We start from the raw sequence: 48,811 nt of genomic DNA, 5'->3' as shown, positions 1-48,811 counted from the left end.
TCAGGCGGTTTCGGTGGCGACCTGCGGCAGGGATTGCAGCAGGGTCTGGCGGGCGGAGTGAAGATGCGCGCGGCAGGCGGTTTCGATTGCCGCCTGGTCGCCGGATTCCAGCGCTGCGATATAATCCAGATGTTCATGGATGGCGCGCTCGTTGCGCTGGCGGGCGGCGGTCTTGTTCCACTGGTAGTGATAGTGAAAGACGATGGCGATGGCGTCGTAGAAATCGGCGATGAAGCGGTTTTTCGAGGCGCGGTGGATCAACAAGTGGAAGCGCTCGTCGAGGACGGAGAAATCCTTGAAGCGCTGGTTGATGTCGGCAAGCATGGCGTGATGTTCGTCGCGGATGGCGGCAAGATCGGCCCAGCTCTGATTATCCCTGGAAAGCCGGCCGAATTCGGCGGCGGAATGCAGCTCGAACATTTCGCGCACATCGGCAAGTTCGAGGGCGAATTCGCGGGTGAAGCCTTTGAGCGTCCAGTGGCTGTTCGGGCGCTTCTCGATGAGGCCGAAGCGGGAGAAGCGGATCAGGAATTCGCGCACGCTGGTCGTTCCGGTGCCGATCTCGCGGGCAAGCTCCAGCTCGTTGATCTGCATGCCGGGTGCTGCATCATCGGCAAGGATGCGCTGCATGAAGCTGCGCTCGATGATATCATGCAGGGAGTCGGTTTCTTCGGAGGGAAAGAGGTCGTGGTCGGTCGGCTGGCGCAGCACGATCTTCTGGCGCTTGTTCCAGCGGATGATGCCTTCTTCGCTGAGCCGCGTCAGGATGGCGCGCGCCGTCGAGCGGCTGACGCCGAGTTGGGCGGCGATCTCCGGTTCCGAGGGCAGCGCGGTATCCGTGCGCAGGGCTACGGCATACCTGTTATAGGCTTCCTTGAAGACCGTATTCTGCCTTGCCACCAGACCCCGCTTTCCGCCCTCGTGACCGTCGCCCCGCTTCAAAGCAGGACGGAGCGGACCGGGGCTTGTTCAAACGACCTTTAGCTTATTTCCGGTCGCCTGCGGCTCATTGCCTCCCTCGTCCACAGGATCAATATTCCCGTTGACTTGAAAATGTTTATTGTAGATAAAAAACAAAATCAATGCGCTTTCGCCGATGTAGCGAGCCTTTCCCAGGGAGAATAAATTGGACAAACTGCCTTGGATCATCCTTTCGGCCGGTGACAATGTCGCGGTCGCAACGGCGGCAATCGCGCCGGGTTCGACGGTTGCCGGCATTCAGACCCGCGAGAAGATCGACCCCGGCCACAAGGTGGCGATAGCGGATATTCCGCTCGGGTCACCCGTGGTGAAATACGGACAGGCGATCGGCCGCACGACGGCCGAGGTCAAGGCCGGCGACCATGTACACAGCCACAACCTGCATTTCGAAAACGACCGGCTGGCGGCGACCGCCAATTCGGCGCCGGAAACGGCCACAGCCGACGACGTCGGGCGCACCTTCATGGGCTATCGCCGTGCCGACGGGCGGGCCGCGACCCGCAACTATATCGGCATCATTGCCAGCGTGAACTGTTCCACCACGGTCTGCCGGGCGATCGCCGACGAGGCGAACCGGACGATCCTGCCGCATTATGAAGGCATCGACGGTTTCGTGCCGATCGTGCACGACCAGGGCTGCGGCATGAGCTCGACCGGCGACGGCATGAACGTGCTGCACCGGACGCTCGCCGGCTACACCAGACACGTGAATTTCGGCGGCGTGCTGATGATCGGCCTCGGCTGCGAGGTCAACCAGCTGACGCTTTACGGCCAGAGTGGTGCGGGCGCCTCGAAGCGGCATTTCAACATCCAGGATGCCGGCGGCTCGCGCCGCGCGGTGGAACGCGCAATGGGCATGCTGCGCGAAATTGCCGCCGATGTCGGCAAGGAAAAGCGCGTGCCGATGTCGATCGGCGAGATCATCATCGGCCTGCAATGCGGCGGCTCGGACGGCTTTTCCGGCATCACCGCCAATCCGGCGCTGGGTGTCGCGGCCGATCTGCTGGCCGCAGCCGGCGGCACGGCGATCCTGTCGGAGACTTCGGAAATCTATGGTGCGGAACATCTGCTGCGCAGCCGCGCCGTCAGCGACGAGGTGGCAAAGAAGCTCGACGACAAGATCGCCTGGTGGGAAGAGTACGTCGCCCTGCACGGCGCCTCTCTCGACAACAACCCCTCGCCCGGCAACAAGCGCGGCGGACTGACGACCATTCTTGAAAAGTCGCTCGGCGCGGTTGCCAAGGGCGGGCGTTCGCCGCTGACGGCGGTCTATGGTTATGCCGAGCGGGTCACGGCCCCCGGCCTCGTCTTCATGGACACGCCCGGCTACGACCCGGTCTCGGCGACCGGCCAGGTGGCGGGCGGGGCGAACATGATCGCCTTTACCACAGGCCGCGGCAGCTGCTTCGGTTGCCGGCCGGCGCCGTCACTGAAGCTTTCCAGCAATTCGGCGCTCTATGCCTCGATGGAAGAGGATATGGACATCGATTGCGGCACGATCGCCACGGGTGACGCGACGATCAGCGGCAAGGGCCGCGAGATCTTCGACCTCATCGTCGATACCGCCTCGGGCAAGAAGACCAAGAGCGAGCTCTTCGGCTACGGCGACAATGAATTCGTGCCCTGGCATCTCGGTGCGACGCTCTGACCTTTTGTTTTACGCAATCCCGGACGGAAAACCGCTTCACACTTTTCCTGGGATTGCTCCCTAGACCAAGCTCAAGTTCTTCGCAAGGAGGCATGATGAAGACGAGACGGATCGGCAAGACCAAGCTGGAGGTGACCGAAATCAGTTTCGGTGCAGCCGCTCTCGGCGGTCTCTACCGCGCCTGCCCGCGCGAGCAGGCAATGGACACGCTGCAGGCGGCCTGGGACAGCGGCATTCGCTATTTCGACGTGGCGCCCTGGTACGGGCTCGGCCTTGCCGAGCGGCGGGTCGGCGATTTCCTGCGCGACCAGCCGGATGGGTCCTACGTGCTGTCCACCAAGGTCGGCCGGCTGCTTCGGCCGGTGCCGACCGGCACGGTGCCTGATTACAGCTATGTCGACCCGCTCTCCTTCGATGCCGATTACGACTATTCCTATGACGGCATCATGCGCTCGGTCGAGTTCAGCTATGCCCGCCTCGGCCTCAACCGCATCGATATTCTCTATGTGCACGATCTCGGCGTCTACACGCATGGGGCGGCGAAAAACGCGGTCCATCAGAAGCAGTTTCTCGATTCCGGCGTGAAGGCGTTGGAGGAACTGAAGTCGTCTGGCGCCATCTCCGCCTTCGGCCTCGGCGTCAACGAGGTGCCGGTCTGCCTCGACGTCATGCGCCATTCCGATCTCGACTGCATCCTGATGGCCGGCCGCTACACGCTGCTCGACCGCTCGGCCGTCGCCGAACTGCTGCCGCTTTGCCGGCAGAAGGGCACGTCGCTCGTCGTCGGCGGCGTCTTCAACTCCGGCATCCTCGCCACCGGTCCGGTACCGGGTTCGCATTTCGACTATATGCCGGCTGATGACGAGGTGCTTGCCAAGGTCGGCGCGATGGAGGCGATCGCCAAACGCCACGGCGTACCGCTCGCTGCTCCCGCCCTGCAATTTCCGCTGCGTGAGGCGATCGTCGCCTCGGTGCTGATCGGCACGGCCAAGCCTTCGAGCCTCACGCGCAACATGGAGATCGTCGAGCCGCGGCTTGCCGACGAGATCTATGCCGAATTCGAACCCTATACGCTGGTCGCGCCGCCGCTCGGCGCCGAAGCCGTGCGAGTCTGAGGAGAGATTATGCTCAAGGGTATCCATCCGCTGCTCGGCCCCGACCTGCTCCATGCGCTGAAGACCATGGGACATGGCGACGACATCGTCATATCTGACGCCAATTTTCCCTCGGGCTCGATGGGGCCGCCTGTCATTCGCGCCGACGGCGTCAGCGCCACTGACATGGCCGAGGCTATCCTGACCCACATGCCGCTCGACACCTTCGTGCCGGAAGCGGTGTGGCGGATGGAAGTGGTCGGCGATCCCGATGCGATCCCGGAGGTCTGCGCCGAGTTCCAGCAGATCGTGACGCGCCGCGCCGGCGATTTCCGCGTGGTGCCGGTGGAGCGTTTTGCTTTCTACGCGATGGCGCGCAAGGCGACTTATATCGTCGCGACGACGGAATTCCGTCTGTACGGCAACCTGATTTTGAAAAAGGGCGTCGTCCATCCGCACGAAGTCGACATGGCCTGATCCCTATTTTAGGGTATCGTGGTATTGGAATAAAATCAGTTGCTTGGCAGGAGTTTACCAAAGCAAAAAAGCCGGTTTGGCGCTCTTGCAATTTGATTGCGCCTCGGCTAGCTTCACCTGGCAAATGTTTTTTATCGATAAAAATCGTCCGCCTGCGTTCAGCGGCCGATTTATTCGGAGGAGAACGCACCCTGAGAGGAGAACCCTTATGAGTTTCGTGAAATCCCTTCTGTCCCGCCGCGCCTTTACCGCGCTTGCAGGCGCCGCCGTTATCGCCACGGCGATGCCGGCACCGTCGTTTGCCGCCGACGTGACGATCCCGATCATCGTCAAGGACACGACGTCCTTCTACTGGCAGATCGTTCTGGCCGGCGCCCGCAAGGCCGGCCAGGATCTCGGCGTCAACGTACCGGAACTCGGCGCACAGGCCGAATCCGACGTCAACGGCCAGATCAGCATTCTGGAGAACGCCGTTGCCGGCAAGCCGGCGGCTGTCGTCATTTCGCCGACCGAATTCAAGGCGCTCGGCAAGCCGATCGATGAAGCGGCCAAGTCGGTTCCGATCATCGGCATCGACTCGGGCGCCGACTCCAAGGCGTTCAAGTCGTTCCTGACGACCGACAACGTTCAGGGCGGCCGCATCGCCGCCGATGGTCTGGCTGCCGCCATCAAGGGAATGTCGGGTAAGGAAGAGGGTGAAATCGTCATCCTCACCAACCTTCCGGGCGTCGGCTCGCTGGAACAGCGCCGCGAAGGCTTCCTGGATCAGGTGAAGACCAAATATCCGGGTCTTAAAGTCATCGCCGACAAGTACGGCGACGGGCAGGCAACGACCGGCCTCAACATGATGACCGACCTGATCACGGCAAACCCGAACCTCGTCGGCGTCTTCGCCTCGAACCTGATCCTGGCGCAGGGCGTTGGCCAGGCGATCGCCGAAAACAAGCTCGGCGACAAGATCAAGGTCATCGGCTTCGACAGCGACGACAAGACGGTCGGCTTCCTCAAGGACGGTGCGATCGCCGGCCTCGTCGTTCAGGACCCCTACCGCATGGGTTATGACGGCGTGAAGACCGCGCTTGCCGTCTCCAAGGGCGAGAAGGTCGAGGAGAATGTCGACACCGGCGCAAACCTCGTCACCAAGGCGAATATGGCCGATCCCAAGATCGACGCGCTGCTGAACCCGAAGATCAAGTAACAACGACAGACAGGCCGCGCCGGCTTCAAAAACCGGCGCGGCCTTTTCTATCCATGGTATGGTCACCAGGGGTGGAGAGCAGAGGCGACACAAGGAGGAGAGGTCCATGATCGGACTGGAAGAGGTCAGTCATCGCCATGATGACAGTGCGACGCTGAAAGAAGCCAATCGAATTCCCGCCGGATCGCCTATCCTCGAACTCAAGGGCCTGCAGAAGAATTACGGTCATGTGCAGGCGCTGAAGCCAGCGACGCTGACCTTTCTTGCCGGCGAAATCCACGCCATCGTCGGCGAAAACGGCGCCGGCAAATCCACCCTCATCAAATTGCTGACCGGCGTCATCACCCGCACGGGCGGCGAAGTGCTGTGGTGCGGCCAGCCGGTGGCGCTGGCGACGCCGAACGAGGCGATCGCACGCGGCATCAACGCCGTCCACCAGGAGGTCGTGCTCTGCCGGCACCTGACGGTCGCCGCCAATCTCTTCCTCGGCGACGAGGTCAACCGCTTCGGCCTGATGCGCAAGAAGCAGATGGAGAAGATGGCGCAGGCCGTGCTCGACGATCTCGGCTTCGGCCTGCCGGCCGGTGCGCTGCTAAGTTCACTGACGATCGGCCAGCAGCAGCTGGTGGCGACGGCGCGGGCAGCGATGCGCGGCACGCAGTTCCTGATCTTCGACGAACCGACGGCCTATCTGACGCGCCAGGAATCGGCGCAGCTCTTCAAGCTGATCCGCCGGCTGCAGGGCGAAGGCGTCACCATCGTCTATATCAGCCATCGCATGGAGGAAGTCTTCGAGCTTGCCGACCGTGTCTCGGTGCTGCGCGACGGCACGCATGTCGGGACCCGCCTGATCGGCGAGACCAACGACGCCGAGCTGATCGCGCTGATGATCAACCGCTCGATCGAACAGATCTACCACAAGGAAGAGATTGCGATCGGCGAGACGATCCTTGCCGTCAACGGCCTTTCCGGTCCGGGCTTCAATGACGTGTCGCTGAGCGTCAAGGCCGGGCAGATCGTCGGGCTCTATGGCCTGATCGGCGCCGGACGCAGCGAATTCGCGCTCGGGCTCTATGGCCGCCAGCCGACGACATCAGGCGATGTCCAGTGGATGGGCAAGCGTGTCGACATCCGCAACGAACGCACGGCGATGGAGCTCGGCATTGCGCTGGCGCCGGAAAGCCGCCGCGACCAGGGGCTTTGCCTCAACCAGTCGATCGGCCTCAACATCAACCTGCCGGTGTTCGGGCGGCTGAGCCACGGTCCGGTGATTAATCACACACGTGAATCGGCGAATGCCGACCAGCAGATCCGCAATCTCAGCATCAAGACGCCGAGCCGGCGCGTTCCGGCCTCCAGCATGTCGGGCGGCAACCAGCAGAAGATCGTCATCGGCAAGTGGCTGAGCCATGGCGCCCGGCTTTTCATCTTCGACGAGCCGACCGTCGGCGTCGACGTCGGCACCAAGGCGGAAATCTACCGGCTGTTCGCCAAGCTTCTGAAGGACGGCGCAGGCATCATCCTGATCTCCTCCTACCTGCCGGAGGTCTACGAGCTGGCCGACCGGCTGCACGTCTTCCGCGGCGGCAAAATCGTCGCGAGCCATGATTTCCACGCGGCGACGCATGAAGAAGTGCTCAGCGAAGCGATCGGCGTCTGAGCCAAAAGAATAAGAGGGAGAAAATTCATGACTGCCACCCCCACCGAAATCGTCGCGCCGCCGCCGCGCCGGAAAATGAACATCCTGTTCGGCTTGACGCTGATCGGCCTGCTGATCTTCCTCTGGATCGTGCTCGGCGTCGTCACCCCGAGCTTCTGGACGCCGCTCAACATCTCCAACCTGCTGCGTCAGGGCGCGATGACCGCGATCCTGGCGCTCGGCCAGACCTTCGTCATCATCACCGCCGGCATCGACCTTTCGGTCGGCGCCATCGTCGGCTTCTGCACCGTCATCATCGCCTGGCTGCTGCAGGCGGGCGTGCCGGTCTGGGGTGCGATCGCGCTGACGCTGCTCATGGGTGTGGCGATCGGCGCCTTCCATGGCTTCGGCATCGTGCATATGGGCCTGCCGCCGTTCATCATCACGCTGGCAACCCTGACTTCGCTGCGCGGCATTGGCCTCTTGATCACCAACGGTTCGACGATCAACATCACCAATGAGGGCTTCAGCAATTTCGCCCGCGCCGATCTGCTCAGTATTCCGAGCCTGTTCTGGATGGTCATCCTGGTGGCGGTCCCCTCCTTCATCTTCCTGCATCTGAGCCGTTGGGGCCGCTATCTCTTCGCGGTCGGTTCGAACGCCGAGGCGGCGCGCCTTTCCGGCGTCAACGTCAAGGGCATGATCTATCTTGCCTATATCCTGTCTGCCTCCTTCGCCGCCTTCGTCGGCGTGCTGCTCGCCTCGCGCATCGCGATCGGCAATGCGACGCAGGCCGACGGCTGGGAACTGCAGGCAATCGCCTCCTCGGTCATCGGCGGCACCAGCCTGTTCGGCGCGGTCGGCTCGGTGCACGGCCCGCTGATCGGCGCCTTCATTCTCGCCACCATCAACAACGGCGCGAACCTTCTGAACGTCAACTCCTTCTGGCAGCGCATCATTACCGGTCTGCTGATCATCGTGATCGTGTTCTTCGACCAGCTGCGCCGCCGCCGGAGCAATTGAGCGACAAGAGACAGCCGGCCTGAACATGCCGGCTTCTTCCATTCCAGGAATGTGAGACCCGTCATGAAAGCAGTTGTTTGCCGGGAGCCCGGCGTACTCGAGATCGTCGAGCGTCCTTCGCCAGCGGCTCCCGCCGCCGGCTGGGTGCGGCTTGCCGTCAGCCATGTCGGCATCTGCGGCACCGATTACCACATCTTCGAGGGCAAACATCCCTTCCTCGAATATCCGCGGGTGATGGGGCACGAGATCTCGGCAACGGTGCTGGAAGCGGGCGACGGGGTGACTATCGCGGTCGGCACGCCCGTTATCGTCAATCCCTATCTCTCCTGCGGGCAATGTATCGCCTGCCGCCAGGGCAAGCCGAATTGCTGCACCAATATCAAGGTGCTCGGCGTCCATACCGACGGCGCCTTCTGCGAGGAGATTTCGGTTCCGGCCGAGAACCTCTATGCCGCCAAAGGTGTAAGCCTCGAGGCGGCGGCGACCACCGAGTTCCTGGCGATCGGCGCCCATGCGGTGCGCCGATCAATGACCGGTGCCGGTGCACGGGCGCTCGTCATCGGCGCCGGGCCTATCGGGCTCGGGGCGGCGATCTTCTCGCGCATCGCAGGCCATGAGGTGACGCTGCTCGATACCAGCACCGAGCGGCTGCAGATGGCGTCCGAGCGTTTCGGCTTCACCTCCGGCATCGTTGCCAACGAGCAAACGGCTGACGCCGTTCGCGACAAAACCAACGGCGACGGTTTCGACGTGGTCTTCGACGCGACGGGTTACGGCCCTTCGATGGAAAAGGCCTTCTCCTTCGTTGCCCATGGCGGCGCACTGGTGCTGGTCAGCGTTGTCAAGGACGATATCCGCTTCTCCGATCCCGAATTCCACAAGCGCGAGATGATGGTGATCGGCAGCCGCAACGCCACCCGCGTCGATTTCGAGCATGTGGCGGATTCGATCGCCAAAGGGCTAGTGCCGGTGGACAAGCTCATCACCCACCGCACGACGCTTGCCGATGCGCCGCGCGATCTCGCGCGCTGGGCGCATGAGAAGAATGGGCTGATCAAGGCGGTGATCAGTATTGGTGGTTAGGGCGTTTCCAGCGAAAGCGTGACGTGATTTCCGTGCGCTTCGCGCCGGCGGCTGCCCCTCACCCTAACCTTGCCGGGGTCGAGCCACTGGTCTCGACCCGTCCTGCGGACCCCCGTAAAACGTGGCGAGGGGACGTGCCCTGCGAGAGCTGGGCGGGGGACGGAGAGGTCGCGACATATCCCCTTCGCCCCGCGAGCGGGCAGAAGGTGGCGGCAGCCGGATGAGGGGCAAGCCGCGGTCGCTAACTCACCGCCTCGATCGCCCTACGCATCTGCCTGACAACGGCGACATCCGTCTTGTTCGTGCTTCTCGCCTCGAAACCAAAAGCAACGGCGCGCGGATCGGCGCTTTCGACCGGTGAACTGCAGGAACCGTGGACCTCGCGGGCGCCGGTCGCCTTCAATATCTCGCCGACATTTGCCGGGCGGATGCCGCTGCCGGGCATGATGGCGATCCGGCCGGCGGCCTCTGCCGAAATGCGCTTCAGCGTGTCGAGACCGTCGGTGGCCTTCAGCGCGCAGCCGGAGGTCAAGATGCGCTCACAGCCGAGTTCGACCGCCTGCTCCAGCGCCTGGTCGGCATCCGGCACCAGATCGAAAGCGCGATGCAGCGTCGAGCCGAGGCCGGCGGCATGCGTCTTCAAACGGTGGATCAACGGCATGTCGAGCGTGCCATCCGGCCGGTTGGCGCCGATGACGACGCCAGCAAGGCCTGATGTCCGCACGGCATCGATATCGATCATCATCGCCTCCTCGTCTGCCCCGTCGAAGATGAAGGGGCCGGCGTGAGGGCGGATCATCGCATAGACCGGAATGGGCGCCCGGGCGGCGATCCGCATCAGGCTCGGCAGCGGCGTCAGGCCGCCAAGCTCCAGCGCCGAGCAGAGCTCGATGCGCCCAGCCCCACCTTCGATCGCGGCGGCGAGGCCCTCGGCGCTGTCCACGCATACCTCAAGCAAGATCGTCACGCTGCAGTCTCCCTGGCTCCGGCATCCGCCGGCCTTATGGTTCGTACGACGGATTCCGACGTAATTCTCGCCGCCGCCTCGATGATGACAGTGCAGGCATCTGCTGCGGCTTTGCGATGGTTGAAGGCGACGTGATAGGACATCGGCAGATGCTCGTCGAGATCGACGATGCGCACCTTGTCGGCGATCGGCATGGCGCTGACCCGGCCGAGGAAAGAGACGTAACCGTGATTGGCGACGAGATCGACGATGACCGGCAGCGAATCTGCCGCGGTGATATCCTGGCCGCGCCGCCGCCGGTTGGGCGCCCGTTCGTAGCTGAAGGCCATGGCCGCATGGCCGAGGCCGGTGCGCGGGCTCGGCATGCAGATCGCGTGGCCGGCGACGAGATCGGCGACACTGGTCTCGGTACTGTCAGGCGGCGCGATCACCACCATATCGGTCTGCAGCAATTCGCGATGCCGAAAGCTTTCGAGGCCGAAGACCGAATCCAGGATTGCGACATCGATGCGGCCGTTCTTCAGCGCCTCGCGCAGATCGTCGGCGGTCATCGACACCAGCGAGATCGCATTGTTGTTGCGGCGCGCATTCCATTCGGAGACCAGGGATCCCAGGCAGCGTGCCACCCAGCTTTCCGATCCGGTCGGAATGATCGAGCCGATGCGCAGCGACCGGGCGGTGCGCCGATAACGCTCGTCGGCCGACGATTTGAGATCGTTCCACGCCTGGCTGATCGCCATGAAGATCTGGTAGGCACGCCTGCCCTCCTCCGTCAGCACCGATCCCTGCGCCTGGCGCTCGAACAGGCGATACCTCAGAAATTTCTCAAGATTGGCAAGCTGAAGCGAAAGCTGCGGCTGACCGAGGCGAAGGCGGCGGGCGGCCCGGTTGATGCTGCCCTGGTCGGCCACTTCGAGAAAACGCTCCATCGTGACGATCTTGACGGGAATGCGGGATGTCCAGGCCTCGTCGATCTCAGCGCTGGCGCCGTCGTGACCGGCCCATTGGCCGAGTTCGCCGATCGCAGCCATGATCGGCTCCAGGCCTTCGAGCACCCTGCCGCTCGCAATCAGCGTCGCCAGCTCGCCGGAAGCGCGTTCCGTCAGCGTCATCGCCAGTTCGGTCTCGAGATTATGGATTGCCGTCGAGACGGTGGAGGGCGACAGCTGAAAGCGCCGCGCGGTCTCGCGGACCGAACCGGAGGTCAGGACATGGCTTGCGATGAACAGGGCACCAAGATGCAAACGGCCACCTCCGGAAAGTGCTGGAAAAACCGGACGATATGATGTGTTCATGAAAAAAGATATCCCTGCCTCCGGAGAGCCGGGCTATCGTTCGATCATAGAAAATCCGGGCGGCGGGAATCCGCAACAGAGCCTGGGAATATCGTGGAAACACGCAAGGGGACAAAAACAAATCGCGCCGGCCTTGGAAAAGGGAATGCGTTTCCGCGCGCGGAGGTGCATTCGCCGCCATAATCGTAGCGCGACCGCAAATACTGGAGGGGGCTTGCATCGATTTTTCGGGCATGAACGCTATTTCCATGACGCACGCAATTCCGGCATGATGGCGACTTGGTCGCCTTCGCCGGCAGATTTCCTATGCGCAGGCCTCCCGCCAGGGGTTTGAGCCTCATTCAACGGTGTTTAACAAGGGGATATTCCATGCTGAAGAAACTCGCACTTGCCGTTTCGCTCTCCGCCTTCGCGGTGGGTGCGGCCCATGCCGCTGACGTCGTCGTCTCGTCGAAGATCGACACGGAAGGCACGCTGCTCGGCAACGTCATTGCGCTCGCTCTCGAAGCGAACGGCATCAAGACGCAGGACCGCATCGCGCTTGGCGCAACACCGGTCGTGCGCAAGGCGATCACCGCCGGCGAAATCGACATCTATCCGGAATATACCGGCAATGCCGGCTTCTTCTTCAACAAGGCCGATGACGCCGCCTGGAAGAACATCGACCAGGGTTATGAGCTGGCGAAGAAGCTCGATTACGATGCCAACAAGATCGTCTGGCTGACGCCGTCGCCTGCCAACAACACCTGGGCGCTCGCCGTGCGCAGCGACGTCGCCGGGCCGAACAAGCTGAAGAGCCTCACGGACTTCGGAAAATGGGTTGCCGGCGGCGGTGCCGCCAAGCTTGCCGCCTCCGCCGAATTCGTCAATTCGGCCGGCGCGCTTCCCGCCTTCCAGACGACCTACGGCTTCCAGCTGAAGCCCGACCAGATGGTCGTTCTTTCCGGCGGCGACACGGCGGCAACGATCAAGGCAGCCGCCGACCAGACGAACGGCGTCAACACCGCCATGGTCTACGGCACCGACGGCGCCATCGAAGCGGCCGAACTGACCGTTCTCGAAGACGACAAGAACGTGCAGCAGGTCTATGCCCCGACGCCGATCATCCGCGAAGAGGTGTTGAAGGCCAATCCGAAGATCGAGGAAGTGCTCTCGCCGATCTTCAAGAGCCTGACTGCCGACGAGTTGCGCAAGCTCAACGCCAAGATCCAGGTCGACGGCGAGCCGGCAAAGTCGGTCGCCGAAGCCTATCTCAAGGAAAAAGGCTTCCTGAAGTAGTCATTGCCCGCTCCGCCCGATTACGGGCGGAGCATTCTTTCCTGACAGGATTGGCTTTCCTGACAGGGTTGGCCAGACAGGATTGGGATTCATGGCAGAAACCTTAGCGGTCCGCAGGCTGGACCGGCTCGGCGTGGTTCTGGTGGCCGGCGGCATCGCGGCGACGGCACTGATGCCCTTCATCTACGTGAAGGCAAACCGCATCGCCGCCGGCAAGCCGATGCTGCTGATGCAGCTTCTTCCCCAGCCTTCCGTCGTCATCCTGACCGTGCTTCTCCTTCTCACCGCCTTCGCCACGCTGTTCCTACGCCATGCGATCGCGCGGCTTGCCATCGCCACACTCTGCCTTGCGGCGTTGATCGTTGCGATCGGTCTCGTCTCGGCCGCGGCAACGCCCCCCGGCAGCACAGTGGCGCGCATGACGCCCGGCGGCGGCTTCTGGGTGCTGTTTGCCGTGATCGGCCTCGTCATATCCGATGCGCTGGTGAAGATCCGCCTGGCACCCTGGATGCGGATTGCAGCCCTTGCAGCCTATACGGCGCTGCTCTTCATCTCGCTCTCCTCCGGCCTGCTCGACAGCCTTTCGATCATGAAGGAATTCTCGACGCGGGCCCCGCAATTCGAAACCGAAGCGATCTCGCATCTGCTCCTGGCGTTCGGCTCGCTTGCCATCGCCATTATTCTCGGCCTGCCGCTCGGCATCCTCTGCTTCTGGGTGCCGAAGCTGCGCGCCATCGTGCTGCAGGGCCTCAGCCTCATCCAGACGATCCCGAGCCTGGCACTCTTCGGCCTGTTGATGCTGCCGCTCGGCTATCTCGCCACCCATGTGCCGCTCGCCGCCGCGATCGGCATTCGCGGCATCGGCACTGCGCCTGCCTTGATTGCACTCGTGCTCTATTCGCTGCTGCCGATCGTCGCCAACACCGTCGTCGGCCTGCAGGGCGTCGACCCCTCGGTGCGGGACGCTGCGGCCGGCATGGGGCTGACACGCTTACAAATCCTTGTTGGAATCGACATGCCACTCGCCTTTCCCGTCATCCTCACCGGCATCCGTATCGTGCTGGTGCAGGCGATCGGCATGGTGACGATCGCCGCATTGATCGGCGGCGGCGGCTTCGGCATCTTCATCTTCCAGGGGCTCGGCCAGACGGCCATGGACCTCGTCCTGCTCGGCGCCGTGCCGACCGTCTTCTTCGCCTTCTCATCGGCCGTCATCCTCGATGCGGTCATCGAAAGCATCCGGGGATCTGCCGCATGACCATGATCGAGATCAGGAACGTCACCAAGCGCTACGGCACGGCCACCGTCGTCGACGACGTCTCGATGAGTGTCGAGAAGGGCGAGATCACCGTCATCGTCGGCACGTCTGGCTCCGGCAAATCGACGCTGATGCGGATGATCAACCGGCTGGTGCCGATCACCGAAGGCGAGATCTTCGTCGGCGGGCAGAATGTGATGGACGTTCCGGTGACCGAGCTTCGCCGCAAGATCGGCTATGCGATCCAGGGACACGGCCTGTTTCCGCACCGCACCGTGGCGCAGAATATCGCCACCGTGCCGCAGCTTCTCGATTGGGATTCCGCCCGCATCGCCAAACGGGTCGAGGAACTGCTCGGGCTCTTCAACCTCGATCCGGCGACATTTGCCGACAAATATCCGCAACAGCTTTCCGGCGGCCAGCAGCAGCGCGTCGGCGTCGCCAGGGCGCTGGCGGCCGAACCGGAGCTGCTGTTGATGGACGAACCCTTCGGCGCGCTCGATCCGGTCATCCGCGGCAAGGCGCAGGACGACCTCTTGGCGATCCAGAAGCAGTTCGGCACGACGGTCATTCTCGTCACCCACGACATGGACGAGGCCTTCCATCTCGGCAACCAGATCGCGGTGATGAGCGAGGGCAGATTGCTGCAATGCTCGACGCCGGAAAAGATCCTCACCGATCCCGCCGATCCCTTCGTGCAGCAATTGACCGGCACCTCCGACCGGGCGCTGAAACTGATGTCGCTGCTGCCGCTAAAGGAGAGCATGGAGCCGGCCAAGACCGGTCTTGCCTATGCCTTGCCGCAATCGCTGAGTCTGCGCGATGCACTGGCCGAAATGATCTGGCAGGGGGTCGACGAGGCGGCGGTGCAGGACGGCGAGAAAGCGCCTGTGGGATCGATCTCAATGACGCGGCTGCTTGAACTGGGCCGCAAGGCATGAAGCTCGTCGTTGCCAATCTCTTCCGCCTGGCGGCGCTGGCTTTGCTGCTCATCCTGCTGTTCAGGACGGAGTGGCTTTCCTTCATGCTCACGCCGCTGACCAGCAACAATGCGCCTGCCGTCTATACGCAAAACAGCCTTGCTTCGCTGGCCGCCGGCCATCTGCAGCTGGTGATCGGCTCGATCGTCTGCAGCGCCGTGCTCGCCGTTATCGGCGGCATCTTCGTGACGCGGGAAAGCGGGGCTGACTTCCTGCCGCTGTCGCGCGCCATCGCCAATGCGGGGCAGACCTTTCCGCCGGTCGCGGTGCTGGCGCTCGCCGTTCCCGCCACCGGTTTCGGCGCCATGCCGACGCTGATCGCGCTCTTTCTCTACGGCCTGCTGCCGATCTTCGAAAACACCGTTGCCGGCTTGAAGCAGGTTTCGCCGCAGGTTCTCGATGCCGCCGACGGCATGGGCATGAACGGCACGCAGCGGCTGTTTCGCGTCGAGCTGCCGCTTGCCCTGCCGCTGATCCTCGAGGGGCTGAAGGTCGCCACCGTGATCAATATCGGCACGGCGACGATCGGCTCGACGGTTGCGGCCAAGGGCCTCGGCGAGGTCATCATCGCCGGGCTGATCTCCGACAATACCGCCTTCATCCTGCAGGGCGGCCTGATCGTCGGCCTGATGGCGGTGCTGATCTATGATGCCATGGGCCTCGTCGAAGCGGCGATCACCCGAAGAATCGGCTTGCGCCCGGCGTAAGAGGACGGGTACCAAGATCGCAGTGATCGGCACATTGGGAGGCAGACTTGGCGAAGATGATCCACTCCATGATCCGCGTTCTCGATGAGGCGCGCTCCGTCGAATTCTACGAGAGGGCATTCGGCCTTTCGGTCGCCGACCGCGTCGATTTCGAAACCTTCACGCTGATCTATATGAGCAATGCCGAGACCGGCTTCGAGCTGGAACTGACCGTCAACAAGGGCCGAACCGCGCCCTATGACCTCGGCAATGCCTACGGCCATCTCGCCGTCTCCGTCGAAGAGGTGGCGGTCGAGCGCGAGCGGCTGTCGAAGCTTGGGCTGAAGCCCGGTGAACTGGTGGAGCTCAACCGCGACGGCAAGCTCTTCGGCCTGTTCTTCTTCATCAGCGATCCCGACGGATACAAGATCGAGGTGCTGCAGCGCCACGGCCGGTTTCTCTGAGGCATCTGACGCCGAACCACCGATACGGTCCAAACCACCGATAATCCCACAGCTTCAAGCGGCATGCATCAGGAGCCCGCCATGATCGAAAAGACTGCGCTCAATTCCGGCTGGACGCTCTCCTGCAACGATACAGCCAGACCCGGCCTGCCGGCTGCGATCCCCGCGACGGTGCCGGGCTGCGTGCATCTCGACCTTCTCGCCAACCGGCTGATCCCCGATCCCTATATCGACGTCAACGAAATCACCAACGACTGGGTCGGCAAGACCGACTGGACCTACCGCTGCAGCTTCGAGGCGATGCCTGACGATGCCAGGGTGCAGGAACTGGTCTTCGACGGGCTCGATACGATCGCGGTGATATCCCTCAACGGCGAAGAGATCGGCCGCACCTTCAACATGCACCGCAGCTATCGTTTCGATGTTTCCGGACTGCTGAAATCCGGCGCGAACGAACTCACGATCACCTTCCGCTCCGCCTACGCCTATGGCGCGGAGATGGAAAAACACTACGGCTACCGTCCCAACAACTATCCGGGACCGGGCAATCTGATGCGCAAGATGGCCTGCAATTTCGGCTGGGACTGGGGGCCGACGCTGGTGACGGCAGGCCTCTGGAAGCCGGTTCGGCTGGAAAGCTGGGATCGGGCGCGGCTTGCCGAAACGCGGGTTTCGGCAACACTTGCCGGCGGCGACGGGCTGGTGAAGGTCCATGCCAAGCTGGCGCAGCATGGTGATAAGGCGCCGTGCAAGCTCATCGCCGAAATCGGCGGGGTGATCAAGACGGTGGCGATTGGGCCTGACGAAGACGAGATCTCCTTCGAGCTTGCCCTCCGCTCGCCGCAGCTCTGGTGGCCTCACCATCTCGGCGCGCAGCCGCTCTATCCAATGACGCTGAGGCTGGTCGACGAGGCCAGCAACGATCTGCTCGACAGCTATCAGCGTGAACTCGGTTTCCGCTCGCTGCGGCTCGATACTTCGGCCGACGAACACGGCTCGGCCTTCACCTTCGTCATCAACGACGTGCCGCTCTTCATCTGCGGGGCGAACTGGATACCGGACGATTGTTTTCCCCCACGGGTGACGGCCGAGCGTTATGCCGCGCGGATCGAGGAGGCAAAGGCCGCCAATATTCATTTGCTGCGCGTCTGGGGCGGCGGCATCTTCGAGGCCGACGAGTTCTATGGGGCCTGCGACCGCATGGGCATGCTGGTCTGGCAGGATTTCCTCTTTGCCTGCGCCGCCTATCCGGAGGAAGAGCCGCTCAGAAGCGAGGTCGAGGCGGAGGTGCGCGACAATGTCGTGCGGCTGATGCCGCATGCTTCGCTGGTCCTCTGGAACGGCAATAACGAGAACATCTGGGGCTTCGACGAATGGGGCTGGCGGCCGATCATCAAGGCGGGCGAAAGCTGGGGGCTCGGCTACTATCTCGACCTGCTGCCGAAACTCTCAGCCGAACTCGATCCGGACCGGCCCTATTATCCCGGCAGCCCTTATTCCGGCTCAATGGAGATCGAACCCAATGCCGACGGCCATGGCTGTAAACATATCTGGGATGTGTGGAACGATGTCGGCTACGAGGTCTACCGCAACTACATCCCGCGCTTCTGCTCCGAATTCGGCTGGCAGGCGCCGGCGGCCTGGGCGACGATCGAAGAAAGCGTGCACGACGCGCCGCTGACGCCGCAATCGAACGGCGTCTTTCACCACCAGAAGGCAACGGAGGGCAACGACAAGCTGATCCGTGGCCTGTCCGGCCATCTGCCGGAGCCGAGCACAATGGACGACTGGCACTTCGCCACCCAGCTCAACCAGGCCCGTGCCATCCGCTTCGGCGTCGAGCACATGCGCTCGCATCGGGATATCTGCAAGGGCGCTGTCGTCTGGCAGTTCAACGATTGCTGGCCGGTGACCTCCTGGGCCGCTCTCGATTCGGCCGGGCGCCGCAAGCCGCTCTGGTATGCCCTGAAGGCGGCCTATGATCCGCGCCTGCTGACGATCCAGCCGCGCGGCGGCGGGCTTGCCGCGGTGGCCGTCAATGAACGAACGCTGTTCTGGCGGGCGAAGATCAGCGGCAAACGCATGACGCTCGACGGCACCGTGCTTGCCGAATTCGAATTCTGGCGCCTGCTCTGCGACCGCTTCGAGGCAAAGGAGTTTCCGCTGCCCGAGGAGATCGTCACCCCCGACTTACCGAAGGACGAGGTCATCGTCGTGCAGATGCTGGACAGGCGGGCCTTCCATTATTTCGTCGAGGATATCGAGCTCAACCTTCAGGCCCCGCAGCTCACTATCGATGTCGTCGGGATCGACGGCGGGTACGAGGTCAAGGTGACGGCGCAAAACTTCCTCAAGGATCTCTGCCTGATGGCGGATCGACTGGATCCGGGTGCCGTCGTCGACACGATGCTGGTGACGCTGCTGCCGGGCGAGAGCCATTTGTTTGCGGTGAGGACGGCAAGGACGATCGTTGCCGATGACATTGTCGTCGGCAACGTATTGCGATCGGCCAATGATCTCGTCGCGGGGGACTAAAGAGGTCCCGCATCCGGGCTGCTTCGGCTTCCCGGTTGAAAAAGGTCGAGCCGCCGTGTCCTCTACCTCCCTCATTCCTGTGCTCGTCACAGGAATCCAGCCACCGCGCGTCCGCGCGGTGAATTGAGCCGATACCTCAAGCGAAAAAGTCTTCCGCGCCCAAGGACTTGGACGCACTGGATTCCTGTGACAAGCACAGGAATGAGGGTGAACAAGCATCTGCCGGATCGAGTGCCCAATGACCTCGGGTAAGAGCGAAGTTCATCGCCAAACACCAAAAAGGCCCCGCATCCGCGGGGCCCTTCCAGCTCGACTATCGGACGACGTTACATCCAGTAGGGCGGCACGCCGTAGTAATCATAGACCCGGCGGCCATTGTCGTTGTACCAGGTGTCGTCATCGTCCGAATAGCTCGGGGCGCCTTCGATCTGCTCCTTGGTCAGGTCGATGCGATAGCCATCCAGCTGGGTGTCGTAGTTCAGCTTTTCCCAGGGAAGCGGATAGTGATCGTGACCGATGCCCAGGAAGCCGCCGAAGCTCAGCACGGCATAGGCAACGCGACCGTCGCGCTTTCCGAGGATCAACCGTTCGATCGAGCCGATATGCCTGCCATCGGCGCCATAAACGCGGGTGCCCTCGACGCGGTCGCTGGCGATCAGCGAATGCGTGTCCTTGACGTTCGGGTCACGGCGGGTGGCGTCAGTATCCTGGTTCAACATTGTGCACCTCCTTTTTGGTGTTCCTCATGATGGGTGTGCAGGATCAACGCCATGGCGGACTCAAAGTTCCCCACTCTTCCCAAGATCGCGGGACGCCCAAATGTTGACGTTTACGTCAAGGTTAGTATAGCTTCATTCGGCTTGAACCGTTCAGGCAATGGCATAAGCTGCCGGACTGGAAGATGGAGGACTCTTCCAGTCAATCGCGGGCCAGTCGATTGCCGGCTCGGCGCTGGCGGCGGCAGCAAGGGAGAGAGGACAAAGATGAACAGCATTTCCGTCCATCCGAACGGAGCCAAGTCCGACAAGCCCTGGCTTGCCGCCTATCCCGATATCGTTCCGGCAGAGATTCCGCCGCTGGAATATGCCTCGCTTGCCGAACTGCTCGAAAAATCCTGCGCCCGTTACGCCGACCGGACCGCCTTTTCCAGCATGGGCAAGGCGATGCGCTACCGCGAGCTGGAGAGCCAGACGCGCAAACTCGCCGCCTGGCTGCAAAGCACCGGCCTTCAAAAGGGCGACCGCGTCGCCGTGATGATGCCGAACGTGCTGCAGAACCCGATTGCCACCTATGCCATCCTGCGCGCCGGCCTCGTGGTGGTGAACGTCAACCCGCTCTATACGCCGCGCGAGCTCGAACACCAGTTGAAGGATTCCGGCGCCAAGGCGATCTTCGTGCTGGAGAATTTCGCCCGCACGGTGGAGCAGGTGCTGAACAAAACAGACCTGCGCCATGTCGTCGTCACCTCGCTCGGGGAAATGCTGGGGCCGAAGGGGCTGATCGTCAATTTCGTCGTGCGCAAGGTGAAGAAGCTCGTTCCTTCCTGGTCGATCCCTCAGCACAAGAGCTTCGGCCAGGTGCTGCGCGAAGGTGCGGGAAAAGAGCTCCAGCCGGTGACGCTAACAGGCGGCGATATCGCCTTCCTGCAATATACCGGCGGCACGACGGGCGTCGCCAAAGGCGCGGTGCTGACGCATGAAAACCTGCTCGCCAACAAGCTGCAGCTGTCGCTCTGGCTGCGATCGGCCTTCGAGCGCAAGAAAGAGCCGGAGGTGCTGAATTTCCTCTGCGCCCTGCCGCTCTACCACATCTTCGCGCTGACGGTGAATTCGCTGATGGGCATGTCGCATGGAGCCCACAATATCCTGATCGCCAATCCGCGCGACATTCCCGGTCTCGTCAAGGAATTCGAAAAATCGAAGGTGCATATCTTTCCCGGCCTCAACACGCTGTTCAACGCGCTGATGAACAATGCCGATTTCGCCAAGCTCGATTTCTCCTCGCTGATCATGTCGCTCGGCGGCGGCATGGCCGTTCAGCGCCCGGTCGCCGAACGCTGGCTGAAGATGACGGGCACGGCGGTGACGGAAGGCTACGGCCTTTCCGAGACATCGCCTGTCGCCACCGCCAACCGCTTCGATTCGCCTGAGTTCACCGGCACGATCGGCCTGCCGCTTCCCTCCACCGACCTCGATATCCGCGACGAGGAGGGCAATTCGCTGCCATCAGGCCAGGTCGGCGAGATCTGCATCCGCGGGCCGCAGGTGATGGCCGGCTACTGGCAGAAGCCGGAAGAGACGGCGCGGGTGATGACCGACGACGGCTACTTCCGCTCGGGCGACATGGGCTTCATGGACGAACGCGGCTATACCAAGATCGTCGACCGCAAGAAGGACATGATCCTGGTCTCCGGCTTCAACGTCTATCCGAACGAGATCGAGGAAGTCGCCGCCATGCATGCCGGCATCCTCGAGGCTGCGGCGATCGGCGTGCCGGACGGACATTCGGGCGAGGCGGTAAAGCTCTTCGTCGTCAGGAAGGATCCGAACCTGACGGAAGCCGAGGTGAAAGCCCATTGCATCGCCAACCTCACCAACTACAAACGCCCGCGCTTCATCGAATTCCGCACCGAGCTGCCGAAGTCGCCTGTTGGTAAGATCCTGCGCAAGGACCTGCGCGGCTGAATTTGACGGCCATCCGCTTGCCGCCCAGCCCCTATGCCGAATCCCGTTGTGACATGAACGTTTCGGGTGGTTTATCTTGTGGGAAAATTGTCGTGAAGCATTCTACACACTCACCAGTCGCGGAATGCTTGTTTTCGCGATGTCGCAAAATCCAGTCGCGAACTGTTCGCTTTGATTGGGTGTTTGCTACGCCTTCTCTTGGATATCACCGGCTAAATAACTCTCCAGCCCATCCAGCAGCGCTTTCCAGCCGTGTTCCCGCCCTTCAGCCCCGTCACTCGGCGGGATGACGCATAACTGCTCCACATAAGTCAGCTTCGTCCCGCCGCCGTGTTCGGAGAACAGGACGGTCGCCAGCGACACCGTATGGATACGACTATCGACCGCCATCGAATAGGCGAACACGATCCTCTTGCGTTCCTTGATCTCGAAATAGTGCGTCTGGTTGGTATGGGTTCCCATGTCCGTGACGAAGCTACTGCGCTCAGATCCTCCCTCGCGAAAGTCGAATTCCGCCAGTCCCTCACCGAACCATGCTTTCTTCTTTTCGGGGATCGCCCACGCCGCCCAGACGTGATCCACGCAATTGGAAAAGACGCGCTCGATGGTAATCGATCTGTGCTCTTGTTCCGTTTTTGTCACTTTACTGCTCCTGATTTAGGAAGTTGCCAAGCCTGTCGAAACGATCCTCAAGTCGGGCTCGGTGTTGGCGGACCCAATGCTCCACCCGCATCAGCGAGTCTGGAACGAGGCTGACCGTTCTGACCCGCCCGGACTTGTTTGACACAACGATGCCTGCGTCTTCGAGGACGCGGAGGTGCTTCAGGAACGAGGGGCCTGCCATATCGAACGGCCGCGACAGATCGGTCACCGAGGCAGGTCCATCCAAGAGCTTATCGACGACTGCGAGTCGGGTCGGGTCGGACAAAGCCCCGAAAATCTTCGGGAAGTTCACTTCATAGGTATCCATATGGCTATGTTTACGCTGAGCCGATGGATCGGTCAAGATAGATATCCCTGCGGCTACCTTTTTTGACTGACGCGCTTTGAGCAAGGGACATGAAGCTTGTTCGCACTTTGCTTGTCCCACAATTTCTCTAACTTCCGCGACAAGCCGCCAGCGCTGAACTTTCCTGTAAACAGATATTTGCGACAGAACGTATTCCACATTTAAGCAAGTGGCTGGCGCTTGCAGCGGGTGGTTTTTTTATTTCGAGCCATGGCTGAACTTGATTTGCGGGTGAGAAAGCGAATAGTTTCCGCAACTCTTTCCGCCTCCAAAGGAGTCTCCCATGAACGCCATCGTCGAACAGCTGAAAAGCACCGCTGATGCCACCAAGGCAACCGATATTCGTGCCGCCTTCGCCGCCGATTCGCAGCGCTTTTCGCGCTTTTCCGTCGCGCTTGACGACTTGCTGATGGATTTTTCCAAGACGGCGGTGAATGACGACATCCTCAAGCTGTTGGTGCAGCTCGCCGAAGAAGGCGGCGTCGAGACGAAGCGCGAGGAAATGTTCTCCGGCAAGGCGATCAATTTCACCGAGGATCGCGCCGTTCTGCACACCGCGCTGCGCAACCGCTCCAACACGCCGGTGCTGGTCGACGGCAAGGACGTCATGCCCGACGTCAATGCGGTGCTTGCCGCCATGGGCAAGTTTGCCGACGACGTCCGCTCCGGCACGCTGAAGGGTGCGACCGGCAAGGCGATCACCGATGTCGTCAATATCGGCATCGGCGGCTCGGATCTCGGGCCGGTCATGGCAACGCTGGCGCTTGGCCCCTTCCATGACGGCCCGCGCGCGCATTTCGTCTCCAACATCGACGGCGCCCATATCGCCGATATCCTGAAGCTGGTTCAGCCGGAAACGACGCTGTTCATCGTCGCCTCGAAGACCTTCACCACCGTCGAGACGATGACCAATGCGCAGACGGCGCGCAACTTCATCGCCAAGGCGCTCGGCGAAGCGGCCGTGCAGCACCATTTCGCCGCCGTCTCGACGGCGCTCGACAAGGTCGCCGCCTTCGGCATCGACCGCGCCCGCGTGTTCGGCTTCTGGGACTGGGTCGGCGGCCGTTACTCGATCTGGTCGGCGATCGGCCTGCCGCTGATGATCGCCGTCGGGCCGGAGAATTTCGGCAAGTTCCTCGACGGCGCCCATGCCGTCGACAATCATTTCCGTAAGGCGCCGATTACCGAGAACCTGCCGATGCTGCTCGGCCTGATCGGCTTCTACCATCGCAACGTGCTCGGCTATCCCACGCGCGCCATCCTGCCCTACGACCAGCGCCTGTCGCGCTTCCCGGCCTATCTGCAGCAGCTCGACATGGAATCGAACGGCAAGGGCGTCACCATCGACGGCACGCCGGTCGAAGGCAATTCCGGCCCTGTCGTCTGGGGCGAGCCCGGCACCAATGGCCAGCACGCTTTCTACCAGCTCATCCATCAGGGCACGAGCATCATCCCGGCCGAATTCATGATTGCCGCCAATGCCTTCGAGCCGGAGCTGCGCCACCAGCACCAGCTGCTGATCTCCAACGTTCTCGCCCAGTCGGAAGCGCTGATGAAGGGGCGCACCTTCGCAGAAGCCAAGAAGCAGCTGACCGACAAGGGCATGGACGACAAAAAGGCCGATTTCATCGCGCCGCACCGCGTCTTTACCGGCAACCGTCCGTCGATCACCTTCGTCTACGACAAGCTGACCCCTTATGCGCTCGGCCGGCTGATCGCGCTCTACGAACACCGCGTCTTCGTCGAAGGCGTGCTCTTCCGCATCAACTCCTTCGACCAGTGGGGCGTCGAGCTCGGCAAGGAACTGGCGACGGGCCTGCTGCCGGTCGTCGAAGGCAAGGAGAGTGCCGCATCGCACGACTCCTCGACGCAGGGCCTGGTTGCGGCGCTGGCGAAGCTGGCGAAGTAAAGCGATCGAGATTGCCCCTCACCCTAACCCCTTCCCCGTTCTGACGGGGAGAGGGGACGTGCCCTGCGAAAGGCCGTTGAGGAACGGAGAGGTCACAGCATATTCCCTTCTCCTCGTCAGAACGGGGAGAAGCTGCCGGCAGGCGGATGAGGGGCTGACGCCGGCTCCAACCTTACAAACCAATCTCACGAGCCGACTTCGCGACTGCCGCCAACATCGTCATTGCGGCCGCAAATGATGAACTGATATCGGCGGGCCTGGTGCATCCGCACCATGGTGCTTCGTCGTGCGAAACCGGATTGAACGTTCTTCTAATCAAAAATTGTAGAATGAATTCTTTCAATTCGTTGGAATCGCCCTAGATTCAAGCAAAATCTGTGCGGAAAATGCTCCGTTCGTTGTTCTTGTTGGCATCTGCACCGGGGCGCTCGCGTCCGGGTCGGCTCTGTCGATGTCGGCGCCTTCACTGCATGGTCCCTGCCCAAGTTCAGGAGATGCCTCAAGACGCTCGTCACACAGCGTTTTCATGTCCCATCTTCGTTAAAGGAAGCTCATGAGCCGTCTTATCGTCGTTTCAAATCGTGTTCCCATGCCCGCCAAAGATGGGAGCGCCGCTGCCGGCGGTCTGGCCGTTGCGCTGCAGGCAGCCCTGCAGGAACGTGGCGGCATTTGGATGGGATGGTCGGGAGAATCGAGCGGGGACAGGGAACCTGGCCCGTTGTCGCAGTTGCAGAAGGGCAACATCACCTATGCGCTGACCGATCTCACCGACACCGATGTCGAGGAGTATTATCGCGGTTTTGCAAACCGCGTTCTCTGGCCCATCTGCCATTACCGCCTGGACCTCGCCGAATATGGCCGGAAGGAAATGGCCGGCTATTTCCGCGTCAACCGCTTCTTCGCACACAGGTTGGCGCCGATGATCGAGCCGGACGACATCATCTGGGTTCATGATTACCACCTCATCCCGCTGGCAGCCGAACTCCGCCAAATGGGGCTGAAAAACCGGATCGGCTTCTTCCTGCATATTCCCTGGCCGCCGGCCGACATTCTCGTCACGATGCCCGTCCATGAGGAAATCATGCGTGGGCTCTCGCATTACGATCTCGTCGGCTTCCAGACCGACTACGACCTCCAGAACTTTGCCGGGTATCTCAGAAGAGAGGGAATTGGCGACGACCTCGGAAATGGATTGTTCGATTCCCATGGGCGGATATTCAAGGCCGGCGCCTATCCGATCGGGATCGAAACTGCTGGTTTCGCCGAGTTCGCCGAGAGAGCCGCAAACAATATCATGGTACAGAAGACCCGGCGCAGCGTTGAAGGCCGGGACATGATCATCGGGGTCGACCGCCTCGATTATTCGAAGGGCATCATTCAGCGACTGGAAGCGTTCGAACGCTTCCTCACCAGCAATCCTGCCTACCAGAACAAGGTCACCTATCTGCAGGTCACGCCAAAATCGCGATCGGAAGTTCCCGAATACGAGCATATGCAGAAGATGGTCGCCGAACAGGCCGGCCGCGTCAACGGTGCCATCGGGACGGTCGACTGGGTGCCGATCCGCTATGTCAACCGATCGATCAGCCGCAACGTGCTTGCCGGTCTCTACCGGCTGGCGACGATCGGGCTGGTCACGCCGTTGCGCGACGGCATGAACCTCGTCGCCAAGGAATATGTCGCCGCTCAGGATCCCGATCGCCCGGGCGTATTGGTGCTATCGCGCTTCGCCGGCGCGGCTCGCGAGTTGAAGGGTGCGCTGCTGGTCAATCCTTACGATGTCGAAGGCACTGCCAATGCCATCGCCCGGGGCCTTTCCATGTCGCTGGAGGAGCGCCGCGACCGCTGGAGCATGATGATGGAGCATCTGCTGTCTCACGACGTCTCACTTTGGTGCGAAAACTTCTTGGGGGATCTCGTACTTGCTCCCGAGCTTCGCCCGGAGCGTGACCCCGGATAGTCTCCTGATCGATCGACGTCGACCCGTCCTTCGGACCCGAGGGGAGAAGAGGGAATCGAGACGTTGCGGCAAGGAGGAGGCACTTACGGGCGAGATTGCGCGTGACCTGCTGCGTGATGTGGCGGATGACTGTCGCCCGCCGTTTCAGTTGCGTCGATCCGTCTCAACCCTCGCCTTGGCACGATCGTGTGTGGCAGCTTGATCGCCGAAGCCAGACCGAGCCTTGCCAGCAGCCCGATGAAGTACCAACCGAGATCCAGCTGCCCCGGCTCGATGCCGAGCCGCGCCGAATCCGGAAAAGCGTGATGGTTGCCGTGGAAGCTCTCGCCAAAGGTCACCAGCCCGAAACGCGGGAGGTTATAGCCCTGCACCGCGACACCATCGACACTCCAGCCCTGATGGCCGTCTCGATGCGCGAAATGACCGACCAGCCAGTGTCCGGTCAGCGACACCGATATCCGCACGGCAACACCCCAGACCACCCACGGCAGTCCGCCGAGCGCAAAGAGCACGAGTCCCAAGGGAATCTGCTGCCCCATCCATGTCGCCTCCAGGAAGCGATAGAAGCGGTCGCGCCGCTCGCGCTCCTCAAGGATAAAGCGGGGCGGATGGTCCAGCGTCACGATGCAATGCATCTGCCAGAAGGCATCGATGAAGAAAGGCCGCCGATGGGCATAGAGGTCGTGGCAGTCTGGCTGCCGTTGCGCCCAGTCGCGAATGTCGTGGGCGTAGATCATGCCGAAGGGGCCGGCCATGCCGACCAGCGTACCGAGATAGACGAGAAAGTGCTCGATCCAGATATGAGTGCTGAATGAGCGATGGATCAGCAGCCGGTGCATGCCGACCGAATGACCAAGGCAGATCGTGATGGCGGTCAGGAGGATAAAGACGGCAAAGGCGCTCCAGGTGAAGGTCAGTGGGCCACCAATGATGGCAATCAAGGTCATGGCGGTGAACCAGATCGACTTTGCGGGCATCCAGACCACTCTGCCCTTCACCGCATCGCTGCTGTTGTCGATCATTCGTCCAGTGGAAATACTGCTCATGACAAACTCCTTCCCATCGGGCGCATTCTCCACTTGAACATCGCCTACCAATTCATTATTTAAGAAATTACCTAATTACATTGCACGAACGAAAACAATTAAGCAATGCATTAATTGCTTAATTGATTAACGGATCAATGCTATGATGCCGCAGGCACGGAGACCGGACTTGGACGAAGAGACTTTCGATGACGCCGTAGAAGGCCGCTCCGTCAGCGCCGCCCAGCGGGTATTCCACGCGCTTTCCAGTGCGCCGCGCCGGAAGATCCTCGCCTATCTCTCGGCATCGGGTCTGACCGCTGGCGAGATCGCTAACCGCTTCAGCATGTCCAAGCCAGCCGTTTCGCAGCATCTTTCCATCCTCGAAGCTGCGGGTCTGATCAGACGAGAGAAACAGGGCCAGTTCGTCCACTATTCCCTGATCGAGAACAATCTCGTCAACACGCTCAACGGCTTCGTGCAGGAGGTCTGCCCGGTCGGCCGGCCGATCAAGAAGGAAAGCCAGGCGCGCACCCGGGGCGGATTGGTGCCGGCGAAGCCCGCGAAATAAGCGTTCGAGATTTGCCCCTCACCCTAACCCTCTCCCCGTGAAGAACGGGAAGAGGAGACGTGCCATACGGGACGTCAAGGGGAACAGAGAGGGCGCGGCACATCCCCTTCGCCCCGTATTTACGGGGAGAAGGTGCCGGCAGGCGGATGACGGGCGAAGCTGGCTTAAGCCTTAAAGCCCAATCTCGCGCGCCCAGGGCGGATTGGCGCCGGCGCGGGAGACGGTGACGGCGGCGGCTTTGGCGCCGAGGGTCAGGGCGTTGCGCAGCGCCTTTTCGTCGAGCGAGGCGACCTGCGCCTTGGTCAGCAGATTATCCATCTTCAGCGACGCCAGGATGCCGGCATCGAAGGTATCGCCGGCACCGACTGTGTCGACGACGGTGACGCGTTCGCTCGGCACCGTCACCTTGCGATCCTTGGTATAACCGGACGCGCCTTCCGCGCCTTTGGTGATGACGACGAGCTTGGCGCCGTGGTTCAGCCAATGGGCGGCGAGCGCATCATGGTCGCCCTGCAGGCCGAACCATTCGAGATCTTCGTCGGAGAATTTGACGATGTCGGATTTGCCGGCCATGCGCTTGATGCGGGCCATGTGCGACGGCTTGTCCTTGATGAAACCGGGACGGATATTCGGATCGAGCGAGATGACGCGGCTTGCGGCTTCGCGGTCGAGCAGGGCTTCGTAGGTTTCGCCGCAGGGGCTCGGGATCAGGCTGATTGCGCCGAAATGCAGCGCCTCGCAATCATCACCGAGATCCGGCAGGTCGGCCGTGGTGATCATCCGGCCGGCCGTGCCCTCGTCGTAGAAGGCATAGGTCGCCTGGCCGTTCACCAGCTTGACGAAGGCGATGGTCGAGGGACGCGGCGTGATGGCGCAGGGGCTGTAATCGACATTGCTCGCCTTCAGCGTCTCGAGCAGGATTTCGCCCATCATGTCATCGGCAATGCCGGTGAAGAAGGCCGTGGGGATGCCAAGGCGGCCAAGCGCGATTGCGGTGTTGAAGATAGCGCCGCCGGCATAGGGCGCAAAGCCCCTTTCGCCCAGCGTCGTGTCCCTCGGCAGCATGTCGATCAAGGCTTCGCCGCAGCACAAAATCATCGTATTCCTCCCAACAGCACTGATGTGTTCATCAACCGATTAAGCGAGCTTTTGTCAACTAGCTAGAGCGAAAGCTCACTAACGCCACCGTTTCTTCCCGACCAGGCCAGCGGCGCATCGAGGAAGGCCTCGACTTCCGACAGCGTCTTGTCGTCGAAGAGCTTCTGCGCTTTGGCCACGGCCAGAACATTCCGCCAGGTGGCGATGTGATGCAGCCTGACCTTGCCATCGGCAAAGCGCTGTTCGCCGAATATGCCGTAGAAGAACAGCGCGATGCCGTGATCGACGATACCACCGGCGGCACGGATGGCATCGATGAACTTGAACATGCTGCCGCCTGCTGTCGTCAGGTCTTCGATGACGAGCACGCGCGAGCCTTCCGGCATATTGCCTTCGATCTGGGCATTGCGGCCATGGCCCTTCGGCTGCTTGCGAACATAGATCATCGGCAGGCCGAGACGGTCGGCAAGCAGGGCGGCGAAGGGAATGCCGGCGGTCTCGCCGCCGGCGATGCAATCGAACTGTTCGAAACCGGCATCGCGCAGCAGGGTGCTGGCGGCGAAATCCATCACCGTCGAGCGGATGCGCGGGAAGGAGAGCAGCTTGCGGCAATCGATATAAACCGGGCTCGCCATGCCGGAAGAGAGTTTATAGGGCTGAGCGGCATTGAAATGCACCGCCTTGATCTCCCAGAGCATCTTGGCCAGCAATTCGGCCATCACGGCGCGGTCGGGAAATGTGGTCTGGATCATGCGGCTCTCCTTCGGCTTGGATCCTTGCGGGAATAGCAGCAAGAGCCCGCCGTTTCCAGACGAAAGGCGGGGCTATTGCTGCAGCAGGCGGCCGATATCAACGATCTGCATCTTCTTGAACAGGGCGATCGCCTGGGCGCCCTCCTCCGCATCCAGCGAAACGGCATAACGCACCGCGGCGGCAAGCAACTGCATCGTCAGCCGCGCGATCGCGAGCAGTTCCTTGCGGTCGCGATCCGGCCACAGGCGGAGAAGCACGGCGAGAAACATCTGGGCATGAAATTCCATGTCCTCGGCATCGACCTCCCGCAGCAGCTTGTCGGTATGGGTCGCATGCCAGATGTCGCGCATGACGGGCTCGCTGAGGAAGAAGGCGTAATATTCGTCGACGATATTGGCGAGCGCGCCCTGCAGGTCCGCAGCGTCGGTCACCTTCGCCAGTTCCTCTTCGACGCAGCGCCTGCCCTCTTCGTTAAAGCGCTCGGCCAATGTGCGGATGATCGAGGTCTTGTCGGGGAAATATTGGTAGAGGGCGCCGAAGGAAAGGCCGGCCTTTTCGACGATCTCGCTCATCTTCAGGCCGTCGCTGCCGTGGCTTTCGATCAGCTCGGCGGCGACGGTGAGGATCTTTTCGAAGCGCTCGCGGCCACGCTGCTGGCTGGGGATGCGGCGCAGCCGGCCGGTAGACTCCTGCTGGCGCCTGCGCGTTGCGACCGGCTGTTGCGACATGCTCTCTCCTTTTCCACGTTGACAAACAAAATAAGAGAGATTATCTCATTTTGCAAATGAGAGAGTTTCTCTTGTTTTCAAAGTTTGGGAGGAGTTTTGACATGCAGACTTCCGAAATCGTCCTCGTCGGTGGGTCGGGAAAGACCGGCGGCCGCATCATCAAACGCCTGGAAGCGCGCGGCCTCACCGTCCGCGCGGCATCGCGCTCCAGCGCACGGCCCTTCGACTGGGAGGACAGGTCGACCTGGCGCGGCGCGCTTGACGGCGCATCGAGCGCCTATGTCGCCTTCCAGCCGGATCTTTCCGTCGCCTGGGCGGCGGAAGCGATCGAAGCGCTCGCCAAGGTCGCCGGAGAATGCGCCCTTGAGCATATCGTGCTGCTTTCCGGCCGCGGCGAAGAGGGCGCGCAGCAGAGCGAAGCGGCACTGAAGGCCTCCGGCATAAACACCACCATCCTGCGCGCCTCCTGGTTCTGCCAGAATTTCAGCGAGGGCGCCTTCCTGGAGCAGATCCTGAGTGGCCGGCTGCAATTGCCGGCGGGCGAGATCGGCGAACCTTTCATCGATGCCGACGACATTGCCGATGCGGCGGTCGCCGCCTTGACCGATCCCGGCCATCGCAACAGGACTTACGAACTGACCGGCCCGCGGGCGCTGACATTCCGCCAGGCGGTCGCCGAGATCGCTCAGGCCACCGGGCGGCCGATCGAATATGAGCAGGTGTCGATGGCGGATTTCACCGGCGGGCTTGCGGATGCCGGCCTGCCGCAGGGCCTGATCGATCTTCTGGAGGAGCTTTTCGGCCAGGTGCTCGATGGGCGCAACTCCGGCACCATGGGCGGTGTCGCCGAAATTCTCGGCCGTCCCGCCACCGATTTCAGCCAATATGCCCGCCGGACCGCGGCAACCGGACTATGGAGCGCCTGACCATGCAGATCTTTCTCACCCTCTTCCTCGTGGCCGCGGCGATCGGCAGCGGCCTCGTCGCCGGCATCTTCTTTGCCTTCTCGACCTTCATCATGACCGCCTTCTCGCGGATCCCGGCGGAGCAAGGTATTGCGGCGATGAACTCGATCAACGTGACGATCGTCCGCTCGCCCTTCATGGGCCTCTTCGTGCCGACGGCGATCCTCTGCCTCGTCATCGCCGTGCTCGCCCTGATCGACTGGCGCGATGGGGCATCCTTTCTAATGCTGACGGGTGCAGCCCTCTACATCTTCGCCTCCTTCCTCTCGACCATCATCTTCAACGTGCCGATGAACGATGCGCTGGCAAAGGTCGGCGGCAATGGGCCGGAAGCGGTTCAGCTCTGGACCACCTATGTCAGGGACTGGACGTGGTGGAACCATGTGCGGACCATCGCCTCGCTACTCGCCTCGGTCGCCTTCGTGCGGGCGTCGATGATCGTTTGAGAAGCAAGCGGAAGAGCTGGCCGCTCCAGCTTATTTGCCAGCATCCCGGCTTCGGAAAGCGCGCCAGGCGGAGATCACGGCGAGCAACAAGAACAATCCCGCCAAACCAGCCCACAGAGAGCCGCCTTGCGTTAGATTGTCACCGTCGGGAGTGAGGCAACTGGATAGGGCTTGCGATATGCAATCACGGAACTTCCAGTACCTTTCATAGAATAGCCATCCGAAGACAATCGACAGAAGCGTCAGGACGAAGACTGGAAGGTATTTCATTTTGCTCCTCTCGGCAGGCATGCCCACGCGACCTCATGGCGCCGTCCCACGCCAACCGCCCCGTGGCGCCGGCATTCAAGAGAGCCTCATCCTGAGGTGCCCCGCAAGGGGCCTCGAAGGACGAGGCGGGCGTTCCCGCGTTGGATGCATGTAAGGAGCAGTGCTGCGGCGTGTCCTTCGAGGCTTCGCCCTGCGGGCTGCGCACCTCAGGATGAGGTACGTTGGAGGGTGCCGCGGTTTCCCTCTTCTCCCCAGCGGGGAGAAGAGACATGTGGCAGCGCCTTGCGTCTCTCCTTAGCCGACGCGTGGCGAAAGAGGAGTTGACCGACTATGCCTGCTCGCAAAAGGCGATGCGGTTGCTGAAGGGGTCGGTGACGGTCATCTCCAGTCCCCACGGTGCTTCCTCGACGCCGGGCTTCATGTAGCGGTAGTCCTTGCCTGAGAGTTCGGCGTGATAGGCCCTGATATTGGCGACGCGGACGAATGCCTTGGCGCCGGGGCTGGCGTCGCCGGAATGTTCGCTGAGGTGCAGCGCCATACCGTCGCGCGAAACCTGGCAATAGAGCGGGAAGTTTTCGCCGAAGCGGTGCTCCCAATCGAGATGGAAGCCGAGGAAGCCGCAATAGAACTCCATGGCCTTTTCGACCGAGAAGATGCGGAAGATCGGCATCGGCGGCTCGATGCCGATCGCGGATGGGCTCGCCCCCGCCGCATCGATCTTTGCCGAGAGGATATTCCATTGATCGATCCCGAACTGCCGGGCGACGATTTCGAGCGTCTCGCTGTGTGTCAGCGAGATGTCGCGGTCGGCAAGGGCCTGCCGCAATGTCTTTGCCATGAGCTTGGCATCGCGAAAATCGCGCATGATGTCATCCTTCCGTTGGCGGCAAACAGGAAGATCAGTGCCCGCGTCTGCTGACCCGTTCGCCATCGATCGCCAAACGGCAAGGGATGTGAAGGATGTTGTCTGGATGCATTCACCATAACGCAGACGCGTCGCGGGGCGGCTGGCCGCATCCGGCCGAGGGCGATAATATGAGAGGGTCGGTCAGGAATCAAGACGCGGTGCGCGTTGCCTCGAAGGGAACCGCCTTGAGGTAGCTGGCAAGCTCGACCCGGTTGCGGCCGGCGCGCTTGGCGACGTAGAGCGCCTTGTCGGCGGCACTCAGCATGGTGTCGAAATCCAAGCTCTTCGAACGGCCGGGGGCGACGCCGACGCTGACCGTGCATGTCAGCACCTCGTCGTCGATATGGATCTCGCGCGCCTCGAATGCCCGGCGGATGCGCTCGGCCGTGAGTTCCGCCCGGCCGGGCATGATCTCCTTCAGCACCAGTACGAATTCTTCGCCGCCGAGCCGGGCAGCGGTGTCACCGGTGCGGCAATGGGCCGAAAGTTCGCCGGCGAAGACATTGAGGACGCGGTCGCCGGCGGCATGGCCGAAGCGATCGTTGACGGATTTGAAATGGTCGATATCGAAGACAATGACGGCGGTGGTCGTTCCCATCGGGCGCGTGCCGTATTGGTCGAAGAGGGCCCGGCGGTTGAGCAGGCCGGTCAGCGGATCGGTGATCGCATCGAGACGATGGCGGGCAGCGAGCCGCCATTGATGCAGCGCCAGCGACAGCGCACCGATCCCGGTCATGCCGGCGATGCAGACGGCAAGGCTCAGATCTTCGGCCCAGTTGCTGGGGGCGTGGCCGAGCACCAGCTTGCCGTCTGATATCAGCACCGCGGCGCAGAGAACGAAGGAGATCGCCGTCAACGTATAAAGCGCTGTGATGCCGAGGAGCGGCGCCGGTGCTTCGGCACGGGCGAGCCAATATTGCCGGGCGGTGGCAAACAGCAAAAGGGCGATGGCGAGATTGTCGGCGATGAAGGCAAGGCCGTCGTAGCCCGACAGCATCGGCACGACGGAGAAGACCATCGCCGCAAGCGCGCGGCTCGTGATGGTGAGGAGAGACACCCGGCCGGTGAGGAATTGTTTGCCTGCCCCCCAGATGGTGGCAAAACCGGCATGAAACAGCACGAAATTGGCGACGCCCAGCCATTTCTCCGGCGTATCGACATAGGCGCTATAGACGAAGATGCCGCTGACGACGAGGACAAGGCCGACGGTGGCGGTCAACAGCACGGTTTCCGAGCGGCGGACAAGCCAGCTGCCCATCAGCGTCACGGCAAGGCAGGCCGCGGAGACGCCGAGCGCCAACAAGAGGGAGTTATAGTCAAGCATCATGCTTTTCAGTCTCCGCAGCTAGTGTCGCTTCGAATGGCAGCTTATGGGTGCGCGAGGAGGAATGTCTTATGCATCCGTTAACAAATGATGCACCGCACAATGCAAATGTTACGCGTTTAACGTCGCGCCCAAGTTTAAAATGAATATTCTATTTAAAATTGAAATCCGAAAGCTTACGCCTGCTGCACCACCTGCCAATGCAGGGGAAACATCGGATCGAACACCGTCACCGGACCGGCGCCGGTTTCAATCCTCGCGGGAAAGACGACCGGATCGGCCTGCCTCGACAGGGTGATGCGCTCCTCGTTCGGCTGAAGCCCGTACCAGGCCGGCCCGTTCAGCGACACGAAGGCCTCGAGCCGCTCCAGGGCGCCCTCCTGTTCGAAGACATGGGCGAGGCAGCTCATCGTATTGACCGAAGTATAGATGCCGGCGCAGCCGCAGGCGCATTCTTTCAGCGGATCGACATGCGGGGCAGAATCCGTGCCGAGGAAGAAGCGCGCGTCGCCGCTGACGGCCGCCGCACGCAAGGCCAGCCGGTGGTTTTCGCGCTTGGCGACCGGCAGACAATAATAATGCGGGCGGATGCCGCCGACGAGGATGGCGTTGCGGTTGATGATCAGATGGTGGGTGGTGATCGAGCCGGCGAGATTGCCCCTGGCCGCCTTGATGTAATCGACGCCATCGGATGTCGTCACATGCTCCATCGTCACCTTCAGCTCCGGCAGGCGCTGCCGCAGCGGATCGAGCACGGTCTCGATGAAGACGGCCTCGCGGTCGAAGATATCGACCTCCGGCGTCGTCACCTCGCCATGCACGCAGAGCGGCAGGCCGATCTTCGCCATGCGCTCCAGCACCGGCATCGCCTTTTCCATGTCGCGCACGCCGCCATGCGAATTGGTCGTGGCGCCGGCGGGATAAAGCTTGACGGCGGTGATGAGGCCGCTGTTCTTCCCCTCCTCGACGTCATCGGGGCTGGTATGCTCGGTCAGATAAAGCGTCATCAGCGGCTGGAAACGGTGGCCATCAGGCAACGCCTTGAGGATGCGCTGGCGATAGGCCTTGGCGTCAGCTGACGTGACGACCGGCGGCACGAGATTGGGCATGATGATGGCGCGGGCGAAGGTGCGGCTCGTATCGGCGATCACGCCCTCCAGCATGGCGCCATCGCGCAGATGCAGGTGCCAGTCATCAGGACGGCGGATGGTGATCGATTGCATGGCAGGCCTCCGAAGCGATGCGTCTGCCGTCTCGATAGCACTATCTTTTACCTGAAAACAATCGCCGCGGCATCACGCCAGCGCGATCTCCAGCGTCACATCGGCTGGGCGGCGGTTTTCGAGGATCAGCCGGCCGTTCGGCAGGTCGTTGCCGTAGACCTTGGCGCTGGCGGCCTCCTCGGTCAGGTTGTAACCGCGCCAGCGCGCCCAGAGCCGCTCCTCCAGCACCTCGATCGGCGGCGCCAGCATGATCGAAAAGTCGAAGACGCCTTCGAGTTCGGCCCATTTGCCCAGCGAAAACAGCAGGTAATTGCCCTCGACGATGATGAAGCGGTGATCGGGGGAAACGGGACGGGCCGACGCGATGGCGAGTTCGCGGGAACGGTCGAAGACCGGCACCAGAACTTCCTGATCGGCCAGCCGGACGGCGCGGATGATATCGAGGAAACCGCGGACATCGAAGGTTTCGGGGATCCCCTTGCGCGCCAGCAGGCCGCGTTCGATCAGGATGGCGTTGTCCATGTGGAAGCCGTCCATCGGCAGGACTTCGGCACTTTCGCCCTTGGCTTTCAGCGCTTCCGCCAGATTGTCGGCCATGGTCGATTTGCCGGCACCCGGCGGTCCGGCAATGGCGACCAGGAAACGCCCGGAATGGCCGGCGCGGTCAAGCACCTCGCCGGCGATTTCATCGATGCGTGCGTTCATGCGGCGACGGGCTCCGTCGGCACCGCCTTGGCGCCGGTCATGAAGGCGACGGCGTCGGACATGGTGTATTCCTTCGGATCGATCACCGTCAGCCGCCGGCCGAGACGGTGGATATGGATCCGGTCGGCCACTTCGAAGACATGCGGCATGTTGTGGGAGATCAGCACGATCGGCAGGCCGCGGGCCTTGACGTCGAGGATCAGCTCCAGCACGCGGCGGCTTTCCTTGACGCCGAGGGCTGCTGTCGGTTCGTCCATGATGATGACCTTCGAGCCGAAGGCGGCGGCACGGGCGACCGCGACACCCTGGCGCTGACCGCCGGAGAGCGTTTCCACCGCCTGATTGATGTTCTGGATGGTCATCAGGCCGAGTTCGGTGAGCTTGTTGCGCGCCAGCTTTTCCATGGCCGGCCGGTCGAGCATGCGGAACATCGAGCCGAGCACGCCCGGTTTGCGGATCTCGCGGCCGAGGAACATGTTGTCGGCGATCGACAGCGCCGGCGAAAGAGCGAGATTCTGATAGACGGTCTCGATGCCGGCCTCGCGCGCTTCCATCGGCGAGCGGAACTGCACCTGCCGGCCTTCGAGCGTGATCACCCCCTCGTCCGGTGTAACGGCGCCCGATATCGCCTTGATGAGCGAGGATTTGCCGGCACCGTTATCGCCGATGACGGCGAGGATTTCACCCGGATAGAGGTCGAAATCGGCATTGTCGAGCGCGGTCACGCGGCCATAACGCTTGACGAGACCCCGGGCAGTGAGAAGGGGGGCGGTGAGAAGGGGTTCGCGAGCCATGGTTACACCGAAACCTTTCTGATCCACTGATCGATGGCGACGGCGGCGATGATCAGCACGCCTGTCAAAAGGACTTTCCATTGCGGGTCGGCGCCGAGCATGTTGAGGCCCATCGAGACGACGCCGACGATCATGGCGCCGAAGAGCGTGCCGAGAATGGAGCCGCGGCCGCCGAACAGCGAGATGCCGCCGATCACAGTCGCGGTGATCGCCTGGAGGTTAAAATCGGTGACGGCCGAGGACGGCGAGATCGAGCCATTGCGGCCAATCGAGACCCAGGCGGCCAAGCCGGCAATGACGCCCGATATGGCGTAAACGGTCAGCAGCACCTTCTTGGTCTGAATGCCGGAAAGCTTGGCTGCCTCCGGATCGTCGCCGACGGCATAGACATGCCGGCCCCAGGCGGTGTGATTGAGGACATACCAGAGCACCAGGACGAGCAGCACCATGGCGATGACGCCGAGGGTCAGCACGGCGCTGCCGAGCTTGAAGCTCACGGCGAAAAGATGCAGCAGCGGCGCCTTTTCGTCGACGTCGGTGTCGCGGATCGTCTCATTGGCGGAATAGATGAAATTCGTCGCCATGACGATGTTCCAGGTGCCGAGCGTGACGATGAAGGGCGGCAGCTTCATGTAGGCGACGAGGAAGCCGTTCAGCAATCCGCAAAGGCCGCCGACGACAAGCCCGGCGACCACTGCAATCGGCGTCGGTATGCCATAAGTGATGGCGACATTGCCCATGATCACCGCCGAGATCACCATGATGACGCCGATCGAAAGATCGATACCGGCGGTCAGGATGACCAGCGTCTGGGCGGCGCCGAGAATACCGACGATGGCGATCTGCTGCAGGATCAGCGTCAGCGTATAGGACGAGAAGAACCGTCCGCCGATCGTCATCCCGAAGATGGCGATCGCCAGCACCAGCACGATCAGCGGCACGGCGGCCGGCGTCGAGTGGAGAAAATGCTGCGCGCGCTTGATCAGCGAGACATTCTCGTGCTCGAAGGAGGCAACGCTCTTGTCGCTGCCGTCGAGGACACGTTCGAATTCCTGTGTTCCGGTCATGGTTCCTCCTCCGCATCCGCGCGCCGAACTCGCGCGGGGGCCGTCACCGATATCCATCCGGTCTTTGATTAGCCGGTTCGTGAGGCGACGGAACATCGTCCGTCGAAAACGGCCGGGGATCAAGCCCCGGCCGATCTGCTTTCAACAATCAGGGCTCAGCCCCAGCACTTGTCGGTGCCTTCCTTGGTGTCGATCGACTTGACGCCGGAAACCGGCTTGTCGGTGACGAGCGAGACGCCGGTGTCGTAGAAGGACTTGCCTTCGGTCGGCTTCGGCTTTTCACCACTGTCGGCGAACTTCTTGATCGCTTCGACGCCAAGGGCTGCCATCATCAGCGGATATTGCTGCGAGGTGGCGCCGATGACACCTTCCTTGACCGACTTCACACCCGGGCAACCGCCGTCGACCGAGACGATCAGCACGTTCTTTTCCATGCCGACGGCCTTTAGCGCCTGATAGGCGCCGACAGCGGCCGGCTCGTTGATCGTGTGGATGACGTTGATGCTCGGATCTTTCTGCAGAAGGTTTTCCATGGCCTTGCGGCCGCCTTCTTCATTGCCGTTGGTCACGTCATGACCGACGATACGAGCATCGTCCTCGTCGCCGATCTTGTTCGGGTCCTTCGGATCGATGCCGAAGCCCATCATGAAGCCCTGGTCGCGCAGAACGTCGACCGTCGGCTGCGACGGGGTCAGGTCGAGGAAGCCGACCTTGGCATCCTTGGCCTTGTCGCCCATCGTTTCCTTGGCCCACTGGCCGATCAGCTTGCCGGCGAGCAGGTTGTCGGTGGCGAAGGTGGCGTCGGCGGCATCGGCCGGCTCGAGCGGCGTGTCGAGAGCGATGACCAACAGGCCGGCTTCACGCGCCTTCTTGACCGAAGACACGATGCCCTTGGTGTCAGAAGCAGCAATCAGGATGCCCTTTGCGCCGTCGGCAATGCAGCTTTCGATCGCGGCCACCTGGCTTTCGCTGTCACCGTCGACCTTGCCGGCATAGGACTTCAGCGAGACGCCGAGTTCCTTGGCCTTGGCCGTCGCACCTTCCTTCATCTTGACGAAGAAGGGGTTGGTGTCGGTCTTGGTGATGAGGCAGGCAGCAACGTCAGCCGCCATGACAGGAGCGGAAAAGGTGACACCAAGCGCGAGCGCGCCGAAAGCGAGAACAGACTTCTTCATGGAACTCCTCCCAGAGTTTGCCGGCGCCGCCCCTGCGGAGCCGGAAGCTTAAGATATGACACTTCGCCGTGGATCGCTAATGCCTCCCAGCGGTCCCGTGCCCTTGACGACGGCAATTAAGAGCGAAAAGAAATCGGCTTGTCAATAAATAAATCCAATTGAATTATTAATTCGATGTGGCATGCTCGATCGAATTAGGGCATAGGCCAACGATCGGGAGGAGCGGCCATGTCGACCTTGGATGGACCGGAACACACGCCGGTCCCGCCACCAATTCTGAATCCGGCCGGAGGTGCGAACCAGGTCAGGGTGCGGGCCTATAACGAACGGCTCGTGCTGTCGCTGGTGCGTCTCTACGGCGCGCTGTCGAAGGCCGATATCGCACGCCGCAGCGGGCTGTCGGCGCAGACCGTCTCCGTGATCATGCGGGTGCTGGAGAAGGAAGGGCTGCTGTCGCGCGGGGAACCGGTGCGCGGCCGTGTCGGCCAGCCGTCGATCCCGATGCATATCAATCCCGATGCCGTCTATTCCTTCGGCCTGAAGATGGGCCGGCGCAGCGCCGATCTGGTGCTGATGGATTTCGTCGGCCGCATCCGCATGCAGCTGCACCGGACCTATGCCTACCCACTGCCGGATGAAATCCTCGCCTTCGTCACCTCGGGCATCCGGGAGCTGGAAGAGCGGCTCGACGACAAGCAGCGCGGCCGCATTGCCGGCCTCGGCATCGCCGCGCCTTTCGAGCTCTGGAACTGGGCCGAAGAGGTGGGGGCGCCGGTTGGCGCCATGGAGGTCTGGCGGGAGATCGACCTGCAGGCCGACATCGCCTCCCGCGTCTCGCATCCGGTCTTCATGCAGAACGATGCGACCAGCGCCTGCGGGGCCGAGCTCGTCTTCGGCGTCGGGCCGTCCTACCCGGATTTCGTCTATTTCTTCATCGGCTCCTTCATCGGCGGCGGCATCGTCTTGAATTCGGCGATCTTTTCCGGCCGCACCGGCACGGCAGGCGCGATCGGGCCGCTTCCCGTGCGCGGCAAGAACGGCGAGACGAAGCAGCTGCTCGAAATCGCCTCGATCTTCGTGCTCGAGAACATGCTGCGCGAGCGGGGTATCGATCCCGAGCCGCTCTGGTATTCGGCCGACGACTGGGTGGATTTCGGCGAGCCGATGGAAGCCTGGATCCAGGACAGCGCCAAGGCGCTGGCGCAGGCGATCGTCGCCGCCGCCTCGATCGTCGATTTCAGCGCGGCTGTGATCGACGGCGGCTTTCCCAGCTGGGTGCGCAGCCGCGTGGTGCAGGCCACCATCGACGAAGCGGCCAAGCTCGACCTGCAGGGCGTCGTCATGCCCGAAATCATCGAGGGCGCGGTCGGCGCGCAGGCGCGCGCCATCGGCGGCGCCAGCTTGCCGATCTTCGCGCGTTACCTCACCGACCAGAACGTACTCTTCAAGGAGGTAGACCATGCTGAAAGGACTTGATCCGCTGTTGAGCCCGGAGCTGCTTTTGACGCTTCGCGCCATGGGCCACGGCGACGAGATCGCCATCGTCGACGGCAATTATCCGGGCGTCGAACATGCCCGCCGGCTGATCCGGCTCGACGGCCACCACCTCATCCCGGTCCTCAACGCCGTGCTCAGCGTGCTGCCGATCGACGATTTCGTGGCGGAGGCGATCTTCCGCTCGACCGTCAAGGCCGAGCGCGACAAGCTCGACCCCGTGCATGAGGAGATGATCGACTGCTGCGCCCGCCACGAACCACACCGGCAGGTGGTGCCGCTCATCGGCCAGGATTTCTACGGAAGGGTGCGCGCCGCCCATGCGCTGATCCAGACCGGCGAGCCCAGGCTCTATGCCAACATCATCCTGCGCAAGGGCGTGATCTATCCGAAAGAGCCGGGAACCCATGCGGCGGCCGGAGTCGATCCATTCGTCTACTAGAACAATTCCGGCAAAAGTGCGCAGCGGTTTGGTCGTCGGTAAGCTTTGGCTTTCGGTCCAGCCGAAGGTCAGTCTTTCGCCATTCGTTCGATGGATGTTATGGTGCGGCGATTGCGTTGGTGCACCGCGCCGGCAAACCGCTCGGTAAGCCAGGTGCTGCGAACGGCGCCTCACCACCAGGAGCCGACGTCGCGCGGCTCTATGGACACGTGCGGGATCAGGCCGGTGAAGCGATGAGGACACGGGATCTCACATGGCACCAGACATGAGCGCGCCTCCTCGTCGCAGCATCACGGGTCTGCGCAAACTTCTGGATCCTGAGCAGCAGCGCGATTGGATAGAAGGCGAGGCGGAGTTGATCGACGCCGAAGAGCGCCTGGAGTCCCTGGAACAGCGGTTCAAGTACGTCGCCCGGTATGAGAAGCTGCTTCGTCGCCCGCAGGCGCAAGACGTTCTGGAAATTCTTAAGGTATACGGGCAAACCTGCATCCCCATCCCGCGCAAGACCGAGCGTCACTACTGGTCGGTTTCGTGCCTGCCCTGGACCTCCGACAAGCCGCTCGTCCGCGTCAATGCGAGCTGGATGGAGCTTTTCACGCTTTATGCCGACGGCGAGGGCCTGCGAGCACGATTCCTGGTGCATCTTTCGCATTTCACCACGGACCATTCACCCGCGCAGGGCGATGTGGACGAGGCTTTTCTCGAGGACTGCGTCACGACGCCCGAAGACCTCGGTTATTTTTTTCCGCGCGGCGAGGACATTTTCGGCATCACTGTGCAGGGCTCGGCCTCGATCCGCAAATTCCTCGTGGAACGCCGCATCTTGCGCGCCATTCGGACTTTCAATGTGACGCACATGAACCGAGGTCGGAACGCCTATCAGGCGAGCCACTGCTACAGCCTGGCGGACACCATGCTGGCGGATTGATCGGCTCCGGGATGCGGCTACGTTGCCGAGATTGCCGAGCCGGTCCGCGGTCGCCGGCGACGATCCACGGCCTTCACCGGTTACGATCGCTGCAGCGATACGGCAGCAGCGGTCACTCGCCACAAAACTTCAATAAAAGTTAGACCTTTACAACCGGGTTTTGCAATGTTGTTTTCTGATCGCTTGCCGTGCAAGGGCCTCTCGCCCTGTCGCCAACGGCGGTTACCGGGAAATGAAGCGGTTGGGCATCAGACGCCCAACGCCGTAAAATGTGTCGAATCCGGGAGTGTCGATTGATCGCTCATTTGCTTGTGTCGAGCTGGTTTGAGAAAATCAAATGAAGGAGCGCCTGCTGATTGCCTGCGTGCTCGTTGCCGCCGCCTCCTACATGGCGTTCAAGACAGAAGCTCGATTTTCCACCCCTATCAAGCCGGATGGCATCCCACAGGCGAGTGAAAATCCGCCTTCCAGGATCTACAAGGATGCGTCGGGACGCGAGGTGCATATTGCAACGCCCTTGCTGGACAAATTCTCCTATGCCGGAGATGCCGACCTCTGCATCGAACTACGGGAAATGACAAAATCCAATGTCGAGGCCGCAGAAGAGCTTCTGGACGCATGCGACAACATTTCAACGGGCAGCGCAGTTGAGATAAGCCAAAAGCGTATCTGGCTGGCCACGATCCTTGGCGACGAAGACGAGGAGTATACTTATTCCCTTTCAGACAATGAAACCGATCGGAACAGGCGCGTTGTCCTGGCAATCTCGATGCTGAGAGCCGCAGTGGATGCTGCCGCGCCGGATGCTGCAAAAGAGGCCTTCTCTGCTCTCGATAGCCTTTGGATCGCAAATGATGCGAGCGGTGCTTTTGCTGGTTACAATCCGCCCTTTCTATTTCGTTCCGCCATGAAAGCCGAAGCCGGTGAAGCTCTGCTGGCCCTGTGCCCACTTGCCGGTCGGACCGACTGCGATAGCTTCGTACCAAGCGGAATGCCACAGGCTCTGGAAGAGCTTGGGCGCTGGAAATCCGATGAGGCCTTGCTGTTGCGTTCCGCAGAACTGTTGGAACGCAAATACAAGGCGGTCAAAGATCCAGACAAGAGCAAGGAGCTTGATTTTGCTCAGGATTTTTCGGCAACGCTGGGTTATGCCAATGAACTCAATCCAGGAAACGCAAGCGCTCACGCTAGGCGCGGCGTGAAGCCGTTGGAGGAGTGGCTGGGCAAATATCAAAACAGCACCGATGAGCGTGCGTTGCGATACATCTATAGCAAAATTGGCACAGCATATGGACGTATCGCATCGGATAGCCAGCAACGCGCAGACGCTGAAAAAGCATTAAAATTCAACGGCCTGACCTTCGAAATAGCTAGAAGATTAGACAAGGACGGCCCGAGTTGGGAAAACATGGCGAATCTTGGCGATGACACCCTGCTGTTGGCCGAACTGAACCAAGAGGAAGCTGGATTTCAAAGAGCGTTGAAATTTCATCGCGATGCATACGCGATAACGCGAAAGCTCAATTCGCAAGACGCTTCCGCCTATATGAATATGAAACTTGCACGGACCCTGCAGCACTATGCAAAGGCAGAGCTTCCTTCGGTTACCAAAAACGAGAGGATCGCCATGCTGGAAGAGGCGATCAATTTGGCTGAAGGCGTCAAGCCGCTCTTCGAACAGACCGGCACAGCACTCTACCTACGAATGACGAATGGCGTCCTGGATGAGGCAAACGCCCAACTCATCTCGCTCCGCCAATCGAATTAGCCCTGACGATGCGGCCGATCATAAAGGTGCTCCTGTCTTGTTGAGACTTTCCGTTGTCGAGCATATTTTCAACGCGATGCCGGCAGCTTGATTGCCCAAGGTGGCTCGACCGAGAATGTCAGCAAGCACGGGCGGGGGCAGAACGGCGAGATTATCCCGGCGTCGAACATGCCCGACGGCTGATCCGGCTCGACGGCGACCGGCCCCGTCACGCCCATCCCCTCTCAAGTGTACTTAATCCCCCGGCGGGTTCTTCAGCCGTTCGAAGAATGGCCGATAGCGGCGACCAGCAGACACCATGGAATCGAGGCCCCATCCGATTTACGGGAAAGATATCCAATTCACGCAGCGAAACGCCCGCACCTTCGTCAATGCAACCCGCCATTAACCTTCGGAGGTAACGATCTTACGGACCTGTCGGTGCTGCGCAGCTTGATCAACGACTGCAATGCCCGACCCGGCATTCGGTGATGCGAGCATCAGCCATGTCGGCTGTTGATTGAAAACATGTCGGGGACGATGCGGTCCTTCGAACTGGCCATGACGGCTCTATACACAACAGGAGCCTGTTCATATGCCTCGCACCCAACCAACCAGACCTCAGGTAGAGATCGTTGCCTGGCTCGCGGTCTTCCTGCTTCTCTTCTGCCTATCGTGGTTCTTCGACTGGCATGAGGGGCTGGATGGGTTCATCGAGAGGCATCATGACTATCCGCTCGACCACGCGCTCCTTGCCCTTAATATCTCCGGGTTTCTCGGGCTGATTTATTCCGCGCTGAGGATCCGCGATCTTTCGAGGGAGGTTCATCGCAGGCTGCAGGCCGAAAAAAACGTGGACTGGATTGCCTGTCACGACACGCTGACCGAACTGCCGAACCGCAGGTTTCTGGATTCCATCTGCGCGCAGGCGATGAGCGATCAAAGGGAAGAAACCTATGCCGTGTTCAGCATCGATCTCGACGGCTTCAAGAAGGTCAATGATCTCCTGGGGCACGATCACGGTGATGCGGTGCTGAAGACTGTCGCTCAGCGGCTCTCTTCCCTCTTTCCGCGTGAGCACGTTTTTCGTCTTGGCGGAGACGAGTTTGTCGTTCTGGCGCGGCGCACCGGAAATCCCGATCTTGCCGCGTTGGGGAACCGCATCGTGAGCGTGATCGGCAAACCGTTCACATTCAATGGCGTCGCCGTCGACCTCGGCGCGAGTGTCGGCTTCGCACTTTATCCGGAGAACGGCGATGACCTGAGCGAGGTCATCCGACATTCGGACTGTGCGATGTATGTCGCCAAAAAGCAGGGGCGCAATCTGGTGAAGCCCTTCGTCCCTTCGATGCAGGATGAGTTGGCGAAACGGATTCGGGTGGAAGCCGATCTAAGAGCCGCCATCAGGAAGGCTGAGATCGTTCCCTACTATCAACCGCTCGTGGACTTGAAGACGAACAAGATTATCGGCTTTGAGGCGCTGGCACGCTGGAAGACCGCCTCCGGCGAATTCATCCCGCCGAACGAATTCATTCCTGTGGCAGAGGAAGCCGGGCTGATCGTCGAATTGACGGACCAACTGCTTCGCCACGCCTGCACCGATGCGCTTTCCTGGCCAAGTGAGCTTGTCCTGTCATTCAACCTTTCTCCGATCCAGCTGAGCGACCGGTTGCTGGGGCTCAGAATTCTCAAGATATTGGGCGATGTCGGTCTGCCGGCGCACAGGGTCGAGCTGGAAGTGACGGAGAGCGCCATCATCCAAGATGCCGTCACGGCACGAATCGTCCTCGACGATCTGGTGAACGCCGGCGTCAGGATTGCCCTCGACGATTTTGGAACAGGCTATTCCAGCCTCTCACAACTCTCCAACTACCGGTTCGACAAGATCAAGATCGACAGGAGTTTCGTCTCTTCATTCGAAACCAATGACAAGCAGGACAAGGTGATCAAGGCCATCATCGCCCTCGGTGTGGGACTTGGCGTGACAATAACCGCCGAGGGTATCGAAGAAGAGAGCCAACTTCAGCGGCTTCAGGATCTGGGTTGCGACATCGGCCAAGGATATCTGCTTGGCAGGCCAGCGCCGGTCGCGGAGCTTGCCACAGATCACATCAGCGCCAGAATTTTGCAACGCCGTTGATGGGCCGGCTCTGATTCAGAGCCGACACCAGCCTACCGACTTCAAACGGCGGCTGTGTTCGCGCCTATCCATTCCTCACTTTTCGCCCAAAGCCGCTTGGCTTTGTCGGCGTCGAGCGCATAGGACCTGACGCCGTCGGCAAACGGGTTGGGCGTGTCGTTGATCGGCGCGACGGCGCAATCTTCGAGATAGTGTCGGCCGATCTCGTCCTTGTCAGCCACGACTGCGGCCCAGACCGAGGTCGCCGCCACCTGAGCGATGTCTTTCAGCTCCGCCGGTGGAAGACCGGCTTCGGCGCGGGCTTTGCCAACGGTCTCGAAAAGACCCTGCAAGTCTTCCTGCCGGAGATGGCGGGGCAAATCGGTGAGGCTGTTGCCGGGCATCACCGAGGCGGCTCGGATGCCGCGATCACGATGCCGCCTGTCGAATTCCGCGGCGAAGAGAGAGGTCGCCGTCTTCGATCGGCCATAGGCGACCCATGGGTCATAGGCCTGTCGCTCAAAATTTGGGTCGTCCAGATCGACATCGGCGACCCGATGCGCCTGCGACGACAGCACCACCAGCCGGCCGTTATCGGCAAACAGCGGCGCGATCCGATTGACCAAAGCGAAATGACCGAGATGGTTGGTGCCGAACTGGAGTTCGAAGCCGTCGGCCGTCCGAGCGAACGGCGGGGCCATGACGCCGGCGTTGGCAATGATGGAATCGAACCGCCGGCCGTCTGCCAACAGCCTGTCCGCGCAAGCGCGAACGCTTTGCAAGGATGCCAGATCGAGCTCGATCAGCTCCAGGCTGCCACCTCCTTGCGACGCGGCGTCACGCACCGATGCCGTGGTCCGCTCGGCTTTCGCGAGGTCCCTGACCGCGCCGACGACGCTTGCGCCGTGAGACACCAGTGCGCGGGCGGTTTCAAGCCCAATGCCTGAGGATGCACCCGTAATGAGAAATCGCTTTCCCTTGAGGTCAACGCCATCAAGCACCTCGTCGGCGGTCGACTTTGCACCAAACGTCTCGGTCATCTTCTTTCCCTTCAATTGTCTGAGTAAGAGTCTTGGTCTTCGACGTTCAGATGGCCAGGCCACCGGCCACGTCGATCACGCCGCCGGTGATGTAGCCGCCGTTCGGCCCTGCCAGGTGACAGATGAGGGCAGACACCTCCTCAAGCGTTGCGATCCGGCGGATGGCGTGCAGGTTCATGAGCGCCTCGGGGACACTGTCGCCCAGCACCTCTGCCGACATATCGGTCGGCATGACGCCCGGCTGGATGACATTGACGGTGATATTGCGCACGCCGAGATCGCGGGCGACGCCCTTCGCATATCCGACGATCGCCGCTTTGGTTCCCGCGTAGTCGGCAGCGCCGGTAAACGGGACGTGGGTGCCGAGAGCCGAGCCGATGAAGATGATCCGGCCGCCATCCGGCAGCACCGGCGCTGCCGCGCGCGTGGTCGCCACCGCGCCCATGACATTGATCTGCCATTGGCGATCGAGATTGACCGTGTCGAGATCGGGATCGTCGACCGTCTTGCCCTGCACGGCGATCGCCGCATTGTTGACGAGGATGTCGAGCTTGCCGAAATAGGCCACCACCTTCTCCACCAGCGGCTTGGCCGCCGCCATGTCGGCCTGGTCGCTTTGGATCGCCAGCGCCCGCACACCCCTCGCCCTCAGCGTCTCGACCACGGCTTCGGCCTTTTCGGCAGAGGCGACGCAGCTGATCGCCACATCCGCCCCCTGGTCGGCCAGCGCCTCGGCCGTGGCGGCGCCGAGCCCGCGCGAGCCGCCGGTCACCAGGGCGACTTTGCCCTTCAATATGTTCGACATGAGAATCCTTCCGGGTACTTGATCCTGTCGCCGTCTGTCTTGACGAACGATGGCGAGCTATTTCATAACGGTTATTACGATAACGATCGGTATGAAATTTGACATGCTCTGTCAACCGGTTTAGTAACGATCATTACGAAAAAGCTGGATTGACCTGATGGGACGCCATCGCGAATTCGATGTGGAGAAAGCGCTCGACGCCGCTTTATGCGTCTTCTGGCGCAAGGGCTACGAGGGTGCCTCCTATACCGACCTGACCGAGGCTGCCGGCGTCGAACGACCCGCCCTCTATTCTGCATTCGGCAACAAGGAAGCCCTCTTCCGCCTGGCGCTCGATCGCTATTCCGAGCGATTCCTGCACTATATTCCGGAGGCGCTTCAGCTGCCCACAGCGCGTCAGGTTGCTGCCCATATCCTCTTCAACGCAGCCGATCTCAATACGCGTTATCCCGACCATACGGGATGTCTCGGCATCAATGGCGCCGTGGCGGGATCGGATGACGCGGAACCTGTGCGGCAAGCGTTGATCGATTTCCGTGCGGCCGGCCAGGCGCAGCTTCGTGAACGCTTCGAACGGGCAAAGGCCGAGGGCGACTTGCCGGAGACGACCAAAGCCGATGCCCTTGCAGCCTTCGTGATGGCTCTCACGCATGGCATGGCGGTGCAGGCCAAAGCCGGATTCAGCCGCGAGATGCTCGAGGCGGTTGTCGAACAAGCGCTGTCCACCTGGCCGACCGGCCGTTCCACGCTCTCCGAAACGTCATCTTAAAGCTTAAGGAAGAAGCACGCCGGCCGTCGTCGTCTCCGTGACATCCTCGGGTCAAGCGGCGCATCCAACGAAGCATCGTGCAGACGCTGACACCTCGCCAGCGCCCGGAGCGGCGGCGTTTAAGAGAGCCTCATCGTGAGGTGCCCCGCAGGGGCCTCGAAGGACGAGGCGGGCATTCCGGCGCCGGATCATGCGAGGAGCAGCGCTGTGGCGTGTCCTTCGAGGCTCCGGCCTTTGGCCTGCGCACC

The 48,811-nt window shown here is 61.6% G+C and carries 44 protein-coding genes; 25 read left to right on the top strand and 19 right to left on the bottom strand.

Translation table 11 applies throughout. The features are described from left to right. Positions 1–900, bottom strand: a complete 900-nt coding sequence (locus OLZ32_RS36430; RefSeq protein WP_264425258.1) for a GntR family transcriptional regulator — start codon at positions 898–900, stop codon at positions 1–3. A gap of 226 nt (positions 901–1,126) precedes the next feature. On the opposite strand from OLZ32_RS36430, the gene OLZ32_RS36425 reads away from it, so the two are divergent. From OLZ32_RS36425 to OLZ32_RS36395, 7 genes are all read left to right on the top strand, one after another. After that, a complete protein-coding gene (locus OLZ32_RS36425) occupies positions 1,127–2,629 on the top strand; it encodes a UxaA family hydrolase (RefSeq protein WP_264425255.1) in 1,503 nt (500 codons plus the stop codon). Between the two features lie 95 nt (positions 2,630–2,724). After that, positions 2,725–3,744: an aldo/keto reductase gene (locus OLZ32_RS36420; protein WP_264425253.1), complete on the top strand. Its 1,020-nt coding sequence runs from the start codon at positions 2,725–2,727 to the stop codon at positions 3,742–3,744. A 9-nt stretch (positions 3,745–3,753) separates the two neighbouring features. Continuing rightward, positions 3,754–4,200 carry an RbsD/FucU family protein gene (locus tag OLZ32_RS36415; RefSeq protein WP_264425250.1) on the top strand — a complete coding sequence of 149 codons (447 nt, stop codon included), beginning with the start codon at positions 3,754–3,756 and terminating at the stop codon, positions 4,198–4,200. A 208-nt stretch (positions 4,201–4,408) separates the two neighbouring features. Continuing rightward, positions 4,409–5,398 carry an ABC transporter substrate-binding protein gene (locus OLZ32_RS36410; RefSeq protein WP_003545133.1) on the top strand — a complete coding sequence of 330 codons (990 nt, stop codon included), beginning with the start codon at positions 4,409–4,411 and terminating at the stop codon, positions 5,396–5,398. Between the two features lie 106 nt (positions 5,399–5,504). Then, positions 5,505–7,058 (top strand): sugar ABC transporter ATP-binding protein, encoded by a 1,554-nt coding sequence (locus tag OLZ32_RS36405; protein ID WP_264425247.1) that lies wholly within the window; start codon positions 5,505–5,507, stop codon positions 7,056–7,058. Between the two features lie 27 nt (positions 7,059–7,085). Further along, positions 7,086–8,060, top strand: a complete 975-nt coding sequence (locus OLZ32_RS36400) for an ABC transporter permease (RefSeq protein WP_003545129.1) — start codon at positions 7,086–7,088, stop codon at positions 8,058–8,060. A 63-nt stretch (positions 8,061–8,123) separates the two neighbouring features. Further along, the gene (locus tag OLZ32_RS36395; protein ID WP_264425245.1) at positions 8,124–9,143 is read left to right on the top strand and encodes a zinc-binding alcohol dehydrogenase family protein; all 1,020 of its coding nucleotides are present in this window, start codon (positions 8,124–8,126) and stop codon (positions 9,141–9,143) included. Positions 9,144–9,384: 241 nt separating this feature from the next. Here OLZ32_RS36395 and OLZ32_RS36390 read toward each other — a convergent pair whose 3' ends face one another. After that, the gene (locus OLZ32_RS36390; protein ID WP_017990160.1) at positions 9,385–10,110 is read right to left on the bottom strand and encodes a copper homeostasis protein CutC; all 726 of its coding nucleotides are present in this window, start codon (positions 10,108–10,110) and stop codon (positions 9,385–9,387) included. After that, positions 10,107–11,354 carry a LysR family transcriptional regulator gene (locus tag OLZ32_RS36385; protein WP_264425262.1) on the bottom strand — a complete coding sequence of 416 codons (1,248 nt, stop codon included), beginning with the start codon at positions 11,352–11,354 and terminating at the stop codon, positions 10,107–10,109. The genes OLZ32_RS36390 and OLZ32_RS36385 overlap by 4 nt, the downstream gene beginning before the upstream one ends. 420 nt (positions 11,355–11,774) lie before the next feature. Between OLZ32_RS36385 and osmF the strand changes: the two genes are divergently transcribed. The 6 genes from osmF (at position 11,775) to OLZ32_RS36355 (ending at position 18,606) form a co-directional block, all read left to right on the top strand. Next, on the top strand, positions 11,775–12,683 hold the full coding sequence (gene osmF, locus OLZ32_RS36380) for a glycine betaine ABC transporter substrate-binding protein OsmF (protein WP_003545119.1): 909 nt from the start codon (positions 11,775–11,777) through the stop codon (positions 12,681–12,683). Positions 12,684–12,774: 91 nt separating this feature from the next. Beyond that, on the top strand, positions 12,775–13,941 hold the full coding sequence (locus OLZ32_RS36375) for an ABC transporter permease (RefSeq protein WP_264425241.1): 1,167 nt from the start codon (positions 12,775–12,777) through the stop codon (positions 13,939–13,941). Beyond that, on the top strand, positions 13,938–14,882 hold the full coding sequence (locus OLZ32_RS36370) for an ABC transporter ATP-binding protein (protein ID WP_264425239.1): 945 nt from the start codon (positions 13,938–13,940) through the stop codon (positions 14,880–14,882). Before OLZ32_RS36375 ends, OLZ32_RS36370 begins: the two co-directional genes overlap by 4 nt. After that, positions 14,879–15,628 (top strand): ABC transporter permease, encoded by a 750-nt coding sequence (locus OLZ32_RS36365; protein WP_264425237.1) that lies wholly within the window; start codon positions 14,879–14,881, stop codon positions 15,626–15,628. Before OLZ32_RS36370 ends, OLZ32_RS36365 begins: the two co-directional genes overlap by 4 nt. Positions 15,629–15,675: 47 nt before the next feature. After that, positions 15,676–16,071, top strand: coding sequence for a VOC family protein (locus OLZ32_RS36360; RefSeq protein ID WP_011650298.1), 396 nt, complete (start codon positions 15,676–15,678; stop codon positions 16,069–16,071). 81 nt (positions 16,072–16,152) lie between these two features. Further along, on the top strand, positions 16,153–18,606 hold the full coding sequence (locus OLZ32_RS36355) for a glycoside hydrolase family 2 protein (RefSeq protein ID WP_264425234.1): 2,454 nt from the start codon (positions 16,153–16,155) through the stop codon (positions 18,604–18,606). A gap of 326 nt (positions 18,607–18,932) precedes the next feature. Here OLZ32_RS36355 and OLZ32_RS36350 read toward each other — a convergent pair whose 3' ends face one another. After that, positions 18,933–19,325, bottom strand: a complete 393-nt coding sequence (locus tag OLZ32_RS36350) for a PRC-barrel domain-containing protein (RefSeq protein WP_264425232.1) — start codon at positions 19,323–19,325, stop codon at positions 18,933–18,935. Between the two features lie 264 nt (positions 19,326–19,589). Between OLZ32_RS36350 and OLZ32_RS36345 the strand changes: the two genes are divergently transcribed. Continuing rightward, positions 19,590–21,290: a long-chain fatty acid--CoA ligase gene (locus OLZ32_RS36345; RefSeq protein WP_264425230.1), complete on the top strand. Its 1,701-nt coding sequence runs from the start codon at positions 19,590–19,592 to the stop codon at positions 21,288–21,290. Between the two features lie 186 nt (positions 21,291–21,476). Here the strand turns inward: OLZ32_RS36345 and OLZ32_RS36340 are convergent, their stop codons facing one another. Both OLZ32_RS36340 and OLZ32_RS36335 read right to left on the bottom strand, forming a co-directional pair. Beyond that, positions 21,477–21,932, bottom strand: a complete 456-nt coding sequence (locus OLZ32_RS36340) for an SRPBCC domain-containing protein (RefSeq protein ID WP_264425228.1) — start codon at positions 21,930–21,932, stop codon at positions 21,477–21,479. 1 nt (position 21,933) lies between these two features. Then, positions 21,934–22,296, bottom strand: a complete 363-nt coding sequence (locus tag OLZ32_RS36335) for an ArsR/SmtB family transcription factor (protein WP_319641154.1) — start codon at positions 22,294–22,296, stop codon at positions 21,934–21,936. Between the two features lie 286 nt (positions 22,297–22,582). Between OLZ32_RS36335 and pgi the strand changes: the two genes are divergently transcribed. Together pgi and otsA are read left to right on the top strand one after the other, a co-directional pair. After that, entirely contained in the window at positions 22,583–24,208 is a 1,626-nt protein-coding gene (gene pgi, locus OLZ32_RS36330) for a glucose-6-phosphate isomerase (protein ID WP_264425226.1), read from the top strand. Between the two features lie 553 nt (positions 24,209–24,761). After that, positions 24,762–26,168: an alpha,alpha-trehalose-phosphate synthase (UDP-forming) gene (gene otsA / locus OLZ32_RS36325; RefSeq protein ID WP_003545093.1), complete on the top strand. Its 1,407-nt coding sequence runs from the start codon at positions 24,762–24,764 to the stop codon at positions 26,166–26,168. Between the two features lie 83 nt (positions 26,169–26,251). Here otsA and OLZ32_RS36320 read toward each other — a convergent pair whose 3' ends face one another. Next, positions 26,252–27,214 (bottom strand): acyl-CoA desaturase, encoded by a 963-nt coding sequence (locus OLZ32_RS36320; protein WP_264425224.1) that lies wholly within the window; start codon positions 27,212–27,214, stop codon positions 26,252–26,254. Positions 27,215–27,383: 169 nt separating this feature from the next. Here OLZ32_RS36320 and OLZ32_RS36315 point away from each other — a divergent pair, with 169 nt between their 5' ends. Then, a complete protein-coding gene (locus tag OLZ32_RS36315) occupies positions 27,384–27,764 on the top strand; it encodes a metalloregulator ArsR/SmtB family transcription factor (RefSeq protein ID WP_017990149.1) in 381 nt (126 codons plus the stop codon). 171 nt (positions 27,765–27,935) lie between these two features. Here OLZ32_RS36315 and OLZ32_RS36310 read toward each other — a convergent pair whose 3' ends face one another. The 3 genes from OLZ32_RS36310 to OLZ32_RS36300 all read right to left on the bottom strand — a co-directional run bounded on the left by OLZ32_RS36310 (position 27,936) and on the right by OLZ32_RS36300 (position 30,343). Continuing rightward, positions 27,936–28,862, bottom strand: coding sequence for a carbohydrate kinase family protein (locus OLZ32_RS36310; RefSeq protein WP_264425222.1), 927 nt, complete (start codon positions 28,860–28,862; stop codon positions 27,936–27,938). A gap of 62 nt (positions 28,863–28,924) precedes the next feature. Next, positions 28,925–29,614, bottom strand: coding sequence for an orotate phosphoribosyltransferase (locus OLZ32_RS36305; protein WP_003545085.1), 690 nt, complete (start codon positions 29,612–29,614; stop codon positions 28,925–28,927). A gap of 72 nt (positions 29,615–29,686) precedes the next feature. Next, positions 29,687–30,343: a TetR/AcrR family transcriptional regulator gene (locus tag OLZ32_RS36300; protein WP_264425220.1), complete on the bottom strand. Its 657-nt coding sequence runs from the start codon at positions 30,341–30,343 to the stop codon at positions 29,687–29,689. A gap of 101 nt (positions 30,344–30,444) precedes the next feature. Here OLZ32_RS36300 and OLZ32_RS36295 point away from each other — a divergent pair, with 101 nt between their 5' ends. Both OLZ32_RS36295 and OLZ32_RS36290 read left to right on the top strand, forming a co-directional pair. Then, positions 30,445–31,269 carry an NmrA family NAD(P)-binding protein gene (locus OLZ32_RS36295; RefSeq protein ID WP_017990147.1) on the top strand — a complete coding sequence of 275 codons (825 nt, stop codon included), beginning with the start codon at positions 30,445–30,447 and terminating at the stop codon, positions 31,267–31,269. Next, positions 31,257–31,754, top strand: coding sequence for an anthrone oxygenase family protein (locus tag OLZ32_RS36290; protein WP_017990146.1), 498 nt, complete (start codon positions 31,257–31,259; stop codon positions 31,752–31,754). The genes OLZ32_RS36295 and OLZ32_RS36290 overlap by 13 nt, the downstream gene beginning before the upstream one ends. A 598-nt stretch (positions 31,755–32,352) precedes the next feature. Here the strand turns inward: OLZ32_RS36290 and OLZ32_RS36285 are convergent. The 7 genes from OLZ32_RS36285 to OLZ32_RS36255 form a co-directional block, all read right to left on the bottom strand. Beyond that, positions 32,353–32,889, bottom strand: coding sequence for a VOC family protein (locus tag OLZ32_RS36285; protein ID WP_264425216.1), 537 nt, complete (start codon positions 32,887–32,889; stop codon positions 32,353–32,355). Between the two features lie 190 nt (positions 32,890–33,079). Continuing rightward, positions 33,080–34,258, bottom strand: coding sequence for a GGDEF domain-containing protein (locus OLZ32_RS36280; protein WP_264425214.1), 1,179 nt, complete (start codon positions 34,256–34,258; stop codon positions 33,080–33,082). 173 nt (positions 34,259–34,431) lie between these two features. Beyond that, positions 34,432–35,478, bottom strand: a complete 1,047-nt coding sequence (gene pyrC, locus OLZ32_RS36275; protein ID WP_264425212.1) for a dihydroorotase — start codon at positions 35,476–35,478, stop codon at positions 34,432–34,434. 72 nt (positions 35,479–35,550) lie between these two features. Further along, positions 35,551–36,183, bottom strand: a complete 633-nt coding sequence (locus OLZ32_RS36270) for a nucleoside triphosphate hydrolase (protein WP_264425210.1) — start codon at positions 36,181–36,183, stop codon at positions 35,551–35,553. Further along, positions 36,180–36,977, bottom strand: a complete 798-nt coding sequence (locus OLZ32_RS36265) for an ATP-binding cassette domain-containing protein (RefSeq protein WP_003545070.1) — start codon at positions 36,975–36,977, stop codon at positions 36,180–36,182. Before OLZ32_RS36265 ends, OLZ32_RS36270 begins: the two co-directional genes overlap by 4 nt. 2 nt (positions 36,978–36,979) lie before the next feature. After that, positions 36,980–38,044, bottom strand: coding sequence for an ABC transporter permease (locus OLZ32_RS36260; RefSeq protein ID WP_003545068.1), 1,065 nt, complete (start codon positions 38,042–38,044; stop codon positions 36,980–36,982). A gap of 155 nt (positions 38,045–38,199) precedes the next feature. After that, entirely contained in the window at positions 38,200–39,219 is a 1,020-nt protein-coding gene (locus OLZ32_RS36255; protein ID WP_003545066.1) for a sugar ABC transporter substrate-binding protein, read from the bottom strand. Between the two features lie 228 nt (positions 39,220–39,447). On the opposite strand from OLZ32_RS36255, the gene OLZ32_RS36250 reads away from it, so the two are divergent. The 5 genes from OLZ32_RS36250 (at position 39,448) to OLZ32_RS36230 (ending at position 45,970) form a co-directional block, all read left to right on the top strand. Then, entirely contained in the window at positions 39,448–40,695 is a 1,248-nt protein-coding gene (locus OLZ32_RS36250; RefSeq protein WP_003545064.1) for an ROK family transcriptional regulator, read from the top strand. Next, positions 40,679–41,155, top strand: coding sequence for an RbsD/FucU family protein (locus tag OLZ32_RS36245; protein ID WP_264425195.1), 477 nt, complete (start codon positions 40,679–40,681; stop codon positions 41,153–41,155). Before OLZ32_RS36250 ends, OLZ32_RS36245 begins: the two co-directional genes overlap by 17 nt. A gap of 253 nt (positions 41,156–41,408) precedes the next feature. Further along, positions 41,409–42,083 carry a hypothetical protein gene (locus OLZ32_RS36240; RefSeq protein WP_264425194.1) on the top strand — a complete coding sequence of 225 codons (675 nt, stop codon included), beginning with the start codon at positions 41,409–41,411 and terminating at the stop codon, positions 42,081–42,083. Positions 42,084–42,420: 337 nt separating this feature from the next. Then, positions 42,421–43,851 (top strand): hypothetical protein, encoded by a 1,431-nt coding sequence (locus tag OLZ32_RS36235; protein ID WP_003545058.1) that lies wholly within the window; start codon positions 42,421–42,423, stop codon positions 43,849–43,851. A 574-nt stretch (positions 43,852–44,425) separates the two neighbouring features. Beyond that, entirely contained in the window at positions 44,426–45,970 is a 1,545-nt protein-coding gene (locus OLZ32_RS36230) for a putative bifunctional diguanylate cyclase/phosphodiesterase (RefSeq protein WP_264425193.1), read from the top strand. 41 nt (positions 45,971–46,011) lie between these two features. Here OLZ32_RS36230 and OLZ32_RS36225 read toward each other — a convergent pair whose 3' ends face one another. Together OLZ32_RS36225 and OLZ32_RS36220 are read right to left on the bottom strand one after the other, a co-directional pair. After that, positions 46,012–46,989: an SDR family NAD(P)-dependent oxidoreductase gene (locus tag OLZ32_RS36225; protein WP_264425192.1), complete on the bottom strand. Its 978-nt coding sequence runs from the start codon at positions 46,987–46,989 to the stop codon at positions 46,012–46,014. A 46-nt stretch (positions 46,990–47,035) separates the two neighbouring features. After that, entirely contained in the window at positions 47,036–47,794 is a 759-nt protein-coding gene (locus tag OLZ32_RS36220) for an SDR family NAD(P)-dependent oxidoreductase (RefSeq protein ID WP_264425191.1), read from the bottom strand. Between the two features lie 157 nt (positions 47,795–47,951). Between OLZ32_RS36220 and OLZ32_RS36215 the strand changes: the two genes are divergently transcribed. Further along, positions 47,952–48,563 (top strand): TetR/AcrR family transcriptional regulator, encoded by a 612-nt coding sequence (locus OLZ32_RS36215; RefSeq protein ID WP_264425189.1) that lies wholly within the window; start codon positions 47,952–47,954, stop codon positions 48,561–48,563. Positions 48,564–48,811 lie beyond the last annotated feature (248 nt).

It is taken from the genome of Rhizobium acaciae (genome assembly GCF_025941625.1).
In the GTDB taxonomy this organism is placed as follows: domain Bacteria; phylum Pseudomonadota; class Alphaproteobacteria; order Rhizobiales; family Rhizobiaceae; genus Rhizobium; species Rhizobium acaciae.
This window is presented reverse-complemented; position numbering and strand designations above follow the sequence as displayed.

Excerpts from the sequence above, each read along its gene's own strand:
- OLZ32_RS36420 (WP_264425253.1), top strand. The coding sequence starts at position 2,725 with ATGAAGACGAGACGGATCGGCAAGACCAAGCTGGAGGTGACCGAAATC.
- OLZ32_RS36415 (WP_264425250.1), top strand. The coding sequence starts at position 3,754 with ATGCTCAAGGGTATCCATCCGCTGCTCGGCCCCGACCTGCTCCATGCG.
- OLZ32_RS36410 (WP_003545133.1), top strand. The coding sequence starts at position 4,409 with ATGAGTTTCGTGAAATCCCTTCTGTCCCGCCGCGCCTTTACCGCGCTT.
- OLZ32_RS36405 (WP_264425247.1), top strand. The coding sequence starts at position 5,505 with ATGATCGGACTGGAAGAGGTCAGTCATCGCCATGATGACAGTGCGACG.
- OLZ32_RS36400 (WP_003545129.1), top strand. The coding sequence starts at position 7,086 with ATGACTGCCACCCCCACCGAAATCGTCGCGCCGCCGCCGCGCCGGAAA.
- OLZ32_RS36395 (WP_264425245.1), top strand. The coding sequence starts at position 8,124 with ATGAAAGCAGTTGTTTGCCGGGAGCCCGGCGTACTCGAGATCGTCGAG.
- osmF (WP_003545119.1), top strand. The coding sequence starts at position 11,775 with ATGCTGAAGAAACTCGCACTTGCCGTTTCGCTCTCCGCCTTCGCGGTG.
- OLZ32_RS36375 (WP_264425241.1), top strand. The coding sequence starts at position 12,775 with ATGGCAGAAACCTTAGCGGTCCGCAGGCTGGACCGGCTCGGCGTGGTT.
- OLZ32_RS36370 (WP_264425239.1), top strand. The coding sequence starts at position 13,938 with ATGACCATGATCGAGATCAGGAACGTCACCAAGCGCTACGGCACGGCC.
- OLZ32_RS36365 (WP_264425237.1), top strand. The coding sequence starts at position 14,879 with ATGAAGCTCGTCGTTGCCAATCTCTTCCGCCTGGCGGCGCTGGCTTTG.
- OLZ32_RS36355 (WP_264425234.1), top strand. The coding sequence starts at position 16,153 with ATGATCGAAAAGACTGCGCTCAATTCCGGCTGGACGCTCTCCTGCAAC.
- OLZ32_RS36350 (WP_264425232.1), bottom strand. The coding sequence starts at position 19,325 with ATGTTGAACCAGGATACTGACGCCACCCGCCGTGACCCGAACGTCAAG.
- OLZ32_RS36345 (WP_264425230.1), top strand. The coding sequence starts at position 19,590 with ATGAACAGCATTTCCGTCCATCCGAACGGAGCCAAGTCCGACAAGCCC.
- pgi (WP_264425226.1), top strand. The coding sequence starts at position 22,583 with ATGAACGCCATCGTCGAACAGCTGAAAAGCACCGCTGATGCCACCAAG.
- otsA (WP_003545093.1), top strand. The coding sequence starts at position 24,762 with ATGAGCCGTCTTATCGTCGTTTCAAATCGTGTTCCCATGCCCGCCAAA.
- OLZ32_RS36320 (WP_264425224.1), bottom strand. The coding sequence starts at position 27,214 with ATGAGCAGTATTTCCACTGGACGAATGATCGACAACAGCAGCGATGCG.
- OLZ32_RS36310 (WP_264425222.1), bottom strand. The coding sequence starts at position 28,862 with ATGATTTTGTGCTGCGGCGAAGCCTTGATCGACATGCTGCCGAGGGAC.
- OLZ32_RS36305 (WP_003545085.1), bottom strand. The coding sequence starts at position 29,614 with ATGATCCAGACCACATTTCCCGACCGCGCCGTGATGGCCGAATTGCTG.
- OLZ32_RS36300 (WP_264425220.1), bottom strand. The coding sequence starts at position 30,343 with ATGTCGCAACAGCCGGTCGCAACGCGCAGGCGCCAGCAGGAGTCTACC.
- OLZ32_RS36295 (WP_017990147.1), top strand. The coding sequence starts at position 30,445 with ATGCAGACTTCCGAAATCGTCCTCGTCGGTGGGTCGGGAAAGACCGGC.
- OLZ32_RS36290 (WP_017990146.1), top strand. The coding sequence starts at position 31,257 with ATGGAGCGCCTGACCATGCAGATCTTTCTCACCCTCTTCCTCGTGGCC.
- OLZ32_RS36285 (WP_264425216.1), bottom strand. The coding sequence starts at position 32,889 with ATGCGCGATTTTCGCGATGCCAAGCTCATGGCAAAGACATTGCGGCAG.
- OLZ32_RS36280 (WP_264425214.1), bottom strand. The coding sequence starts at position 34,258 with ATGATGCTTGACTATAACTCCCTCTTGTTGGCGCTCGGCGTCTCCGCG.
- pyrC (WP_264425212.1), bottom strand. The coding sequence starts at position 35,478 with ATGCAATCGATCACCATCCGCCGTCCTGATGACTGGCACCTGCATCTG.
- OLZ32_RS36270 (WP_264425210.1), bottom strand. The coding sequence starts at position 36,183 with ATGAACGCACGCATCGATGAAATCGCCGGCGAGGTGCTTGACCGCGCC.
- OLZ32_RS36265 (WP_003545070.1), bottom strand. The coding sequence starts at position 36,977 with ATGGCTCGCGAACCCCTTCTCACCGCCCCCCTTCTCACTGCCCGGGGT.
- OLZ32_RS36260 (WP_003545068.1), bottom strand. The coding sequence starts at position 38,044 with ATGACCGGAACACAGGAATTCGAACGTGTCCTCGACGGCAGCGACAAG.
- OLZ32_RS36255 (WP_003545066.1), bottom strand. The coding sequence starts at position 39,219 with ATGAAGAAGTCTGTTCTCGCTTTCGGCGCGCTCGCGCTTGGTGTCACC.
- OLZ32_RS36250 (WP_003545064.1), top strand. The coding sequence starts at position 39,448 with ATGTCGACCTTGGATGGACCGGAACACACGCCGGTCCCGCCACCAATT.
- OLZ32_RS36245 (WP_264425195.1), top strand. The coding sequence starts at position 40,679 with ATGCTGAAAGGACTTGATCCGCTGTTGAGCCCGGAGCTGCTTTTGACG.
- OLZ32_RS36240 (WP_264425194.1), top strand. The coding sequence starts at position 41,409 with ATGGCACCAGACATGAGCGCGCCTCCTCGTCGCAGCATCACGGGTCTG.
- OLZ32_RS36235 (WP_003545058.1), top strand. The coding sequence starts at position 42,421 with ATGAAGGAGCGCCTGCTGATTGCCTGCGTGCTCGTTGCCGCCGCCTCC.
- OLZ32_RS36230 (WP_264425193.1), top strand. The coding sequence starts at position 44,426 with ATGCCTCGCACCCAACCAACCAGACCTCAGGTAGAGATCGTTGCCTGG.
- OLZ32_RS36225 (WP_264425192.1), bottom strand. The coding sequence starts at position 46,989 with ATGACCGAGACGTTTGGTGCAAAGTCGACCGCCGACGAGGTGCTTGAT.
- OLZ32_RS36220 (WP_264425191.1), bottom strand. The coding sequence starts at position 47,794 with ATGTCGAACATATTGAAGGGCAAAGTCGCCCTGGTGACCGGCGGCTCG.
- OLZ32_RS36215 (WP_264425189.1), top strand. The coding sequence starts at position 47,952 with ATGGGACGCCATCGCGAATTCGATGTGGAGAAAGCGCTCGACGCCGCT.